Origin of the sequence: uncultured Kordia sp., from assembly GCF_947496985.1 — a bacterium.
GTDB lineage: Bacteria > Bacteroidota > Bacteroidia > Flavobacteriales > Flavobacteriaceae > Kordia.
Genome location: NZ_CANMEZ010000016.1, coordinates 1 through 57,671, shown reverse-complemented (window position 1 = coordinate 57,671; position 57,671 = coordinate 1). Strand labels below are relative to the sequence as shown.

Annotated in this window: 10 protein-coding genes (1 of these 10 running past the window's edge); all 10 read right to left on the bottom strand. The window is 31.8% G+C overall.

The genetic code is table 11. The features are described from left to right. Positions 1-2,957, bottom strand: part of the annotated coding region (locus tag Q0828_RS23925; protein WP_298427805.1) for an amino acid adenylation domain-containing protein (this coding region is incomplete at its 3' end). The annotated region extends 832 nt beyond the left edge of the window; 2,957 of its 3,789 annotated nt are in view. Between the two features lie 32 nt (positions 2,958-2,989). Then, positions 2,990-15,793, bottom strand: a complete 12,804-nt coding sequence (locus tag Q0828_RS23920; protein WP_298427802.1) for a non-ribosomal peptide synthetase — start codon at positions 15,791-15,793, stop codon at positions 2,990-2,992. A gap of 103 nt (positions 15,794-15,896) precedes the next feature. Further along, a complete protein-coding gene (locus tag Q0828_RS23915; protein ID WP_298427800.1) occupies positions 15,897-21,407 on the bottom strand; it encodes a non-ribosomal peptide synthetase in 5,511 nt (1,836 codons plus the stop codon). 460 nt (positions 21,408-21,867) lie between these two features. Next, positions 21,868-22,827: a 2,3-diaminopropionate biosynthesis protein SbnB gene (locus Q0828_RS23910; protein ID WP_298427798.1), complete on the bottom strand. Its 960-nt coding sequence runs from the start codon at positions 22,825-22,827 to the stop codon at positions 21,868-21,870. Positions 22,828-22,844: 17 nt separating this feature from the next. After that, positions 22,845-23,792 (bottom strand): pyridoxal-phosphate dependent enzyme, encoded by a 948-nt coding sequence (locus Q0828_RS23905; RefSeq protein WP_298427796.1) that lies wholly within the window; start codon positions 23,790-23,792, stop codon positions 22,845-22,847. A gap of 201 nt (positions 23,793-23,993) precedes the next feature. Beyond that, complete coding sequence (locus tag Q0828_RS23900; RefSeq protein ID WP_298427794.1) at positions 23,994-25,559, bottom strand: NAD(P)-binding domain-containing protein; 1,566 nt, start codon at positions 25,557-25,559, stop codon at positions 23,994-23,996. A 17-nt stretch (positions 25,560-25,576) separates the two neighbouring features. After that, positions 25,577-26,215 carry a 4'-phosphopantetheinyl transferase superfamily protein gene (locus Q0828_RS23895; RefSeq protein WP_298427791.1) on the bottom strand — a complete coding sequence of 213 codons (639 nt, stop codon included), beginning with the start codon at positions 26,213-26,215 and terminating at the stop codon, positions 25,577-25,579. 32 nt (positions 26,216-26,247) lie between these two features. Further along, entirely contained in the window at positions 26,248-27,903 is a 1,656-nt protein-coding gene (locus Q0828_RS23890) for an MBL fold metallo-hydrolase (protein ID WP_298427789.1), read from the bottom strand. 49 nt (positions 27,904-27,952) lie between these two features. Further along, the gene (locus Q0828_RS23885) at positions 27,953-52,531 is read right to left on the bottom strand and encodes a non-ribosomal peptide synthase/polyketide synthase (protein WP_298427787.1); all 24,579 of its coding nucleotides are present in this window, start codon (positions 52,529-52,531) and stop codon (positions 27,953-27,955) included. Next, a partial coding sequence (locus Q0828_RS23880) for a non-ribosomal peptide synthetase (RefSeq protein WP_298427785.1) occupies positions 52,521-57,671 on the bottom strand: 5,151 nt, incomplete at its 5' end. The genes Q0828_RS23880 and Q0828_RS23885, both read right to left, overlap by 11 nt.

Here is a 57,671-nt window from a genome sequence, read left to right as displayed (position 1 = left end):
ATTTCTTTTTGAATCGCTTTGTTGTCAATTTCCTCAGTTGCGATTACATACGCAACTAATTGTTTATTGTCATTTGCATCTTCCCATACAATAACTACTGCTTGTTCAATATACTGTATGTTCCTTAAAGCAGCTTCTATTTCGCCTAATTCTATACGAAATCCTTTGATCTTTACTTGATCATCTTTTCTTCCTAAGTATTGAATATTTCCATCAGGTAACCATTTAGCAATATCTCCTGTTTTATATAATCGTTCATCATTTTTAAATGGACTTAAAATAAATTTTTCTTCAGTTAATTCCTTTCTATTTATGTATCCTTTTGCAACTTGAATTCCTCCAATTAATAATTCTCCTTGAACTCCAATTGGGCATAACTGAAAAGCATCATCTACAATATAAACAGTAGTATTTGCTACAGGTTTCCCTATAGGAATTAAGACTTCATATTCTTTAGCTGTTAAATCTATCTTTGTAACATCAATTGCTGCCTCCGTCGGTCCATAATAGTTATGAATTCTAGTATTTGTGAATTTTTCTTTAAATTTTTTCACTAATTGAGCGGATAGTGCTTCTCCACTACAAATTACATGGCTTAAAGAATTATTGTTTGATGCTTCAACCGAAGTTACGAATGCTTCCAACATTGATGGAACAAAGTGAATGTGCGTTACTTTTTGGCTGGTAATAATTTTTTGTAAATAATCTGGATCTTTATGACCTTCTGGTGTTGCCATTACTAATGTACAGCCGCTAATTAAAGGCATTAATAATTCCCATACAGAAACATCAAACACGTATGGTGTTTTTTGAAGTAATATACTTTGTGAAGTAATATTTACGTCATCTTGCATCCACAATAAACGATTTAATAATCCTGAATGCGCATTCATTACTCCTTTTGGGTTTCCTGTTGTTCCTGAAGTGTAAATAACATATGCCAATTGCGATGTAACAATGTTAATTTCTCTTGGAGATCGTAAATTATCGGAAGCATTGATTAGTTCATCTATATAGATAGATTCTTTTCCAGAAACCTTAACTAATTCCTTTGATGCAGTTGTTGTTAATATGATTTCTGAATCAACATCTTTTAAGATAAATTGAATTCGTTCTATAGGGTTTTTAGTATCAATCGGAACATATGCGCCACCAGATTTTAAGATTCCTAAAATACCGATGTACATTTCTAAGGAACGTTCTGTACAAATTGGAACTAAACTGTTTTTAATAATTCCTTTTTCTTGTAAATAGAATGCAACTTGATTGGATTTTTTGTCTAACTCTACATATGTTAGTTTTGTGTTTTCAAATACAACAGCAATAGCATCTGGTGTATTTAAAACTTGTTCTTTAAAATAGTCAACAACAGTTTTTTCGCTAGGATATTCCTTTTTTGTGTTATTGAATATATTCAGTAATGTATTTTGTTCTTCTTTACCAATAATTGTTAAAGTACTGATTGGTTGATTTGTATTGTCAACAATAGCATGTGAAAGTAGTTTAAAGTGTTGTGCCATTCTTACTATCGTTTCAGCTTTAAATAAAGTAGTAGCATATTCTATTTCTACTAATATTTCTTCATTTTCTTCCGTAACATTTAATGTAAGGTCAAATTTTGCTGTATCACGTGTTGTTGCAATTGCAGAAACTATACTATTTCCCAGACTGACTTCTGAAACTTCTTCATTGTTTTGAAGCACAAATAAGGTTTGAAATAAAGGTGTTCTACTTTGATCGCGTTTTAATGCTAAATCATCAACAATTTGCTCAAATGGAACATCTTGATGCATATAAGATGTTAAGCATGTTTCTTTAATTTGTTTTAATAAAGTAATAAATGAAGCATTTGGTTGCAATTGATCTCTTAATACAATTGTATTTACAAAAAGACCTATTAATCCTGCCACGTTTTCCTGTTGTCTATTTGCAATTGGAGTTCCAACACTTATATCCGTTTGTCTTGTATATTTATAAAGTAAGATTTTATAAATTCCCAAAAGCGTCATAAATAGTGTGGACTCTTGTATTTTTGAGATATTATGTAAACCTTTTGTAAGCTCTTTATTGAGTGTAAAACTATATACATTTCCTTCTGTTGATTGTATTGAAGGCCTTGTAAAATCAGTTGGTATTTCTAAAGGTGATGCGTTTTTCAGTTTTTCATTCCAAAAAGCTAATTTTTCAGTTAATACTTCGCCTGAAAGATAGTTGCGTTGCCAACTACTATAATCTGCATATTGCACAGGTAATGTTGGTAAATCAACCTTGTTTCCTGCTAATAATTGTCCGTAAGATGCTTCTAATTCTTTTACTAAGATTGGTAAAGACCAACCATCTGAAGCAATATGATGTAAAACTAAAATAAGTCTGTGATCTGTCTCGTTTATTGAAACAACAACCGCTCTAAACATGTAATCTTTTGATAAATCAAAAGCTGTTTTAGTCACTTTCTCTATTTGAAAAGTTACTATTTCTTCCGTAGCATTTTGTATGTGTGCAACTTTAAAATCATTGCTACTTTTAATTTCCTGATATCCAATTCCGTCATGATCTTTGAAAACCGTTCGAAGTGACTCATGGCGATCAACAATATGCTGTAAAGCTTCTTGTAAGACTAATATATTTAAATCTCCTGTAATTTTTAATACTCCTGAAATATGATAGGCTACACTTCCTTGCAATTGATCTAAAAACCATAAACGTTCTTGTGCAAATGATAATGGAATTCTTGACGGGCGTTCCATTACTTTGATTGAAGGAATATTTGACGTAGTAGTTCCTTTTCCCAAAAACTGAATCAACGCTTCTTTGTTTTCCTGTATTTGTTTCGTAAGCGCTGGAGAAATGAGTGTAGATTTGCTCTTTTTCATTCCTAATTTCCCATCTTTTACGAATAACTTAATCCCGTCAGATTTAGCCGTATAGATTATATGTAATAAATCTTTATTTATCATAATTTCAATAAATATGTAGTCTTGTTGTTGGTTTAGAAGAATGAGATTTCTTCGTCTTCGTTTTCTTGATCTTGTTCTGAAAAAATTTCTAAATACTTTGCTATTTCTTCGATAGTTACAAAATGAAATACTTCTTTGACACTGATTTCAGTTTCAAATGTTTTTGATATGCGTGTAATCAATTTAATAGCTAATAAGGAATGTCCTCCAAGTTGGAAGAAGTTGTCTTTTATGCCTATGTTTTCTATTCCTAATAGTTCTTCCCAAATAGCAACTAATTGCTTTTCAGTTTCCGTTGTTGGTGCTTCGTATGTTGTTGTTTTTAATGCGGTTGTATCTAATTCAGGAAGTTCCTTTTTGTTGATTTTACCGTTTGCATTTAGTGGAAATTCTTCTAATTGCATAAAACGATTCGGAATCATGTAATTTGGTAATTCACTAGCTAATGATTCTTGGATTTCTGTAAAATCAATTTCTTCTTCTGCGATAAAATACGCTACTAATTGCTTACTTCCTGTATTGTCTTCTTTTGCTACAACAACCGATTGTTTGATGTTTTCCAACTTATCTAAAGCTGTTTCTATTTCACCCAACTCAATTCTGTATCCTCGTATTTTTACTTGATCGTCTTTTCGTCCAATGTATGCAATGTTTCCATCCGGAAGCCATTTTGCTAAATCACCTGTTTTGTAAAGCTTCTCTCCTTCTTTAAACGGATGATTTACAAATTTCTCTTCTGTTAATTCTTCTCTATTTAAATAGCCTTTCGATAAGCCTTTTCCGCTGATACACAATTCGCCAATAACGCCACTTGGTACTAATGATAATTGTTCATCTAAAATGTATAATTGTGTGTTGAGCGTTGGTTTCCCAATTGGAATACTTGTTTGATCGTCTGTTAAGTTTTCTGTACTGTAATATGAACTGTAAATCGTAGCTTCTGTTGGTCCGTATATGTTTTCCAACTTTGCTTCAAAACCTAATGCATCATAGTTTCTTACTAATTGAATTGGCAATGCTTCGCCTGCTAAGAAAAAGTATTCCAAGCTTGAAAGCGCTTCTTTGTCTGTAGATTGTAATTCTTCAAGTAAAACTGAAAATAACGAAGGTACTAAGTTTAGATGTGTAATTTTATACTTCTCAATACGTTCGATAAGTCCTTTTGCTTCTTTTTCAGCATCTTTTGGAAGTATTACCACACTTCCACCATCTTTGATCCAACCGAAGATTTCATGAACCGAAACATCAAAAGCATAATTCGTTTTGAATCCAATTCTGGCTGCAGCCGAAAAATCATATAATTCAGAAAAACCATGTATGAAATTGAACAACGATTTGTGTTCAATCATTACGCCTTTTGGAATTCCTGTCGTTCCAGAAGTGTAAATAATGTATGCTAATTGATCTTCGTTTACTTCTGATTCAAACGTATTTTCTTCATTTTCAAAACTTAACACATCTAAAGAAATAATCATTTGATTTGCTTCTACAAATCTATTTTCTAATGAACTTTCTGTCAATATGATTTCTGCAGAAATATCTTCTAGAATGAAATCTATTCGAGTTTGTGGATTTGTTGGATCAATTGGAACATAGGCAAAACCTGCTTTTAATATTCCAAAGATTCCAATTATCATTTCCAATGAACGTTCGATACATAATGGAATTAAACTGTTTGCCTGTAAATTTTGTTTTGCTAAGTAATTTGCTATTTGATTCGATTTTGCATCTAATTCTTGATACGAAAGTGTTATCTCTTCAAATGTAATCGCAACAGCATTCGGATTCTTCGCAACTTGATCTGCAAATACATCTAAAACCGTTTTTCCTTCGCCATAGTTAACTTTCGTATTATTGTAGGCTTCCAAAAGTTGTGTTTTCTCTGCTTTTGGTAACATTTGTAAACTTCCAACTGATTGATTTACATTTTCACAAACAGCCTTCACCAATTGATTAAAATGTACTGCAAAACGTGCTATTGTTTCTTTTTTGAATAAAGCCGTTACATATTCAATTGCTACAGACATTCCATTTTCGTTTTCACGAATGGTCATAGAAATGTCAAATTTTGCCGTTGTTGTTTTTGTTTCAAGCAATTCTATGTTGCTTTCACCTAAACTGATTCCTGTAGTTTCTTCATTGTTTTGAAGTATAAACATGGTTTGGAATAATGGGCTTCTACTTTGATCTCTATCAACAACTACATGATCTACTATTTTTTCAAACGGAACATCTTGATGTGTAAATGCTGCTAAACTTGTTTGCTTTATTTCTTGTAATAATTCAGCAAATGACTTTTGTGATTCCACTTGGCTTCTCATCACAATTGTATTTATAAAAAATCCTATTAATTGTGATATTTCAAGTTGCGATCTGTTTGCAATTGGCGTCCCGACTGCAATGTCAGTTTGACCAGAATAACGGTGTAATAATACTTTATAGATAGTCAATAGTGTCATAAAAAGTGTGACTCCTTGTGACTTTGAAATTATATTTAACTTGTTTGAAAGCGCTTTATTTATTTTAAATGTATAGGTTTCTCCTGCTGTAGATTGAATTGCTGGACGATTGTAATCTGTTGGTAAGACTAATGGCATTACATCTTTTAATTGGTTTATCCAGAAGCTTAATTTCTCACCTAAAACTTCACCTGTTAAATAGTTACGTTGCCAATTACTGTAATCTGCATATTGAATTGAAAGTGGTTGTAAATCTACTTTTCCGTTCGTACTAATTTGTCGATACGCTTGTTCTAATTCATTTACAAAGATTGGAATGGACCAACCATCTGCGGCAATATGATGTAAAACCAAAATCAACATATATGTATTCTCCGATTGTTTTACAATGGTTGCTCGCAACATGTAATCTTGTGATAGATCAAATGTTTTTTGTGTTTCTTCTTGTATGAATTGATCTAAATTTTTGTCTAATCTCGCGGAAGCTACAGACACAACTTCAAAATCATCAGCATTCATAATATACTGATAACCATCACCTTCATACTCATGAATTACCGTTCGCAACGTTTCATGTCGTATAACTAATGCCTGAATTGCTTTCGATAGTATTGTTGTATCAATTTTACCTTTGATTTGTAAAACACCAGGAATATGATACGCCAAACTTCCTTGCAATTTATCTATAAACCACAAACGTTCTTGCGCATATGACAACGGAATTTTGTCTGTTCTTTTTGTTGGAATTATAGCTGGAATGCTAACTTTTACTTTTTCAGCAATTATAATTCCTAAATCTTTTATTGTTGGATTTTCAAAAATGTCTTTGATAGAAACTACAACTTCAAATGTTGCTTGCATGTGTGCTATTAACTGAATTGCGAGTAACGAATGTCCGCCCAATTCAAAGAAACTATGCTGAATTCCGACAGTTTCAAGCTTTAATAACTTTTGCCAAATAGTTACAAGTTCTTTTTCTATAGTATTTGAAGGTGCTTCAAATAGCGTTTCGTTTGTTTCTGTTATTATCGCGTTTGGTAATGATTTTCGATCAATTTTTCCTGTACGCGTTCTTGGAAATTCAGCTACAAATACAAATATTTCAGGAATCATTATTTGCGGCAATTCTTCTTTTAATAATTTTTTAATTGCCGATACGCTTTCTTTTTCTGTTTCTAACAAATACGAAATCAACTTATTATCTTGAACAATGACAGCTGTTTGACTCGCTATTTTTTGTATGTTTAATTCTATTTCTAACAAATCAATTCTAATTCCATTGAGTTTGATTTGTTGATTGCTTCTTTCTATAAATTCAAGCTCACCAGTAGCTAATATGCGTCCTATATCACCCGTTTTATAGTATTCTTCTTTGTCTGAATTTGTTGCATTTAGATATCCAATGGTTGTATGTTCGCTTTTGTATACAATTTCACCTGTTGCATATATATCTTGTGTAAGCATATCATTTTGTAAAATATACACATTGTTATCTTCTGTGATATTTCCTAATGGAATTCTATTTTTATAGAGTTCACTTTCGTGAGATACTACTTTTGTGGAAATAATCGAAGCTTCTGCAGCTCCATAAATATTTACAAAAATTGCATCCGTAGAGAATCTGTTTTTGAAGCTATTAAAATCTTTTTGAAATGCTGCTTCTCCACCTAAAACTAATGCACGTGCTACAACTTTTTCATCTTGTTTCAAGATGTTTGTAAATGCTCTAAACAATGACGGAACCATATGTAGAATGGAAACTTTATAAGTTTGCATCCATGTATTTAACGCATGTAATCCTGTTGTTTTTATATTGTATGGTGCAATAGTTCCACCAACTAAAAGTGTACTAAATACATCTACAACATACGCATCAAAACTATAGGTTGATAGTAAACTTACCGTATCATTTTCCGTAACAGCTACGTTTTGAATGTGTTTTTTGATAAAGTATAACACATTTCGTTGATTTTGAATGACACCTTTTGGAATTCCTGTAGAACCTGAGGTAAATAATACATAGGCTTCATCAGTTGATGTACTTTTAATTAATGGATTTTCAATTACTTTTTCGTTTGTCGTATTAATTACTACGATAGGAATGTGTAATTTTTCCGAGATTGTTTCCGCTATTACACGATTAGTTTCAGAAGTTACTAATATCTTACTTTTTGAAGCTTCTACGAGCTGCAACAGTCTTTTTATAGGATATTCACTGTCTAATGGCACATATGAATTTCCTGATTTTAATGTTCCTAGAATTCCTAAAATTTGTAATTCGCCTCTCGCTAATAATAATGAAACACGTTTATTTGAGATTTCTTTTGCTAAAATTTGATTGGCAATTTTGTTAGCAATATTATTTATATCTCCATAACGTAATGTTATGTGTTCACTATGAATTGCAAGTGCATTTGGAGCCTTTTCAACTTGTGCTTCAAACTGTTTTATGATAGATTGTTCAATAGTAAGCTTACTGTTTGCTTTACTTTTCTTTTCTAATTGGTAGATTGGTCTTGTAAATACAGGAATTTCTCCAATTGTATTATTAGGTTGTTCTACTACAGCATTGATCACATTTACAAACATATCCATCCAATGTTTGATTGTTTCTGACTTAAAAACCGCATCTCTGTATACACAACTAATACTAATAGCATTTGCGTATTCTTTTACATAACATTCAATATCAAATTTTACCGCAGTTTCCAACTTTCCAGTTATAGCTTCACTTTCGCTATATGTGTTCTTAGCTGAACCATCATAGTTAAGTAAATTGAAAAACACTGAAGTAAGTTCCGTATTTTGAATACCTTCCACTACTTTTTCGTATGGATACAACTGATTATCAATTGCTTCCAATAATGAATTGTTAACTTCTGTTAGAAACCCTAAAGTAGTTTGATTCGCTGAAATTGTATTTCTAATTAATACCGTATTTAGAAATACGCCTATTTGATGTTGCAATTCTACATGCGATCGTACAGACATTGGAACTCCAATAATAAGATCATTTTCATTCGTTAAACGCTGTAAAACAATTTTGAAACTAGCCATTAAGATACTTAGTAAGCGTAGTTTTTTGTCTAATGAAAATTGAACTAACTTATCTTTTGCTTCTCCTTGTAAAAGTACATTGTAATAGCTTCCTTCATTGTGTGAAGTTTTCGTTTCTACTTCTACATCATACGGTAATTGAAATTGTCCTAATGGCGCTTGAAGCTTCATTTCCCAATAGTTTTTTGAAGGTTGAATTGCTTCTGAAACTATTAAATTTTGTTCCCAAACTGCATAATCTTTGTATTCAATTGCTAATTCAGGTAGTTCAATTGGCATTTTTGAACGTAAACTTTCATAGATTTTTACAATATCATTTTTGAAAATTTCCAATGACCAACCATCAGAAATGATATGATGAATTGAAAATACCAATTCATTTGTTTCTTCTATTACTGCCATTCTAAATAATGGCCATTCGTCTAATTCAAAAACAGTGTTAAATACTTCATCTTTTACATTTTCAGCATCGTATTGATATTTTTCAACAACATATTGTACTGATTCAATTGCTTGTATTTGCTGTTTAGGGATACCATTTTCGATCACAAAAATTGTTCGCAAACTAGCATGTCTTTCTAATATTATTTGAATTGCTTTGTTCAGCGTTTTCAGATCAAACTCTGTATCTAGTTGTTGTGCTACAAATAAATTATACGCAGCACTTTGTCCGCTTAATTCGTTTAATACCCAAAATCGTTTTTGTGCATATGAAAGTTCATATGATTTTTGTGAAGGTGCTACTGGAATTATTGAAAATGCTTTGTGTGTTGTATCGTTTTCTGCTAGTTCAATTTCTGCACTTATATATTGAATTGTTGGCACATTGAAGAAACCACGCAAGTCAATTTTTGTATTGAATGTTTGCGTTATTTTTGATCTTAATTGCAGAGCACTCAAACTATTTCCTCCAAGTTCAAAGAAATTATCTGTGATTCCTATGGGAGAAATTGTTAGCATTTCCTCTAAAATGGCAACTAGTTTTGCCTCTATTTCGTTCGTTGCTGCTATGTATTCTTTGGTTTCAATTAAAGCATCCTTCGTAAGTTTTGGTAAAGCTTTACGATCAATTTTACCACTTTTATTTAATGGTAATTCATCCAACACAATAAAATATGAAGGTACCATGTATGATGGTAATTTTGATTGCAAATATTGCTTTAACGTTGATTTTTCTAGTTCTTCCGAAACAATGTATGCAACCAATATTTTGTCTTGTTGAATTTCTTTTGGCGTAACTACTACCGATGTAATTGTTGAAGAGCATTCACGAATCACATTTTCTATTTCACCCAACTCAATTCTGTATCCTCGTATTTTTACTTGATCGTCTTTTCGTCCAATATATGCAATGTTTCCATCCGGAAGCCATTTTGCTAAATCACCTGTTTTGTAAAGCTTCTTTCCTTCTTTAAACGGATGATTTACAAATTTCTCTTCTGTTAATTCTTCTCTGTTTAAATAACCTTTCGATAAGCCTTTTCCGCTGATACACAATTCGCCAATAACGCCACTTGGTACTAATGATAATTGTTCGTCTAGAATGTATAATTGTGTGTTGAGCGTTGGTTTCCCAATTGGAATACTTGTTTGATCGTCTGTTAAGTTTTCTGTACTGTAATATGAACTGTAAATCGTAGCTTCTGTTGGTCCGTATATGTTTTCCAACTTTGCTTCAAAACCTAATGCATCATAGTTTCTTACTAATTGAATTGGCAATGCTTCGCCTGCTAAGAAAAAGTATTCCAAGCTTGAAAGCGCTTCTTTGTCTGTAAATTGTAATTCTTCAAGTAAAACTGAAAATAACGAAGGCACTAAGTTTAGATGTGTAATTTTATACTTCTCAATACGTTCGATAAGTCCTTTTGCTTCTTTTTCAGCATCTTCTGGAAGTATTACCACACTTCCACCATCTTTGATCCAACCGAAGATTTCATGAACCGAAACATCAAAAGCATAATTCGTTTTGAATCCGATTCTGGCTGCAGCCGAAAAATCATATAATTCAGAAAAACCATGTATGAAATTGAACAACGATTTGTGTTCAATCATTACGCCTTTTGGAATTCCTGTCGTTCCAGAAGTGTAAATAATGTATGCTAATTGATCTTCGTTTACTTCTGATTCAAACGTATTTCCTTCATTTTCAAAACTTAACACATCTAAAGAAATAACCGTTTGATTTGCTTCTACAAATCTATTTTCTAATGAACTTTCTGTCAATATGATTTCTGCAGAAATATCTTCTAGAATGAAATCTATTCGAGTTTGTGGATTTGTTGGATCAATTGGAACATAAGCAAAACCTGCTTTTAATATTCCAAAGATTCCAATTATCATTTCCACTGAACGTTCGATACATAATGGAATTAAACTGTTTGCCTGTAAATTTTGTTTTGCTAAGTAATTTGCTATTTGATTCGATTTTGCATCTAATTCTTGATACGAAAGTGTTATCTCTTCAAATGTAATCGCAACAACATTCGGATTCTTCGCAACTTGATCTGCAAATACATCTAAAACCGTTTTTCCTTCGCCATAGTTAACTTTCGTATTATTGAAGGCTTCCAAAAGTTGTGTTTGTTCAGACTCCGTTATTATTGAAATATTTTGTTCAGTAGTTATAAAATCAGTTAAAATATTGTGCACATAATTTTCTAATTGTGCTTTTTGTATTTCACTGTATAAACCTTCATAGAATGACATTTCTATTAATACTTCTTCTTCAACAGATGCAATATGAAAATTAAACGCAGTTTCTGATTTTTCAGATTCTTGAATTAAAACTTCTTGTCCTTTAAAGGCTTTGTTTATGTTTTTGGTAATGTGAAAGTCAGTAAAATTGTAAGTTGCATTAAAATATTCTTTTTTGAATTCATAGGTTTCACTGAGGATTTTTTTGAGTTCAAAATAAGAGAGTGATTCAAATTCTTTTAGTTCTCTGATTTGTTGTTCGATAGCATTTATGAACGAAGTGTTTTCTTTTTCTAGATGTATTCTAAACGGTAATGAATTTGTAAAACATCCTAATACTTTATCTCCATCTTCCAATGCTTGCCTTCCGTTTGACATTAATCCAATGGTAATGTCATTCTGGTTTGTAGTGACTTGAATCAATTTTAAAGCAACAGCTAAATAGAATGTTTTTTCTGAAATTTTCGCTCGTTTTATGTAAGCATCAACTTGATTTTTGAGTTTCGTATCAAGCTTGATATGAATATATTCTGAGATAGCAACCGCTTCACTTTTAGCGTGAAAAGGCAAATCATTTATTTCAAAATCACTGAATTTCTTCGTCCAGTATTCTTTTAGTTTTGTATTTTCTTTGTTTATGAATTCTTCAACGATATAATCTCTGTAACTAAGTTGTATTGGAGCTGTAAACGTCGGTTGATTGTTCTTTTTTTCTTCATACTTTTTAGAAATCTCTGTAATCATTGAATAGTAACTCCATCCATCTAAAATAGCATGGTGAAATAGAAAAATGAGTTTGTAAACATCTTCTGAAAGTTGTATCACAATAGCTTTCCATAAGCCTGAAATTGCGATATCAAAACCGTTTTCCGTTTGATTATGGATGATTTCTTTTATGATATTATTCTGAATTTCTTCAATTTCTGAACGAATATCTAAAAATTCTAAATGTGCTTCTAAATCAAGGTTTTTATGAACAATTTGTAGTTCTTGACCAAATTCATGTAGATTGAAACTTGTACGCAATATTGGGTGCTCTGCAACAACTTCTTTTAATGCTTTTTTGAATATTTCGAACTTGAAACCTTCATTTTCAAATTGTTGTATCGGACTTAATATATATACACCATTGTCTAATAATGAATGAAAAATGAGCCCTTTTTGAATGCCACCCATAGGAAATACTGCTTCCCAATTTTCAGTACTAGTTCCTTTTTTAGCAGCTTCCGAAATAGTGTTTTCTTGCAATGTTGTAAACTCCTGAGAAATTGACTTTCGTAGTTTTATATGTTTTGGAACATTGCTTTTTACTTCTGCAGTTTTGACTAAAGCTTCAATGGTTGGATTTGCATATAAATCTGCAATTGTAAAATATCCTTCGTCAAAGACAGTATTCATTTTGTTAATCAACTGAATTGCTTTGATAGAATCTCCACCAATAGCAAAGAAATCATGTGCAACTCCTAAGTCTTCTCTTTTGAAATAAGTATTCCAAATAGTAACAATATTAGCTTCTAGTTTAGTTGTTGGCGCTTTGTAATTATCTGTATCAATTAATATGTTTCCTTCTATAGATAGTAATGCTTTTCTATCTACTTTGCCATTCAGTGTAAGCGGCATTTCATCTATTTGAATAAAATGATTTGGCACCATATAACTCGCCAAAATTTCTTTTAATGCAGCTTCGAGCTTTTGAATATTTTGTGATTCTTTTGCTGTAAAATACGCCACTATATTTTTTTGTTTAGAAGCGTCTTCTACAATGATAATTGCACCTTTATCAATATTTTCTATTTTGAGTAATGCATGTTCTATTTCGCCAAGTTCTATACGATATCCTCGTATTTTCACTTGATGATCATTTCTACCAAAGAACTCTATTTCTCCATTTGCATTCCATCTTCCTAAATCACCTGTTTTATAGAGTTTTGTTTCAGTTTTAAAAGGGTTGGAGACAAATTTTTCGGCAGTCAGTTCTGGCTGATTTAAATAACCTTCTGCCAAACCATCTCCGCCAACACATATTTCTCCGATTACTCCCAATGGAAGCAATTTTAATGCTTCGTTTACAATGTAACATTGTGAGTTTGCTATTGGAGGACCAATTGGAATTGATAAAGCTGTATCTGTTAGGTTTTCTATTTTATACCAAGTTGAAAACGTTGTGTTTTCTGTTGGACCATATCCGTTTTGTAAACTGACTTTTGGATAAAGTTCATTAAATTTTTTCGCATGCTTTACAGAAACACGATCACCTCCACAGATTACGTATTTTAAATTCGCTAATCCTGAGAGTTCAAAGTCTACCAAAGAATTAAACAACACTGGCGTGATGAAAAAACTTGTTATTTCATTATCAATAATATAGTTATTTAGTCTTTGTAAGTCTAAGAATAAACTTTTACTAGCGATGCAAACCGTTGCACCATTTAACAATGGCATGTATATGTCAAATGTAGAACCATCAAAAGAAAAGTTAGATAAACCTAGATAGTTATCCTCTTCAATAACCGTGATGAAATTTGTGTTTTTCACTAATCGAACGACACCTCTATTGGTAACCATTACACCTTTCGGAACTCCTGTAGAACCTGAAGTATATGCAATATATGCTAAACGGTTTTTTATGGATAAAGTTTCCAGATTTTCTGAACTGAATGCTTCTTTTTGAAATTCAATATCAATTACAAACATGTTTCCGTTGAAATAATCTATTTCAAAAACATGATCAGTATCAGTGATTAGTAACTTTGGATTGATGTCTTTTAGAATGTATTCTAATCTTGATTTTGGAGATTCTGCATCTATCACAGCATATGTACAACCAATTTTTAAGATTGCCAACATTGCGATGATTGCTTGTTCATTTCTATTGGCTAGAATTCCTATAAAATCACCTTCTACTAGTTGGTGTATTTCTACTAAACAACGTGCTAATTGATTTGCTTCTGCATTTAATTCTGCATAAGTAAATTCAGTTTTTTCAAATACTAATGCTTTATGATTTGGCGTTTCTAAAGCTTGTTTTTCAAATAAAGAAATGATTGATTCATCTCTAGGATATGCTACTGTCGTTTGGTTGAATTCATTGAATAATAATTGTTCTTCTTTACTTATTATATTTAGAGTTTCAATTTCTGCAGTAACATTCTGCAATGCTTCACTTAGTAATATGGTATAGTTTTCTAAGAATTGAACAAACATTTCTTTTTCATAGACATCCGTATCATAGATGATTTCTATTTTTAGTTTGTTTTCAAATTCGCGTACATGAAATTCAATATCGTACCGTACTGATTTGTTTTGAAGAGCTTTTAAGAATGGTACTTCCTGCTTTTCTAACATTGTATCTTGAGCTCCATAATAGGTTAATGAAACATCAAATAATGGATTTCTGGAAATGTCACGTTTTAATTGTAATTCTTCTATTAATTGATTGAAAGGATATGGACATTCAATTGCATTGAAGTATGCCTTTTTTTCTTTTTTCAAGAACGAAGCAAAAGTTTCTCCTTTTTCTATTTTTGTTCGAAGCGGAAGCATGTTTACATAGAAACCTATTTGATTTTCCAGATCTACATGATTCCTTCCTGCTATCGGCGTTCCAACGGTAATATCTTTTACATTACTATATGTACTTAACATTAATTTTAAGGATGCTAAAACTCCTGTAAATACACTTACACCTGCTTTATTTACATATGCTCTTAGGTTATTTGTAAGTTCAAAAGAAAGATCTACTGAAAGGTTATTACCATTATTTGATTTTACTTCTGGTCGCCTTTTGTTACTTGGTAAGTTGAGTAATGGAACCTCTTCTACAAACGTATCAATCCAATATTTTTTGTTTTCTTCATTGATTCCAGCTTCATTCTTTTTTGTTTCCCAAGCAGCAAAATCTTTGTATTGTATGCGTAATTGTTTTTCTGTTCCTATTGGATTTTGGTAAAAAGAGAATACTTCTTGTTGTAATACACCTATTGACCAGCCATCACTGATTATATGATGCATATTGAAGTATAGAATGTATTGTTTATCTTGCGTATGTATGAATCCGGCTTTTAGTAATGGTCCGTTTTCAAGATTGAAATGTTCTTTGAATTTTTCTTCAAGATATGCTGTTATTGTTGCTTCTTGGTCATTTGTATTTCTAACATCAATATAGTCTAGCGTAAAATTAATTCTATTTGTTGGTTGTATCCACTGTTTTACAATTCCTGCTTGATCTGGTTTAAATACTGTTCTTAGTATTTCATGTTTTGCAATTGTTTGTTTAATTGCTGTTTCAAATGCTTTTAGATCAACTTTTTCATTGATATAAATTGCCGCAGGCATATTGTATGTCAATGTGTTTTTATCATGCTGCATAGCAATCCAAAGCCTGTATTGAGCTGAAGACAGCGCATAGTTTTCAGCTTCTTCGCATACAGGAATTTCAATAGTTTTGCTTTCAATATCTAAGGTTTTTAGATATTGAATCAAGTCTTGTTTTAAAGCTTTTATTTCATGAATTAGTTCTACAGGCACTTTTGATTGATATGAAACTATTTCAAGGTTTTCACCATTGAGTTTCAAGTCAATCTTTTGTTTTTCTAATTTTGAAATTAGTTGTTTAGCTTTCTCCATTTCAGGTATTCGTATGTTTTTACTTTTTGGCAGCATACTTGTGCACACTTGTACAGTGTTTAAAGCGTGTTTTTTCTCGCGGAAGCGATTGTATTTGTATAATTTAGATGATGATTCTGTCTACGACTTCTTCAGAATTTGTGTCCGTTTCTTCTTTGATTAACCTAGCTAAGTTTTGAATCGTTGGCGTATCGTATAAGTCTTTGATTTTCATCTTGTAATTAAAAGCTCTCTGAATATTATTTCCAAGTTGAATTACTTTCATGCTATGTCCACCTAATTCAAAGAAATTGTCTTGGATTCCTATTTTTTCAATTCCTAGAATGTTTTCCCAAATTTCTACCAACTTCTCTTCTACTTCATTTGTAGGAGCTGTGTATATTTTTCGGATGATATCATTAATAGAAACTGCTGGAAATGCATTGTAATTGATTTTTCCGTTTGAGGTTAACGGTATTTCTTCCATGTGTACATAAAAACTTGGCACCATATATTCAGGCAGTTTTCGTTGTACAAAGTCTTTTAGTTCGGCTTTATTTATTGTTGTTGTTGCTGTGAAATACACAACAAGTACTTTTTCATTATTGATTTCTTTAATTGTTACTACCGTATTTGTGATTTCTTCACTAAAATCAATAATTGTGTGTTCAATCTCGCCAAGTTCTATACGATAGCCTCTAAGTTTTACTTGACGATCTATTCTACCTAGAAATTCAATGTTTCCATTTGGTAGCCAACGTGCTAAATCGCCTGTTTTGTACATTTTGGATGCTTTCACAAATGGATTTTTAACAAATTTTTCTTTCGTTAATTCTTCCTGGTTTAAATAACCAATGGCTACACCTTCTCCTGAAATACATAATTCTCCTGCAACTCCAATTGGTTGTAATTGGTTTGATTCTCCATCAACAATAAATACTTGTCTATTTGCAATTGGCTTTCCTATAGGAAATGATTCTGAAATCGTATTTATCTTGTAATAACTTGCGCAAACTGTACTTTCCGTTGGTCCGTACGTGTTGTATATAGTAAATTTTTGATAGATTTTATCTACTTGTGATGGTTTTAAAAGATCGCCTCCACTGATAAGCATTCTGAATTTTAAGTTGAATTCTGTATGTTGTTCATTTAGAAATTGTAGTACATACGGATTTGTACTCAAGATTGATACTTCATGTTTTTCACATTCTTTTATTAATGCATTTATATCGTTTCTATCTTTTTGTATGATTAATTGACCGCCACTAATTAGTATTGGAAAAATTTCTTCTATGGAAGTATCAAAAGCTATACTAGCTTGCTGCATTATTTTATCATCTTGCGTAAGCTGAAAATGATTTTTAAAAGTCGTAACATAATCCAAGAAACTCGCTTGACTTATCATTACTCCTTTTGGGTTTCCAGTAGTTCCCGATGTATAAATGATGTACGCAAGTTGTTCTTTAGATTTGGGTATTTCAAGATCTTCAGTACTGAATTCCGTTTTTATAGCTTCATATTGACGTATTTCTTCTGCATCAATTATGAGTTTACAATTGCTATCATTTTTAATGTATGCAACACGTTCTTCCGGATATTCCATATCAATTGGGACGTATGCTGCACCAGTTTTTAGAATCGCGAGAATGGTACTAATTATTTGCTCCGTTCTTTCCAGTTTAACACCAACAAAATCATTTGGAGTAATTTGATGCGTTTCAATTAAATAGTTCGCTAAGCTATTCGCTTGTAAATTTAATTCTTCGTATGTAAATGAACGATCTTCACTTTTTATTGCAATACGATTTGGAGTTGTAGAAACCTGATTTTCAAACACATTTATAACGGTACTATCTGGATATACTTGACGTGTTTGATTGAATTCTGTTACCAAACGTTGCTTTTCATCCGCAGTTGTATAATCTATAGCAATGATTTTTTCATCCGTATTTACAATAACAGTTTCCATCAATTGCTCATAATGTGCAACCATTTGATCAATTAAGAATTCATCATAGATGTCTGTATTGAATTCTACATTGAGCTTTAATGTTTCTTTTTCTATGAAAGTAAAACTTATGTCAAACTGAGAGGTTTCACGTTCTGTTTGATACGGTTCAACAGTAATTCCTTCCAAAGTTGTTTTTGGCTGAATACTTTTTAGTTGTTGATGATTTTGCAATACAACCATGACATCAAATAACGCCGATCGTGATGTGTCTACTTTTAAGTTTAACTTGTTTGCCAATTCATCAAAAGGATAGTTTTGGTGTTCGTATGCTGCAAGTAGTGTTTCTTTTTGATGTGCTAAGACTTCTGAAAAACTGTTGTTTTTATTGAGTTTGGTACGAATTGCCAAAGTGTTTAAGTACAATCCTATTTGATTTTCCAAATCTGGATGTATTCTTCCTGCAATTGGTATTCCGATAATGATGTCTTCTTGTTTTGTATATCGATGAAATAAGGTATTAATTCCTGATAGCAACGTCATAAATAATGTTACATCATTAGCTGTTGAAAATGTTTCTAATTTGTTTAAGAAAGACGTTGAGAAATTATATTGTTTCGTTTTTCCTGTATGCGTTTGTATTTGTGGTCGTTTTTTGAAATTTGGTAAATCCAATACAGGAAGTTCTCCTTGAAATTGGGTTAACCAATATGCTTCCGAGTTTTTATACGTGTCTTCATTTAATTGTAATGCTAACCAATTTGCATAGTCTTTGTATTGAATTGTTAGTTTGTTTTTTTCTACAGTTTCCTTAGAAACAAGTGTATTGTAGATTTCTGTAAATTCAGAAATTAATAATTCCATTGACCAACCATCAGAAATTATATGGTGTATTGTAATAGATAATAGGTAGTTTTCTTCAATAGTTTTTAGCAATCTAACACATACTAAAGGTCCATTTTCTAGATTGAAAACTACATTTTGTGCCTTTTTTAAATGATTTTGTATGACAGTTGCATCATTACTTTCAATAGTTTTTTCTTCAAAATCAACTATGATTTCATCTTCTGGAAGAATGCATTGCACTACTTCATCATTAGAAGCAGTTTTGAAAACTGTTCTGAGGATTTCATGATGTGAAATAAGTTGTTTGAACGTTTTTTTAATGATTGTCGCATCAACGTTTCCTTTTAATTTTACAACACCTGAGATGTTGTAAGCTGCATTTCCAGATTCAAACTGACTTAATACCCAAATTCTTTTTTGTGATGTTGTTAACGAATAATAGGTTGTTTCTGTAACTTTTGGTATTGGAATGTATGCATTTTCCGTTAGTTTTTCTTTGATTTCCTGAATGGTCGGCGTTTCTAAAAATGATTTTATAGAAATGCTTTTGTGTAATTTTTTGTATATTTTATTTATGACTTGACCAACAAGTAAACTGTGTCCGCCAAGTTCAAAAAATGTATTTGTAATTCCTATCTGTTCTATACCTAATACTTCTTCCCAAATATGAACCAATGCTATTTCAAGCTCAGTTTTTGGAGCAACATAGTTGGCTTTCGCCAGATATACCTCAGCAATATTTCTTAGCTTCTTTTTGTCTATTTTTCCATTTGGAGTTAATGGCATGGAAGTCATCGGAACATACTGATTTGGAATCATATATGCTGGCAGACAGTTTTGTAAGTATTCTTGAACTTTTTCAGCATTTGTGGCTTCTTGCGTTACCATATATGCAATTAATGTTTGTGTATTCTTATTTGTTTCTACAAGGATGACTGCTTGTATTATCGCACTTGAATAGGAAACTATTTTGGCAGCTATTTCTTCTAATTCTATACGATATCCTCTAAGTTTTACCTGCGAATCTTTTCTTCCTAAGAAAATAATATTTCCATCAGGAAGCCATTTTGCCATATCGCCTGTGTCATACATTTGTCCATTTTCTTGAAAAGGATTTTTTATATACTTCTTTGCTGTTAATTCAGGTTGATTTAGATATCCTTTGGTTACACCCAAACCAGCTACATATAACTTTCCAGCAACTCCTATTGGAACTGGCTGCAAGTATTCATCTAATATGTATGCTTGAGAGTTTGCTATAGCTTTTCCTATTGGAATGTTAGCATAGTTTTTTTGAGTTAATTTGTAAAAAGTACTATACGTAGTGTCTTCTGATGGTCCATATAAATTGCGAACAGCTGCTTTTGTTGTTTGTAATTTTTCAGCAATGTCTATAGGAAAAGCTTCTCCTGCTAAGTTGATTGTCGTTACATTTTCTAATCTGTGGCCTTCTTCTAATATTGCACGCATGCTTGACGGAACCGTATTAATCAATATGTGTTGATCATTTTTTAAGTTCGCTCCAATTTCGAGTGCATTTTGAAGAAGTTTTATTTTTTTGCCCGTTGTTAAGGTGTAAAATATCTCAAAGATTGATAAATCAAAACAATGAGATGTTACGGCATATACAACTGCTATATTATCATTTTTAAATTCTTCTTTCGCCCAATACAACATTGCTACTGCATTTTGATGCGTTATCATGACACCTTTAGGATTTCCAGTAGTTCCAGACGTATATATAATATATGCTATATCCGTGCTTTTTACCTTTATTCCTAAATTATGAATTTCATATTGCGCAGTTTCTGATAAAAATGTGGTAACCGTTTTTTCATCTATCACATATTTACAATTGCTATCGTTTTCAATAAATCTGATTCGTTCTTCAGGATACTTTACATCTATAGCCACATAAGTTGCTCCTGTTTTAAGTATTCCTAATATTGCAATGAGCAAATTGGGTGTTCTATCTAACTTTACGCCTACAAAGTCACCTTCTTCTATATGCTGTTCTACTATTAAATAGTTAGCAAACTGATTGGCTTTTTCATTGAGTATCTCATAACTCAATGTTATTTCTTTGTATTGTAATGCTATAGATTTTGGAGTCTTTTCAACTTGATTTTCAAAAAGTTGAATTAATGATTCATCCAGGCTGAAATTAAGAGTCGAATTATTAAAATCATATGTAATTTTATTTTTTTCGGTTAGTGATAGTAGTGTTATTTTCCCTGTTTCTTCCTGTAATATGGTTTCTAAATTGCATATCCAGTTTTTGAAATTTTGTAAAAAATGTGTTGCAGTATATTCAGAAACAAAAGTTTCCGTGTATGCTATTGATAGTATTACGTTTTCTTTTCTTTTGTTGATTTGAATCGAAAAAGGAAGCAGTGCATTTGATACTTCACTATTAAAAAACAATCCGTAAGATGTATATTTTTCAAAAGTTTCTTTTTGTAATGCTATGTGATTGTATTTACGATATTTATATACCGTTTGAATTTCTTCTTTTATTTCTGTCAGATAACTTTTTATTGTTTTACCAGAAGGATTTAAAGAATTAAACAGTAATGGTACTTCCTGTTGTACTCCTGAAGAAAATACTGTTGTTGTTGTTTCAAAATAACGCATTAACAATGCATTAAAAATTGTTAAACACACAGTAAATTCAGCCATTTCATTACCATTTGTCAACTTTTGAAAATATCCTAACTGATCATTTGTAATACTACATTCCGACGTTGTTTTTACTACATACGACTGATCATTCACTGTAGTGAATGCATTTAATTTTTCAATCCAATAATTGGTTGTAATTTTTTGTTCTAAAGAACCCATAAAGGTAAGCTGCTATTTTGTAGAATTAAAAAAGCACATGTATATACATGTTTTTAAAGAAAATAATTTTGATCTGATATATAATTTGGTTTGATGTATTGAGCAACATCAATGCTAAAAGGGGAAAACACAGCTGTTATAAAGGGGGAAAACTAAACTATAACTTCTCTAAAAGATGTTTTTGTTTAAAGCTACGCTACACTCAGTCACATTTGTTGAGTGTTTTGGAAAGGTTTTTTACATATATACTTAGAAAGTAGTATATGCAGCGATTATTATTTGTAGTAAATATATACATGTCTGTTTTAAAAAAAAAGAAAAACAGTAAAAAATAATCGTTAAAAAATTTGTTGGAAGTATATATCCGACACTACTTGTTTAGTTATCAATTTACTATGCTATAAGTAGTATCGGATTTTATATTTACACTTGTATTTTAGATATTTTTAAGAATCTATTTTCATGATTCTAACAATACTCCTTTTTCATGTTTGTTAGCTTCTAAGTAGAATTGTTTTGCAACTGCCATATCAAATACTGCTAATCCCATTGGATTGAACATGATAATTCCTTCTTTGCTGAGTTCATCATTGAATAGATATTCTGCCATTGTAATAGTATCTTCTTTTTGAAGTCCTTGATTAAGATGCATCATTTCAATATCTGTTTCTTCTCTACATACCTCTTCCCAGTTGTCAACTATTACAACGTTTGTATCTTTCAGGAAAGAGTCTTTGTAATCTCGTAAAGAAACATTTAAATGTAATGAGTTTGGTTTTGGTTTCTCATCAATGTATGGAGATTTTGAAACTGTGCAAGTACAGAAGATATCAGCATCAACAAATGCTTCATTCCATGTAGTAGTAACTGTAACTTTATCTTTGAGTTCAGATGGAATACGATCTGCTACCTTTGGATTAAGATCATATAAAGAATATTTAGCAATTTTATCTCCAAATAAAGCTTCCATCATTTCTAAATGCATTTGCCCTATAGGTCCAAATCCAGTGATTCCAACTGTTATGTTCTCACTATTATTTGTTTTGATATATTTATCCATGATAGCGCCCGTAACACTTGCTGTACGTACTGCACTTACGTATGCTGAGTTTATGATCGCATATGGTATTCCTGTAGATTCTTCATTTAGAATAATAGTAGAATGTGCTCTTTTTATATTGTTTTCAATATTTTTTGGAAAACTAGCTATCCATTTGATACCAGCTACATCAATGTCGCCTCCAATGTAGGCAGGCATCGCTATAATTCTATTTCGTAAATCTTTGTATCGTAAATACGGTTTTATAGGTTGACAAAAATCGCCTTCATCGTATGTTTTAGATGCCTTGTAAATTTCTCCAATTAGTACTTCCCAATTTAATTTTATCGATCGTACGTCTGAATCTCCTAAGTATTTCACAATTTGTTTTTTTAAGTTTATGATAAGTATACGTTGTCCATGTACGATTTACCGTCATCAGGACTAATAATTAATGCTTTTTTGTTTGGATTTTCTTTTTTGTATTTTTTGGCAGCTGCATATACTGCTCCTGTAGAAGCGCCTCCAAATACCATTTCTTCATCGAGTAATTCTTTACATCCACTTATGATATCATCTTGACTTAAAATCATGACGGTATCAATTTTTGTGGTTTTAATATGAACAGAAGAAATACTGGATCCAATACCAGATAGTGTTCTTTTTTGTGCTTGGTTTTGAAAAACTAAAGACCCTTGTATGTCAACTGCGACAATGTTTATGTTTGGGAATTTTTCCCTTAGTTTTTTTGATAATCCCGTAACTGTTCCACCAGTACTAACTGCAACAAATAATGCATCTAATTTGTCAAAACTGTCGCATATTTCTTGTCCTAAACCACAATAGTAACTATCTGGATTGTTAGGGTTTGTATATTGATTTGGGTGAAAATGATTTGGATTACTTTCTTTGTATTTGTCTATAAATGCAATCCTATTTAAGAGATAACCTCCATGTTGATCTTTTTTATCAATGACAACAACTTCTGACGCGAATAAACGCATCATTCGTAGTTTTGCTTCAGGTGTATATTTATCTACAACCGCTATAAATTTGATTCCTAGGTATTTAGAAATCATTGATAATGCAATTCCGAAATTCCCTGAAGAAGACTCTATGATTGTATGATTTTCAGTGAGTTCGTTATTAATAATCGCATTTTTCAATATATGAAATGCTGGTCGTACTTTTATACTATTCGCAAACTGACAAGCTTCTTGTTTTATGTATAAGCCCTTGGTATTAATAAATTCTAACAACGGCGTATTCCCTATTTGCTTTTCAATTTGTTCTAGCTTCCCAAAAATATCATTTGGTGAAACTAATGATTCGTTTTGTTTGTTCATTTTAAGTTACAGGTGTAAATGGTGTAATTCTTTTTTTCACTGCTAAGGTTTCAGCAGTTTTTATCTTGTATTCAGTATTATGACATACTGATTACTCTTGATAAGGAAAAAATTTAATGAATGAATAGGCTTAGTGAATAGCCTGTAAGATTACTTGTTTTATAGTATAAATTGAGGGAAAGACTTTTATACTAAACTTTTTTAAACATTTGCAGATACTAACTGCTTTAAGCATATGTTCATAAATTCTTTTAACGGTTGGATATGAGTTTTTTCTTCATCCCATTTATTTTCAAAATCTTCTATGACATGATGAACATTTACAACTTCTCCATTTTTATATTCTCTAACGATTGGATGTAAAAACGCACTTTGATCTGCATTTGCAACGTCATCTCTATTTACACGTGTTACATTAAAAATATCAGGAGATTTTTCAAAAACTTCATGTCCATATTCTAAGGTTACTATAAAATAATGCTCTTTGTCTTTACAGTATGTATCCAATACATAATCAACAGGAATGTTATGAATGTAATCAGCTTTATCATTTTTTTTATCAATAACAATTGCATCACCGATGAAACCAAATTGTTGCCATAGAGCCGAAGTTCTGTTTACATTTCCTATGATTTCTTTTGTGATAGATTCTGGTGATAATTCTATTGATTCTGTTGGCCAGTTTACATTATGCTCATCCTTGTGTAACATATGGAATAAACATTTACTATTATATCTAAATCCGTGAATAAATCCAGAAGTTGATTTTTTAAAATCACGCATTTGCGTTACTGTTCCTGCAAAATACAGTCCGTTAACATTGGTAGATTCCCAATTTGATTGTTGGTTTGGAAACCTGTCCATAATTGTCATTTCTGGTTTTGCACTTTCATCAAACATAGAAGCATCAAATTGAAATCCTGCACATATAATGATTTCATCATATACTAGTTCTTCTATTTCATCATTTGCATGTCCATAATGTATTGTTACATTGTATTTACCATCTACTTCTTTTATTTCAGCAATATTTCCATCAATTACTGCATTTTGTGATTTTAATTGATATGTATCTAAGAAGTTATTGTTTACAGCTCGCAAGTGTCCTACAAAATGCGTTTTCCATGCTAATTTTAATGGTGTTGGACTACATACGTGAATTTTTGATGCAGTTGGCACTAAGTTATCTGCTGTTTCAAATCCTGAGTTTCCTTTTCCTATAATTAAAACACTTTTATTGATAAAGTCTTTTGGATCTACAGAGGTATCAACATATGTTTTACAGTTTTCAATTCCTTTTATTTTTGGAATAAAAGGCGTATTAACTCCTGTAGCCATTACTAATTTTTCACATGTGTAAACAGTTCCGTTTTCTGTTTCTATATGAAACATACCATCTTTGGAAATTTTTGAAACTTTTGCATCATAATCTACTTTTAAGTTATGTTTTGTTGTGTAATCTTTAAAGTAGTTTACAATATGATCTGCATCTGGAAAGTATTCATCTGTATAGTCTTTTAATAAAGGCGAATGTTCATCACTTAAAAGTGAATTCCAATCATATCGCATGTTTACTTCTTGATCATCAAAACCTGTGTATACTTTGTTTATTGAAATTAATTGCCTGTGTCGTGGAAAATACTCAAAAGTATGTCCTGCATTTTTAGCTTGCTCTAAGATTAGATAATCCATATTATTTTTTTCTAAATAATATGCCAATTGCAAACCACCAGGACCTGCTCCAATAATAATGATTTTCTTGTTCATAGTTTTTCGTTTTAGCTTTATAATAATTGGTTAATTTTTATTTCTGTTATTTGAATTTCTTCAATCTCCTTTGTAGATGCTATATGTGCTGCATATGCTGGATTGAAATTAATTTCTTGTAAAAACCATTCTTTGTTTTCAAATGTTCCATGTGTATTTTGAATGTTCACCTTGTCTAACTCAACAGTTATTCCTCTTCCATCAGCTTTTAATAGGCTTTCTTTTCCTGTCCAATATGAATAGAATTGTTGTAATGAATTATGAGCATTTATAACATTTGACCATTCTTTTTGAGAAAGTATGTGTTTGAAGTCTTTTAAATCAATATTTTTAATTTCTTCAATATCAACTCCAATAGCTTGTGTATTTGAGAAAGCACATACTACATACGTTCCTGAATGTGATATATTAAAGTCTGGTTTTTCATCTAAGTAAGGTCGATTATGAACAGTGTATTCTATCTCATTCAAATCGATTTCTTTATATCCTAAAGACTTCATTCCATACACTAACAATAATTTGCCTAACAGTTTTGACCATTGATCTTCTGTGCGTCGGTAACGTAGTATATCGTTTTGTAATGATTTTGGTATCTTTTTGAGATACGGAAAGAAGTCTTGAGTAAGATCTATTTTACACCAAAGGATATGGATCATTTTATGTAAATGTAGTTGTGATAACGTTTTTATTATTCAGCATGGACAGCTTCAAGCTTTCCTCCAATTTTGTATTCTAATGTTTTTTCGCCGTAAAGACGTTCAGCATCTACACCAATAGTTTTGCAATGTTCTAAAATTCTGTTCGATTCAATAATTGGGAATGATTCATCCGTATATTTTATAGAACTAATGTATTTTAACCAAGGTTCCATTCCCATCGCATAAATGAATACGTGTTTCGGACTGAAAATATCAATTAAAGATTTGCATTCATCATAGTCAGAACCAGATAATCTTCTAGTTTGATCTTTGTTTCTATCCATTGTGTTTGGAAGTAATGGTCCGTATAACCAAGATAATGGCGCTCCTTCACATTCCATTCCTGCAAATAATACATCTACATCTCCATACATTTCTTGTATTCTAGTATATAATTTTGGTTCTATATTACAAGAATCTGCTACGAATAACATTTTGTAATTATCTACAAAGTTTACCATATGACATAGCTTACTACGTACATCTAAATCTGAATGCTCACCTAAGAATGGAATTCCTGTAATAGTACAATCTTGGAAATGTAAGGTTTCTAATTCTCCAATTTCTATGATATTGTCAAACCCTATTTTTTCCAACATCAGTTTGATATTCGGATCTTGAAGTCCACCACCATTACTTTTTGGCACGATGATTTTTTTCACTTTGTGACGAATTCTTAATAGTGTTTCAAACAAAATATGATCCTGGTGATTGTGTGTAATTAATACGTAATCAATTTCTTCTGGTAAATCTGAATAGGTATATCTAGAAATATCTGATTCATATCCATAACTTATTACTGGATCTACTAATACGCTTGTATTTTTCGTTTCTGCCAGAATAGAAGCGTGACCAAAGTAACGTGTTAATACACCATCTCCGTTATATGGTTCATATTTTTTTGGAGCTTCTTTGGTGAAAAATGTTTTGAATACAGCTTCTTGTTCTTCTGTAATGTTAAATAATGCTTTTAATTCTCCATAAGCTCTTGGTGTACGTTCTGCTTTGAATAATTCATCTATTACAGTAGATCGTAATGGAATTTTAAAGTTCAGTACTTTAGGATCTGGTAATCTTGGTGTACTTAATACAAATGAACGAGAGTCATCGTCTTCTATACAAAATAGGTTTACAGATTGTATGGATTCATCATAAAATTTTGAAGCATATAGTAACGGTTCAAAGAAACGGAATGAAGGGTTGTTGTTAAGATCATAAATTAACTCTACCATACCTTTTAGACTCTCTGGTACTTTTTCATACAATGGTTCCATTGAATATCCTGTTGCTTCATTAGCTAACATTTCATTTAGTTCTGCAATGGCATCGCATAATTCTAGCTGAACTGCACAGTTTTTTATAGTACTGTCACGTAATTCTTGTATTTCATCAACACGTTTTCCATCATAGTCAATGAACGGTCCTCCCAACATTTTTGGTGTTTTTACTGCAGCTGCATGAATTCGCGGGTTTTGAATGTACGAATCGATGATTTTTAAATGTCTGTTTTTAATATTTAACGCTGCGGTAGCTGGGCTTATAAGATGCGACCATGCATACCAACCTTCAACTAAGGTTTCTACAGCCAAATTAGCAACAACATAAACTTCATCATGATCTTTGATTTCTTCCGATGTGTTTTTCATTTTATGTTAATTTAAATTATAATTTATTTTTTTGAAATGATTAATTCTACTATTTAAGGAGATTGTTTATTTTGATTTGAATTTCGGTTGCAAGTGCTTTTCCATTTTCACCTTGAAGCATTGTTTGATGATCTCCTTTTGCTTGAATAAGATGAACTTCTTGATTTAAGTGATCCCATCGTAAATATGCTGAGTCTTCGTTTTCAAGTTCTTTATTTTCACTTTTTATTAAAATCATATTTTTAATGTTTCCTGTTACAGTGTAATCAAGAGTTATATTGATGAGGAATAGTTTGAATATTCTTCCCATGTGATTAATATTACTAGGTAATTTTACATGATTGGTTTTCATATATTCCAGTATCGTTGCCCACGATTTGTTAGCATCGTCTACATCTAATTGAGTCGCTAAGTCTGTTTCCCAACCTTCATTTAGTTTGTGATCTTGAGTCGCCTGCTTGATTTCATCACTGATTCCTGCAATTGCTGTTGTTTTCACTTCCGTTTCCGACATAACTTCATCGTCTTTCACATATGCGCCTCTATCTAACAAGATTCCTAAAACTTCTTCTCCTTCATTTTCTAATTGTTTTGCCATTTCAAATACGACAAGTCCTCCAAAAGAATATCCTGCTAGAATGTATGGTCCTTTTGGCTGCACCACTTTGATTCGTTCTATGTTTTTAGCTGCTATTGCTTCCATATTAGTCAAAGCTTCTTCACCTTCAAAAATTCCTTCCATTTCTACTCCATAAATAGGCCTTTTATCACTGAATTGACCAGCGAAATTTTCCAAAACATAACTTGTTCCTCCAAGAGGTGGAATCATGAATATTGGCGTTTTATTTTCACCAGATTGAAATAATACTAAGTGATTATCTTCTTTCTCAAATAATTCTTTTTGGATTGAATGCAACGACACATCGTCTTCTGAGACATCTAATTTTTCTACATTAGTTATATTACTTTCTATATGTTGTGTAATTTTAGCAATGGTTTGATTACTAAAAAGATCTCCAACTGTATAATTATAGCCTAGCATTTTACTTTTACTAACTAACTGAATTGCTTTGATAGAATCTCCGCCTAGTTCAAAGAAATTATCATGAATTCCAACTTTCTCAACTTTGAGTAAATTTTCCCAAATAGTTGCCAATTCAATTTCAATTGGAGAACTTGGCACTTCATACTTTCCTCTTAGGTAATCTGTAGTTTCCAGAACTGGCAATGCTTTTTTGTCAATTTTACCATTTGTAGTTAATGGAAATACATCTAATTGCATATATAGTTTTGGAATCATATATTCTGGTAACTTTTTCGCCAATGTAGACTGAATTACTTTATTACCAATTTCTTTAGAGGCAGTTACATATGCTACTAACTGCTTTCCTCCTTTTTGATCATCAAAAGCTATTACTACTGATTCGGAAATTTCTGGAATTGCGTTAATTGTACTTTCTATTTCTCCCAGTTCTATACGATATCCTCTTACTTTTACTTGATTGTCAATTCGTCCTATATATTCAATGTTTCCATCTACTAATCGTTTTGCTAAATCACCTGTTTTGTATAATGTTTGTCCTTCGCTAAATGGATTTTTAATAAATTTGCCCTGTGTTAATTCTGGCATATTTATATATCCTTCAGAAAGCCCTTTTCCACTAATACACAACTCTCCAGCAATTCCAATTGGAACTAAATTCGTATTCTCATCAACTATATAAATTTCAGTATTTGCTATTGGAAGTCCAATTGTAATGTTTTCTGAAGTTATTACTTCATAAACCATACAACCAACTGTTGCTTCTGTAGGTCCATATTCATTGAAGATTTTTATATTCGGATTGATTTCTTTTAAAATCTCTACATGATTCGTTTTGAGTTCTTCTCCTCCAATTATTGCTATTGCCAACGTGTCACTTTTAATGCCTACTTCTTTGAGTAAACTTATATGTGAAGGCGTCATTTTTATACAGCATATACCACTTTCAATATAATCATGTAAGACTGTTAATGTATCTTTTGTTTCTTCAAATATTTCAATAGACCCGCCATTTGCAAGCGGTAAAAAGATACTAGTTATCGTTAGATCAAATGATGGAGAGGTAAATAATCCAAAATTAGCTTGACGTTCTTTTCCTATGTAATAATTACTTGCCCATTGTATATAATTCGCTAGCGACTCATGTTTGATTGGTGTTCCTTTTGGATTTCCTGTTGATCCTGAAGTGTAAATTATATAGGCTGTATCTTGTAATGAGACTTCATTTTTCAGTACTACATCAAACTTATCTAACTCAAAACCAACATCTAATGTGAGTAATGTTCCTTTATAATAATCCAATTCAAACATATAGTTTGTATCAGAAATCAATAAGTTAATTTCTGCATTTTCTAATATGTATTGTTTACGTGAAGCTGGATATTCTGTATCAATTGGAACATATACGCAACCTGTTTTTAAAATTCCCAATATTGTCAGAATATAATTTTCGCTTCTATCTAAATAAATTCCAATATGGTTTCCTTTTTCAACCTTATATTCAGATTGTAAACAATTTGCCAATTGACTCGACTGATTATCTAGTTCTTTGTACGTTAAGCTGAGTCCTTTTGACTTTACAGCAATTGCTTCTGGATTTTGATTTACTTGTTTTGTAAACAGTGTTAGTAATGTCTCTGCAGGATATTCTACTTCAGTTTTATTGTATTCTTTTTCTAATATTTGCAGTTCATTGTTAGCTACCATTTTTAAAGACCCAATAGATTTTTTCGGATTTTCAATTACTGATTGTAATAACTCTTCAAAATGCTTTGCCATTCTAGCAATCCTTTCTTCGTTGAATAAGGCTTTTGCATATGTTATAGAACATATAATACCATCATTCATTTCTTCTGCATTAAATGTTAAATCAAATTTAGCAGCCGTAAATTCTTGTGCTAACACTTCTAGCTTGCTTTCGCCTAAATTCATTCCTGTTACCTCTTCGTTGTTTTCCATTTCAAAAAGTGTTTGAAATAATGGAGTACGACTTTGATCTCTTTCTATTTTTAAGTGATCTACAATTCGCTCAAAAGGAATATCTTGATGTGCATAAGCATCTAAACAAGTTTCTTTTACTTGTTCTAGTAGTGATAAGAAAGATTCGTCACTTTCTAATTCGTCTCGAAGCACTAATGTATTTACGAAAAAGCCAATAAGTCCAGCTATTTCTATTTGTTCTCTATTTGCTATTGGTGTTCCTACACTTATATCTAAATTCCCTGTGTAACGATATAACAATACTTTATAAATACTTAATAAAGTCATAAATAACGTTGCATCATTCGCTTTTGATAGTTCTTGCAATTTTTGCTGTGCTGCTCCAGCAATTATAAAGTTAAATGTTCTTCCTTCTATCGATTGAATCGCTGGACGTACATAGTCCGTAGGTAATTCCAATGGTTTTGAACCTTCTAATTTCTCTTTCCAATAGGCCATTTTACTTTTCAGAACTTCTCCTGACAGGTATTCGCGCTGCCAAATACTGTAATCGGCATACTGTACTTGAAGTGGTTCTAAAGATGCTATTTCTCCTTTTAGAAGACTTTCATAATAGGATTCTAATTCATTTACAAAGATTGGAATTGACCAACCATCTGATGAAATATGATGCAATACAAAAATTAAAACATGATTAGCTTCATCTTCTTTTAATACTGTAACTCGCAACATATAATCATTGGCTAGATCAAATGCTTTGGTCGTTTCATTCTCTATAAAACTCGCAACATCTATTGGTAGTTCTGGAATGTAATTAACTTCAAAATTATCACTGGTAAGCAAATGCTGATATCCAATTCCTTCGTGTTCTTTGATAACAGTTCGCAATGATTCATGTCGATTCACTAAAGATTTTACAGCTTGTGATAGTATTGTTATGTCTAATTCGCCTTTGATTCGCATCACTCCAGGCATATGGTATGCTATACTACCTTGTAATTTATCTACAAACCATAAACGTTCTTGTGCAAAAGATAATGGAACATATTTTGGTCTCTCAGCTACAACTATTGGTGGCACTTCTATCGATTTTCCTTTTAAAATTGTCATTGCCATCTCAGCAAGAGTTGGTGCATCAAAAACATCTTTTACGTTGAAAGCTATTTTGAATTTAGATTGAACATGAGACACCAATCGAATGGCACGTACTGAATGTCCTCCTAGTTCAAAAAAGTTATCGTGAATTCCAATTTTTTCAATATTTAATAGTTCTTGCCATATGGTTACCAACTGAATTTCTTCTTCCGTTTCTGGTGCCACATAAATCGCCGTTGTATATGCTGAAGCATCTGGATTTGGTAAGCTTTTACGATCTATTTTTCCATTAGTAGTTAATGGAAATGATTCCAATTGCATATATAGTTTAGGAACCATATACTCTGGAAGTTTAGTAGCTAGTTTGGTTTGAAGTACTTTCGTATCCATTTCTAATTCTCCAGAAAAGTATGCTACTAATTGTGTATTTCCTGAGGTATCTTCTATGGCAAGTACTACAGACTGTTTAATTTCAATTAATTGATCTAAAACAGCTTCTATTTCTCCTAATTCAATACGATATCCTCTTATTTTTATTTGATGATCTTTTCTCCCTATGAATTCTATATTTCCGTCAGCTTTCCATTTTGCTAAATCGCCTGTTTTGTATAAGCGTTCTCCTTCTTTAAATGGATTTGAAATAAATTTTTCTGCAGTTAATTCTGGTTGGTTTAAATAACCTTTTGCCAATCCGTCTCCTGCTATACATAATTCTCCTATTACACCTTTTGGAACTATTTGTTCTTCTTGATCAAGAATATAAACTTGTGTATTTGAGATTGGTTTTCCTATTGATATATTATCAGCATTAATCAATTGATATTCACATGACCAAATGGTTGTCTCTGTTGGTCCATATAGATTCCATACTTCTGTTCCTTGTTCTAGTAAGTACTTGGCAACTTCTTTTGAAATAGGTTCTCCTCCAGATAATAAGGTAATATCTTTTTGATAATTCCATCCATATTCTTTCAGCATATGCCATCTCGATGGTGTTGCTTGTATACAAGTTGGATCAAATTCTACAATTAATTTACTTAACGCAGCTGGATCTTTCGTTGTGTTTGTAGAGGAAATCAATAATTCACCTCCACTTACAAGCGGATAGAAGAATTCTAATATGGAAATGTCAAAGGTAAATTCTGTAACACTGAGCAATTTTACTGAATCTCTATTTATTGTTGTTGCCATGCTTAAAATAAAATTAAGCAACGATTGATGTTCTATCATTACACCTTTTGGAGTTCCCGTACTACCTGAGGTATAGAAAATATATGCAAGTTGATTTGCGTCTACAGTTACTGAAAGTGGTTCTTTTGAAGATTCTGATATATTTGGAAGATCGTCTATGAAAACTGTTAATCGTTCTGATTTGACATCAGTGAATAATCCTGCAAATGCTCTTGTAGTAAGTATAATCTTAGCAGAAAGATCTTCTAACATAAAATCTATACGATCTTTAGGATATTTTGGATCAATTGGAATGTAAGTCCCTCCAGACTTTAAGATTCCTAAAATACTAATGATCATATTTAATGAACGCTCTAAACATATAGGAATAAGAGTTTCTTTTGTAACTCCTAACGCTATTAAATGATTACCTAATTGATTCGATAAATCATCTAATTCTTTATATGTCAACTGACTGTCTTCAAAAATAACTGCTATCGATTCTGGTGATTTTGAAACCTGTTCTTTAAAGTAATCTAAGACAGTTTTATCCTTGGGATATGCTACTGTTGTTTCATTGAAACCTTCTATTAATTGATACTGCTCTTCATTAGGTAGATAGTTTAATTCATTGACTTTTGTCACTCCACTTAAAAAGCTATTTAATAATTCTTCTAAATGACCTTGAATCATTCCAATTGTTTCATCTGAAATGACACCATCATTATATCCAAATCTAATAGTTATTCCTTCTGATGAAGGGATAATAAATAACGAGATTGTATAATTTGTACTTTCAATTCCTTTTGCATTTTCAATCATGAATTGAGCATTAGAACTTCCAGATTCTTCTGACGATATTTCTTCAGCTGGATAGTTTTCAAAAATCAACAAACTATCAAATAAAGTTCCTTTTATACTACTTTGTGATTCTATACTACTCAATGGTAAATACCCATATTCTTCTCTACCTGTTGTATGCCCTTTTTGAAGCTCTTGTAGCCAATCTACTATTTCAACACTTCCATCTATACTACTACATACTGGAATCGTATTGATGTATAACCCAACTTTTTTCTCTATATGTTCTTTTTCTGAGGCTCTTCCTGAGATTGTAGCTCCAAAAACAACATCTTCTTGGCCTGTATATTTTGATAGTAAATATGACCAAACTCCTTGTATTAAAGTATTTACTGTTATGTGGTGTTTTTCAGTAAATGACTGTATATCTTCTCGAAAGACAAATTCTTTTTCCTTATTACCAAAGATCTTATTACGTTTGGATACATCGTTTATAAACGGAAGGTATGTTGGTGAAGTAATGGATGATAGATAATCTCTCCAATATGCTAACCCTTCATTATTATTATTAGAAGAGATTTGGCGAATGTGAGCGCCGTAATTATCTAATGGTAAATCTGGTAATATATTTTCATTTTCTAATTTGAAATAACAAGACATAAAACTATGCATCAAATTTGATAATGACCATCCATCCCATAATATATGATGATTTGTAAAGACCATACGTGTACGACCTTCACCCATATTTATTAGTGTAACTCTAAATAATGGTGCTTTTTCTAATGCAAAACCTGCAGCCTTATCTTTTTCTAGAAATTCTTCCAATGAAATTGATAATTCTTCTTTTGAAAGTGTACTATAATCAATTTCTATTATTGGAGTTTTTACTGAACTATATACCGATTGTACTGGAAGTTCTAATCCTTCAGCAAAAATAGCAGTACGTAATATTGTATGTTTCTTTATAAGATATGCCCAGCTTTTGCTAAATAATTCTTTTGAAAAACTTCCGACTAAATCACATTGGAACTGTACAACATAGGCCCCAGAATCCTCACTTCCATATAAACTATGAAATAATAAACCTTCTTGTAATGGGCTTAGCGGATAGATGTCTATAATTTCTTCCTGACGATTCAAGCCCGATTTAAAATTTAATAGTTTTTTATTTGTTACACTTAATGGTAAACTATAGTCACTAGATGTTTTTATTTTATAATCGATGGTTTTACAATGCGATATAATGTCTTTTAAAGATTGAATGTACTTGTTTGCCAGCGCTTCTATGCTCTCTTTGTTATAACGTTTACTATCATAACTCCAATCCAGTTGTAAACACCCATTTACAATCATACTATTAACAGACATTTTATGCGAATAAGCATTCTCTATACTTGTGGTTTCACCTGCTGATTCACTTGCAAAACTGATAAGACCATCTTCTTCTTTTGAAACACTATTATCAAAACTTCCTAAATAGTTAAAAACAATTTCCTGATAATCTCTATCTAATGTTTCTTGAACTTCTTCTTTTCCTAAATAACGAAGTACATTGTAACCAATTCCTTTGTTAGGAATTCCCCTAAGCATATCCTTAACATCTGCAATAAGTAATCCTAGTTCTTCTTTTCCTCTGATATCTAAACATATTGGATAAACTGTAGTAAACCAACCCAAGGTTCTATTGAGATCTATTCCTTCAAAAAGATCTTCTCGTCCATGTCCTTCTAATCCAATAACCATTTTTTCTGTGTCCGACCAACCATTTAATGCAATTGATAACCCACTTAATAAGATATCATTGATTTCTGTTCCATATACACCATGAATATCTTTTATTAAAGACTCGGTTGTTTCTGTATCTAGACTTACGTTGTAACTGATTACTTCTTTAAAAGAAATGGATTCATCATACTCTATATCTACTGGTAATGGAGTATAACTGGCTAGTACTTTCTTCCAATATTTATATTCTTCTTTTAATACTAACGAGTCTGCATAGTCATTTAATCTATTTGTCCATTGTCGATATGATGTTCCTTTTTCTGGTAAAACGGCTTGCTTTCCTTCATTAAAACCTTCAAGAATGTTGGTCAAATCTTCTAACAAGATTCGCCACGAAACTCCATCTATTCCTAAATGATGTACTCCTATAAATAATCGGTTTTCTTTTTCTTCATCGGAAGTTTTAATCCACACAAAACGTGTTAAGTCTCCTTTTAAAATATCTAAATCGACTTGATACTTATTACAAATGCTTGTAACCTCTTCTAATGAATTTACTTCCTCTGTAATTAGTTTTTGTTTTTCATAAACACCATAACTCTGTACAGGGTATTTAGCTCCTTCCTTGTAAGTATATTGTAAACGTAACACGTCATGATGTGCAACTAGTTTTGCTATAGCCTCGCTTAATACTTCTTCTGTAATTGATTTAGAAATTCCAAGTAATACAGATTGATTGTAATGATTATACGCTTTATAGTTTGTATCAAAAAATTGTTTTTGAATTGGATGTAATACTAGTTCGCCTTCTAAAATACCTTCCTCTTGAATGATTTCACTTGCTTCTCTTAGATGCGACGCTATCTCTGAAATTGTTTGATGGCTAAATATATCTTTTACCAGATAGTGAATGCCTAAAGATTTACTACGACTTACAAGTTGAATTGCCTTGATTGAATCTCCTCCTAATTCAAAAAAGTTGTCTGTAACTCCTATTTGTTCTATTCCTAATAACTCTTGCCAAACATCTACTAATTGCTCTTCTATATGGTTTGATGGCGCTACATAAACTCCGGTTTGATATACACTATCATCAACTGCTGGCAATGCTTTTTTGTCAATTTTACCATTGGCTGTAAGCGGAAAAGATTCTAATTGCATATATAACCTTGGCACCATATAATCAGGTAACTTAGCCGCTAATTCTTTCTGAAGAATCTTATTATCAATCTCCGATTCTGATATAACATATGCAACCAATTGTTTGTTGCCAGAATCGCCTTCCTTCACCATAATCACAGATTGACTAACTGCTTCTATTTCTTCTAATACTGACGATATTTCTCCTAGCTCTATTCGATATCCTCGTATCTTTACCTGATCGTCTTTTCTACCTATAAATTCTATATTTCCATCTACTTGCCATTTTACTAAATCGCCTGTTCTGTATAAACGTTCGCCTTCTTTAAATGGATTAGAAATAAATTTTTCTGCAGTTAATTCAGGTTGATTTAAATACCCTTGTGCTAATCCATCTCCTCCTATACACAATTCACCTGTTACGCCTTTTGGCACTAATTCTAGATTTTCATCCAAAATATACGTTTGTATATTGTCAATTGGTTTTCCTATTGGAATGACTCCGTTAAGCTCAATTACTTTATGATATGTAGCAACAACAGTACTTTCTGTAGGTCCGTAATTATTATAAATTTCAACATTTTCGAGCAGTTCACTCATTTTTAAAGCTTCTCCTCCAAGTAATAGTTTTACACCTGCTAACGAAGATTGTGTATTACTAATACTTGTATACAATGCTGTTGGTATGTACGCATGTGTTATTTTATGATTATTGATGAAATTGACTATATACTCTATATCTAATCGAACTGATTCTTGTATTGGAAATACACAACCACCAGATAATAGATATGGAAATAATTCCCATACAGAAGCATCAAAACTTATCCCTGAAAATAATAATGCTTTGCTGGTATTAGTTAATTCGTATGTATGCTGATGCCAAGAAGATAGATTGTGTACATTTTTATGAGAAATCATTACTCCTTTTGGAATTCCTGTTGTACCAGAAGTGTAGATTATATAAGCCAATGAATTAGCTGAGATATTAGCTTTGACATTTAATTTTGATTCATTTTTACAAATTTGCAAGCCGTCTAGAATCACCGTTTGTAGCTTTTCATTCATTCCTGAGAATATGGGAATAAGCTCTTTTTGCGTCAATACAGTTGCTGCTGAAATATCTTTTAATATGAATTCAATACGTGCTTTAGGATATGTTGGATCAATTGGCACATAAGTACCACCTGATTTTAAAATTCCTAAAATACCAACAACAAGTTCTGTAGAACGTTCCATACAAATTGGTATTAAAGCTCCTTCAACAAAACCTTTTTTCTGTAAATAATTTGCTATTTGATTCGATTTTTCATCTAAATCTTTGTACGTCATCTCATTGTTCTCAAAAACAACCGCAATAGCATTTGGAGTCATTTTTACTTGTTCTGAAAATAAAGAGACTATTGTTTTCTCTTTTGGATAATTAACTGCTATACCTTTAGAAAGGTTTAAAAGATCTAATTGCTCAGTATCAGTAATCATTTTTAAAGACCCAATGGCGTTTTCAGGATTTTCAACTATCGATTGTAATAGTTGTTGAAAATGCTTTGCCATTCCTGCAATCCTCTCTTCGTTGAATAAGGCTTTTGCATATGTTATAGAACATATAATACCATCATTCATTTCTTCTGCATTAAATGTTAAATCAAATTTAGCAGCCGTAAATTCTTGTGCTAACATTTCTAGCTTGCTTTCGCCTAAATTCATTCCTGTTACCTCTTCATTATTTTGTAATGCGAAAAGTGTTTGAAATAATGGAGTACGACTTTGATCTCTTTCTATTTTTAAGTGATCTACAATTCGCTCAAAAGGAATATCTTGATGTGTATAAGCCTCTAAACAGGTTTCTTTTACTTGTTCTAGTAGTGATAAGAAAGATACGTCACTTTCTAATTCGTCTCGAAGCACTAATGTATTTACGAAAAAGCCAATAAGTCCAGCTATTTCTATTTGTTCTCTATTTGCTATTGGTGTTCCTACACTTATATCTAAATTCCCTGTGTAACGATATAACAATACTTTATAAATACTTAATAAAGTCATAAATAACGTTGCATCATTCGCTTTTGATAGTTCTTGTAATTTTTGCTGTGCTGCTCCATCAATTATGAAGTTAAATGTTCTTCCTTCTATCGATTGAATCGCTGGACGTACATAGTCCGTAGGTAATTCCAATGGTTTTGAACCTTCTAATTTCTCTTTCCAATAGGCCATTTTACTTTTCAGAACTTCTCCTGATAGATATTCGCGTTGCCAAATACTGTAATCGGCATACTGTACTTGAAGTGGTTCTAAAGATGCTATTTCTCCTTTTAGGAGACTTTCATAATGGGATTCTAATTCATTTACAAAGATTGGAATTGACCAACCATCTGATGAAATATGATGCAATACAAAAATTAAAACATGATTAGCTTCATCTTCTTTTAATACTGTAACTCGCAACATATAATCATTGGCTAGATCAAATGCTTTGGTCGTTTCATTCTCTATAAAACTCGCAACATCTATTGGTAGTTCTGGAATGTAATTAACTTCAAAATTATCACTGGTAAGCAAATGCTGATATCCAATTCCTTCGTGTTCTTTGATAACAGTTCGCAATGATTCATGTCGATTCACTAAAGATTTTACAGCTTGTGATAATATAGTTATGTCTAATTCGCCTTTGATTCGCATCACTTCAGGCATATGGTATGCTATACTTCCTTGTAATTTATCTACAAACCATAAACGTTCTTGCGCAAAAGATAATGGAACATATTTTGGTCTCTCAGCTACAACTATTGGTGGCACTTCTATCGATTTTCCTTTTAAAATTGTCATTGCCATCTCTGCAAGAGTTGGTGCATCAAAAACATCTTTTACATTAAAGGCTATTTTGAATTTAGATTGAACATGAGACACCAATCGAATAGCGAGTACTGAGTGACCTCCTAGTTCAAAAAAGTTATCGTGAATTCCAATTTTTTCAATATTTAATAGTTCTTGCCATATGGTTACCAACTGAATTTCTTCTTTCGTTTCTGGTGCCACATAAATCGCCGTTGTATATGCAGAAACTTCAGGATCAGGTAAGTTTTTACGATCTATTTTATCATTAGTAGTTAATGGAAATGATTCTAATTTCACATATACTTTAGGCACCATATATTCTGGCAGTCGTTCATGTAATGTTGCTTTTAGATTGTCAACTTCTACTTCATTTTTTAAAGTTATATAAGCTACTAGTTCTTTGATTCCTGCTTCATTTTCTCTTGCTACAACTGCTGATTGTTGTACATCTTCGAGTTGTTCTAATGCAGCTTCTATTTCTCCTAATTCAATACGATATCCTCTTATTTTTACTTGATGATCTTTTCTACCTATGAATTCTATATTTCCGTCAGCTTTCCATTTTGCTAAATCGCCTGTTTTGTATAAGCGTTCTCCTTCTTTAAATGGATTTGAAATAAATTTTTCTGCAGTTAATTCAGGTTGGTTTAAATAACCTTTTGTCAATCCTGTTCCTGCTATACACAATTCTCCTATTACACCTTTTGGAACTATTTGTTCTTCTTGATCAAGAATATAAACTTGTGTATTTGAGATTGGTTTTCCTATTGGTAATTGTGAACTATATTGAGTGTTTGATGCTACTTTATAAATAGTGGAACATACTGTACATTCCGTTGGTCCATAAGCATTGTAAACATCACTATTTTTTGCACATTCAAGAATTACATCTAAGTTTGGCGCTTCTCCTCCAACTACCAATACTCTTATAAATGTAAGTTTTTGTACATCCAAACTGATCAGATATGATGGTGGAATGTGAGCAATAGTTACATTTTTTTCTTTTAAATAAGACACAAACAATTCTCCATCTTCTATGAGTGATTTGTTAAGCATTACCAAACAAGAACCAGAAATTAAGCTCATAAATATTTCACTAGCTGAAACATCAAAAGAGAAAGAGGTAAACTGTGATACACAATCTTCTTCTGTAATATTGAATCGATTGCTATGATCTGACACCATGTTTGTAAAACTTTCATGTGCTACCATAACTCCTTTTGGATCACCTGTAGAACCTGATGTATATATAATATATGCTAAGTCTGAAAGGGATTTTTCTAGTTTGAGATTGCTTTTACTGGTTTCATTTTCTGAAAAGGTAGCAAATTCTATATCTATAGAAATAATTTTTGTATCAAATTCCAATACATCAAATAAACTATCTGAATTGATAATAAGCACTTTCAAACCTGATTCTTCTACGATGAATTGTTTGCGTGATTCTGGAAATTCAATATCAATTGGCACATATGCCGCTCCTGCCTTTAATATTCCTAAAATAGAGATAATTGCCCATTCGGAACGATTCATCATTACACCTACTAAATCGTTGGCTTTTATATTATATTCCTCTTTTAAATAATGCGCAAATTGATTCGATTTTTCGTTGAGTTCTTTATAGGTCAGTGTTTTGTTTTCGCATATTAAAGCAGTTGCATTTGGAACTCTTTGTACTTGCTCTTCAAATAAATCAATTACAGTTTGTTCTTTTACATAGACAACTTTCGTAGCATTAAATGTTTCCAATAATTGCTGCTTTGCTTCATTATTAACGATTTCTAATGAACTTATGGATTGATTCGCATCTTTTATAATAGAACGAATTAATTGTTCAAAATGTAATGCCATTTGAATAATGGTTTCTTTTTTGAATAAAGCTGTTGCATATTCGAATCCGATGGCTAAACCAAAAGGCGTTTCTTGCGCATTCATTAGAATATCAAACTGCGAACTTGTATGTTCTGTTTGTAACATTTCTAATTGACTTTCGCCTAAATTCATTTCTGAAATTTCCTCATTATTTTGAAACACAAATTCTGTTTGAAATAATGTACTACGACTTTGGTCTCTTTCAATTCCTAAATGGTCTACAATGCGCTCAAATGGAACATCTTGATATGTGTATGAGTTTAAACATGTTTGTTTTACTTGTGCTAATAAATCTGTAAAGGACAGTTCGCTTGTGAATATATCTCTTAATACTACTGTATTTGCGAAAAAACCTATCAGTTTTGAAACTTCTAATTGTTCTCTGTTTGCTATAGGAGTTCCTACGCTAATGTCTAATTGACCTGAATATCTGTATAATAATACTTTATAAATACTTAATAAGGTCATAAATAACGTAGCGTCATTATCCTTAGACAGTTGATTTAAAGCACCTAACAACTCTTTATCTATAGAGAAACGATACATTGATCCTTTCATTGATTGTATTTCAGGACGTGGAAAATCAGTAGGTAATTCTAATGGAGCGGCTCCTTTTAGTTTTTCTAACCAATATGCTAGTTTCATTTCTAAAACTTCACCTGATAAATATTCACGTTGCCAAATACTGTAATCTGCATATTGTACAGGTAGTGGTTCTAAAGGAATTTTTTCTCCATTTAATAAACTCTGATATACTATTTCTAATTCTTTTACTAAAATTGGTAACGACCAACCATCAGAAGCAATATGGTGTACTACTAAAATTAACACATGGTTTGTTGCTGATTCTTTTACAACTACTGTACGCAACATGTAATCATTTGCTAAATCAAATGCTTTAACTATTGTATCGTTAATGAAATTTGCATCTATTTTTTCTTCTGATGATTTAGAGATATAAGAAACTTCATAATCATCTCCTTCCAATACATATTGATAACCAATACCTTCATGTTCTTTAAATACAGTACGTAACGATTCATGACGTTGTATTAATACTTTGATAGCTTCTGAAAATAGTGTGATATTCAATTCTCCATCGATTCTCAATACACCAGACAGGTGAAATTGATTACTCCCTTGAAGTTTGTCTATAAACCACAAACGTTCTTGCGCATATGATAATGGAATATGTGCTGGTCTTTCTCGTACTGTAATTGCTGGAATGTTTGAAACTTTTCCTTCTGTTATCGTTTTTACTAAATTGACTATTGTAGGTGTTGTAAAAATATCACGAACAGTTATCGTAACTCCAAATATCGATTGTACATGCGAAACTAATCGTATCGCAAGTAATGAATGTCCTCCGAGTTTAAAGAAGTTATCGTGAGTTCCTATTTTTTCAATATTCAATAATTCTTGCCATATAGTAACTAGCTTTTCTTCAATTTCATTCGCAGGAGCTATATATGATTCTTGTTGATATACACTAGCATCAAAAGCTGGCAATGCTTTCTTGTCTATTTTACCATTGGTTGTCAATGGAAAGGTGTCTATTGTTATATATAATTTAGGAACCATATATTCTGGCAACTGTGTAGCTAAGGTTTCCCTAATTATTATTGTGTTAATATTTTCTTCTGCTATAATGTAAGCGATCAATTGTTTGTTTCCTTTATCTTCACTTACAACTACTATTGATTGTTTTATTTCTTCAATTTGATCTAATGCTGCCGTGATTTCTCCAAGTTCTATTCGATAACCTCTTAGCTTTATTTGATCATCTTTTCTTCCAATATATTCAATGTTACCATCTGGTAACCATCGTGCAATATCTCCAGTTTTATATAAACGTTCTTCTTCTTTAAATGGACTAGTTATGAATTTCTTTTTTGTTAGTTCTTCTCTATTTACATAACCTTCTGAAACTTGTATACCACCAATTAGTAATTCTCCTGAAACACCTATTGGGCTTAATTCAAAGTTTTCCCCAATAATATAAATACTAGTGTTTGCTACAGGTTTTCCTATTGGAATTCTTACATTATAGTCTTCATTCGTTAGGTTAATTGCCGTAACATCAATTGCGGCTTCTGTTGGTCCATAATAGTTGCGAATTCCTATGTTTGAGAATTTTGCTTTGAAATCTTTTACCATTTGTACAGGCAATACTTCACCACTACATATTATGTTTTGTAATGAACTACATTCTTTTACTTTTACGGCTTCTATAAATATGGCTAGCATAGAAGGTACAAAGTGAATTAGATTCACTTGATGTTTTTCAATTATTTCTTGTAAATAAATTGGGTCTTTATGCCCTTCTGGGCTTGTTATAATTAATTTACAACCACTAATTAACGGCATCAATAATTCCCAAACAGAAACATCAAATACATAAGGTGTTTTCTGAATTAGGACACTTTTTGATGTAATATTTACATCTTCTTGCATCCATAATAATCTGTTTAACAATCCTGAATGTGCATTTTTTACTCCTTTGGGAGTTCCTGTAGTTCCAGATGTATAGATTACATATGCTAATTGTGATGGAAGAATTACATTTTCAATAACTTTTATTGATTGGTCTATTTCTTCTAAGTTATCTAAATAAAGAAGTGGTATTCCTGTATTTTCAAATACTTCGCTTAATGATGAATCCGTAAGAATTATTTTTGCTTCAACATCATCTAATATAAATTTAATTCGTTCTATAGGATTCTTACTATCTATAGGAACATAGGCACTTCCATGCTTTAAAATACCTAAAATTCCAATATGCATTTCCAGTGAACGTTCAATACAAATAGGCACTAAATTATTTTGAGCAACTCCATTAGATTTTAAGTACTGTACTACTTGATTCGATCTCTTGTCTAATTCTTTATAAGTTAACTCTTTACCTTCAAATACAATCGCAATTGCGTTAGGTGTCTTTAAAACTTGTTCTCTAAAATAATCAACAACTGTTTTTTCTTGTGGATATAGCGTAACATTATCATTAAAATTATTCAATAATGTATGTTTTTCTTTTTCGCCAATCATCACCAAAGAACTAATCTCTTTTTCGGTATTTACAATTATAGATTGAACTAATGTTTCAAAATGTTCGGACATTCTGATAATCGTTTCTTCCTTAAATAATGCAGTTGCATATTCTACATCTACAAAAATTCCATCTGAAGTTTCTTTAAAATTAAATGTTAAATCAAATTTTGCGCTTACATGTTCAGTTGCTATAGAAGCTACAGGGCTATCTCCTAAACTAACCTCTGTAATTTCTTCATTGTTATGAAGTACAAATAATGTTTGGAATAGTGGGGTTCTACTCTGATCGCGCTCCAGATTCAAATCATCTACGATTTGCTCAAAAGGAACATCTTGATGCATATAACCTGCTAAACAGGTTTCTTTTACTTGTGATAATAATTTAGAAAAAGAGGATTCTACTACAATCTCATCCCGAAGTACAATTGTATTAGCAAAAAATCCTATCAATCCTGCAATTTCTTCCTGCTCCCTATTTGCTATTGGAGTACCTACACTTATATCTTTTTGTCCTGTGTAACGATATAATAGAACTTTGTAGATACTAAGTAGTGTCATAAATAATGTAGCACCATGATCTTGTGATATCTGGTATAAAGATTCTGCTAACTTTTTATTTAATGCAAAGCTATATAGTTTTCCTTCTGTTGATTGAATTGATGGACGTGCATAATCTATAGGTAATTCTAATGGTAATGCGCCTTCCAGTTTTGAACGCCAATATGCAAGTTTACTTGATAAGGTTTCTCCTGACAAATAGTTTCGTTGCCAAATACTATAGTCTGAATATTGTATTGATAAAGGAGCTAATTCAACATTTTCGCCTACTATAAATGATTGATAGTATGCTCCTAATTCTTTTTCCAATATTGGAATAGACCATCCATCTGATGCAATATGATGTAATACTAGAATTAAAATTTGACTCGAATCAGTATTAGAAATCAATGTCACGCGCAACATATAATCGCTTGATAAATCAAAAGCTCTCAAACTTTCATTCGCAATAAACTCGTCTAAAGTAGTTTCGGCTGGTAACTCTGTTACGTAATTGACTTTAAAACCATTACTATCCATTATAGATTGATACCCAATTCCTTTTTCTTCTTTAAAAATAGTACGCAATGATTCATGTCGGGTAACCAATGCATTCATTGCTTTTGAAAATACTTCTGTATTTAATGGTTCTTCTATTTTTAATACTGCTGGAATATGGTAAGCTACACTACCTTGAAGTTGATCTATAAACCATAAACGTTCTTGTGCATATGATAATGGAATTCTTTTCGGACGTTCTGTTAGAGTAATTGATGGCACTAGCGAAGAAGTACCTTCAGAAATAATCTTTCCTAATTCTTTTATTGTAGGAAAGGTAAATACATCCCTAATACTTATGGATATTCCTAATTCTGTTTGTATTTGAGATACCAAGCGTATCGCCAATAATGAATGACCTCCTAGTTTAAAGAAGTTGTCATCAATTCCTATTTTTTCTATATTTAATAACTCTTCCCAAATCTTTACTAATGAAATCTCTTCTTTGGTACTTGGGATTGTATAATTGCTTTGTATTAAAGAAGAAACATCTACATTTGGTAATGCCTTTCTATCTATTTTTCCGCTTGGAGTCAATGGCATAGCATCTATTTCTATGAATAGTGTAGGTACCATATAAACTGGTAATCGGTCTTCTAAATATTGTTGTAATTTCTCTTCATCATATGTCTCGTTTGTTTCAATATAACCAACTAAACGCTTGTTCAATGATGCATCTTCTCTTACCATTACTACACCTTGTAGAATACCCGGCGCACCTTGCATTACAACTTCTATTTCTCCTAATTCTATTCGATTTCCTCGAATTTTTACTTGAGAATCTTTCCTTCCTATGAATTCGATAGTTCCATCAGGTAACCACTTTGCTAAATCTCCAGTTTTGTATAATTTGGTTCCAGATTCAAAAGGGTTATCAATAAATATGTTCCTTGTTAGGTCTTCTCGTTTTAAATATCCTTGCCCTACACCTACACCTGATGTGCATAATTCTCCAATTACTCCTTTTGGTAATAATTGCATATCTGCATCTACGATATACATTTTCATATTTTGAATCGGCTTTCCTATAGGTACATATCCTTGCCATGTTTCTGATACTTCCGTGAAAATGTAATGAGTAATATCATCTGAACATTCTGTTGGTCCATATACATTACTCATGGCAATGCTTGGATATAACTCAAACCAGCGTTGACAATATACAGGCGGCAAACCTTCTCCGTTCATCATCAACATTGTTAAACTCGGTAGACTTGGTTTTTCTGTTTCTGATTCTAAATGATCTAATAAAATAGAGAAATGTGTTGGAACACTTTCTAAAATCGTAATTTCATGTATTTCTACATTTGCAAGTAATTGTTTTGGGTTCCAAGCATCATCACCAACTAAAACTGTTGTTTTTCCTCCAACAAGTAAAGCAGTCATGTATTGCCAAATACTAACATCAAATACTTGAGTTGCAGTTTGTGCAATATTGGAACTTTCATCAATTGAAAAGTCATTAATTTTTGCATACAAATGGTTCAGCATTCCTTGATGTTCTACCATCGCTCCTTTTGGTGTTCCTGTTGAGCCTGAAGTGAAAATAATGTAACTTAATGTATCTCCTGAAAGTGAGATATTGATATTCTCTTTTGAATATATTTCTTGTTGTGAGTTATTTACATAGAGAATATTTTCATTTTCCGTTAATCCAGAAATACTCTCTTGTAGATCATTTGTAGATACTACGAATTTTTTATCTGTTTGTGCTATAATTTGTTGATTTCGTTCCAAAGGAAAATCTGTACTTAACGGAATAAAACATCCTCCAACTTTCCAAACACCAAGCATACTTATTAAGTAATCAACTCCACGGTTCATATAGAAAACAACTTGATTCCCTTTTTTGACACCTTGATCTTGTAAATAGTATGCTAATTGATTTGCTCTCTCATTAATATCTTGATATGTAAATTGTTCTCCTTCAAAAATAACAGCAATTGAGTTAGGTGTTTTTTCAACCTGTTCTTCAAAGACTGTTACAGCATTTTTTTCTTTGCTATAAACAACCGATTTTTTGTTAAATGTTTCTAGTAATTGTACTTTTTCTTTTCGAGGAATGATTGCATTGCTATTGACTTTAGCCTCAGAATTTTTAAGGTAGTTATTTAAGAAATTATCAAAATAATTAACAATATCTTCTAAACTGTGCCCAGATTTCATTTTTTTAGTCAAACGCGTAGTAAGGGTCAATTCGTTCACTGTTAAACCAACTGTTACATCTAAAAATGTATTTGTTCTTTCAAATTCATTAATTTCAAGTTGTTTCGCTTCTTTTTCGCTTATATGTCTTTCAAACTCTTTGTTTTCTAACAACTCATTAATTACGTGGAAATCAACATAATTAAACATTACATCGAAGAAAGGATTGTTTTCTGAACTTTCATTATGCAACTTTGAAATTTCCAACAATGAAAAACGATCTTTTCCTTTTAGTTCTTGCAATGACGCTTCAATTGCTTTCACATATACTAACCACGAATCATTTCTGACAGTATCCAATTTAAAACGAAAAGGCACTGTATTTAAGAAACAGCCTAATAATTTATCACCATCTTCTGCTATTGGACGTCTGTGCGAAACCATTCCAATAGTTACATCTTTCTCTAAAGAAAATAAACTTAGTGCATATAGATATCCTGCAAAGAATAAATCTTTAGGAGTAATATGATCTTTTTTGCACTTTGCTAAAATTTCTTTAAGAAATTCTGAATCGTATACTTTATTTGTTTCATGATAATAAGATTCGTCTTCAAAAATATCCAGTCGCTTGTAATCTGCTAATGTATTTTTCCAGTACGTGATACTTTGTTCGTTACGAAGCTCCATTAAGTCTGAAATCACACTTTCTTTAATACCTATAGCTAATGGTGCTAACTGATAGTTTTCATCTTTTTCTAATGTTAGATACGTTTGCATCAACTCTGTACGAAGACTTTTATCGGACCAACCATCAATGATGGCATGATGTGTTTGGAATAGAGATACAGAATTCGAGATTCCAACTTCAAATAAATCTAGGCGCCAAAGAGGAGCTTTTGCTACATCAAATGTATTTTCTTCGCGCTCTTTTCGTAAAAATTCATTGATATATTCTTCTTGTTCTTTATTGCTTTTGTCAAGTAAATTGTGTGTATTGATATTTATCTCAATTTCTTTATGAACAATTTGAACTGGTTTTATAAAGTCATATAAATGTAAAGATGTTCGTAAAATTTCATGTTTTTTAACCATCAAAGCCAAAGCTTTTTCCATGATTATGGCGTCTACCTTACCAATTTCTGATAACATTTGATCATGATAAACTCCTAATTCGCCATTCAAACGCATCATTTCACTTGTCAACAACATTCCAATCTGAATATCGCTCATTGGATATACATTTTCAATTGTTTCTTGTTTTGGATAACTGTTACGAACTGATAAAGCTGTAGCTTCTAATTCTTGTTCGATGGTTAAATAGACTGATGTTCGATCTTCTTCATTTTCATTCTTGATCAATTCCACTAAGCTTACAATCCTTGGTGATTGATAGAATTTTGCTATTGAAATATTAGTGTTATAATGTTTATTTATGACACTAATTAGTCTAATGATTTTAATAGAGTCACCACCTAATTCAAAGAAGTTATCATAAATTCCGACACTTTCTATTTCTAATTGCGTTTGCCAAACCTGTGCTAGTCGTTGTTCTATTTCTGTTGTTGGCGCAACATATTCTGTAGTTTGATAATCGGTATCATCTGGAACTGGTAAAGCTTTTTTATTTATTTTTCCATTGCTTGTCAATGGAAATACATCTAAAGTGATAAACAATTTTGGAACCATGTATTCTGGCAATTGTGTTGCCAGTTGTTCTTGAATTATTTTGCTATCAATTGTTTTTTCTACTACGATATATGCAACTAATTGTTTGCTGCCTTTGTCTTCTCTAACAACAACAATGGATTGTTTTACGGCTTCTAACTTATCTAAAGTTGCTGTGATTTCACCTAATTCTATTCGGTAACCTCTTATTTTTACCTGATCATCTTTTCTACCTAAGTATTCATATTCACCATAAGTGTTGATTTTTGCCAAATCACCACTTCGATAATATCTTCTTTCTTCTCCTCCAATGTTGAGTGTTACAAATCGTTCGTTGGTCAATTTCTCTCTGTTCAAATAACCTCTTGCGACTCCCGCTCCTGTTACATATAATTCTCCTTGAACGCCAATTGGGACTAGTTTTTGCAAATCGTCAAGAATTAAACACCCTAACGTTGGAATTGGAACTCCGATGTTACTTTGATTGGATTCTATTTCTTTATTAGTGATTTCTTTGTACGTTACATGCACCGTAGTTTCTGTAATTCCATACATATTAATCATTTTACAATCAACATACGTGTCTTTCCAATTTCTCACAATTTGTGGATGCAACGCTTCTCCTCCAAATATTACATATCTAACTTGTAAGTCTAGCGTATTTTGTAAAACACTTTCTTGCAAAACACTGAATGATGATGGTGTTTGATTCAGGATTGTAACACCTTCATTTACTAACAAGTTTCCAAATAATTCTGGATCTTTTGTATATGATTTTGGCACAATTACTAATTTTCCTCCAAAGAGTATTGCTCCGTACATTTCCCAAACTGAGAAATCAAAGTTGTACGAATGAAACATACTCCAAGCATCATTTTTATTAAAATCGAATAGTGAATTTTCGTTATAAAATAAACGAACTACATTTTCATGTGTAATCAATACTCCTTTTGGAATACCTGTTGTTCCTGAAGTATAGATAACATACAGTAATTGAGTTGGAGTAATTGTATTTTCTGTCGCTTCTAATGGATAGCTTTCTAATATTTCTAATGAAGTATCTAAAGAGATTACATGAATGTTTTCATTGAAAAATTCAGTAAAAGCTTGTTTGGTCACTACAATTTTTGCCTGTAAATCATTTAAAATAAAATCTACACGGTCTTGAGGATAACTTGGATCAATAGGTACATATACACCTCCAGATTTTACAATTCCTAACATTCCGACGATCATGTCTAGTGAACGTTCTACACAAATTGGCACAAAAGTTTCATCTTTTACACCTTTTTCAATCAGATAGTGTGCTAATTGATTAGATCTCTCATCAAGCTCTTTATATGTGATTTTTTGATCTTCATAGACTACCGCAATTGCATTTGGGGATGTTGACACATGTTCTGAAAACAATGAAACCACTGTTTTGTCCTTAGGATACTTTACCGCAGTACTATTCAATTCTTCTAAGAATTGATCTTTTTCCTCATCCATCAACATTTTTAAAGAAGCAATAGAACCATTAGGATTTTGAACAATTGATTTTATTAATTGCTCAAAATGCATTGCCATTCGTGCTATTGTTTCTTTTTTAAATAAAGTCGTCGAATAATCAATTGCAATTGCTAATTGTGTTTCTGATTCTTGTTTTGCACTGAATGTGAGATCAAATTGAGAAGTAACTAGTTCTCTACTAACAACCTCTATCGGACTCTCTCCTAAGCTGATATCTGAAATTTCTCTGTTGTTCTGAAAAGAGAACATTGTTTGAAATAATGGATTGTTACTTTGATCTCTATCTATTTCTAAATGATCTACTATTTTGGCAAAAGGAATTTCCTGATGTGCATATCCTGACAAACATGTTTCTTTTACTTTTTGCAGTAATGACGTAAAGGATTCATCGGTATTTATGATGTCTCTAAAAACGATAGTATTTACAAAGAACCCTATAAGTCCTGCTATTTCTTCTTGTTCTCTGTTCGCAATTGGAACACCAACACTGATATCTATTTGATTGGTGTACTTATACAATAAGACTTTATAGATACTTAGCAATGTCATAAACATTGTAGTTCCATTGTCGTGCGAAAGTTTGTTTAGTGCCGCAGTAATCTTTTCGCTTAATGTTACAAAATGCATAGCTCCAGCGGACGATTGTACTGCTGGGCGCGTAAAATCTAACGGTAATTCTAGTCTAGGTGCATCTTTGAGTTTATTTTCCCAATATCCTAATTTTTCGGCTAATACAGCTCCAGAAAGATATTCGCGTTGCCATATACTATAATCTGCATATTGAATAGGAAGCGGCGGTAGTTGTATGTTTTCTCCTTTTAAGAGGCTTTGATAGCATGTTTCTAATTCTTCAACAAAAATGGGAATTGACCAACCATCAGATGCAATATGATGTAATACTAAAATTAATGTATGAATTGACTCATTTTCCTTTACAACTGTAGCTCTTAACATATAATCATTTTCCAAATCAAAAGGTGTTGCAATAACCTTTTCTATATAATTAGATAATGATATTCCTTCTTTCAGTTCAGTAACATAATCGATTTTAAATCCATCACAAGATATAATTTGCTGATACCCTATTCCTTCATCATCTTTAAAAACAGTACGTAATGACTCATGTCGGTCTACTAATGTTTTTACTGACTTAGATAGAATATCAATATCCAATTCTCCTTTAATGCGCAATATCCCTGGAATATGATATGCAATGCTTCCTTGAAGTTTGTTTATAAACCACAAACGTTCTTGTTCAAATGAAAGCGGGATTTTGATTGTTTTACTTCTATCGTATGGTTTTATTTCGTTTTTGACATATGAACTTTCTCTGTATTGACCAGCTTCACTTTCCAAAAATTGCTTAATACGATCTTTTTCTTCTTTTAGTCGCTTTAAAAAAATATCAGACAACTCTACACCTTCTCTTACTTTCAAACGAACTTTTCCGTCTTCCAAAAAGATGGATATACCCTGTTCTTTAGCTTCTAAAAGTAAGTCTAGAATATCCGATTTTTTGTCTGTTATATTATAAGTCATATATTTTTGAATTTTGTTTGTCTTCTGTTTCCAGTTGTACTAGTTTTATGTATTTTGCTAAGTCTGCGATTGTATTAATGTCGAATAATACCCGCAATGAAATGTCTATTTCGTACTCTTTTTGAATTTCCGAAACGAGTTTGATAACATCAATTGAGTTTCCTCCTATTTCAAAGAAGTTGTCGTGTATACTGATTTTGTGGATTTTTAATACTTTTTTCCACATAGCAGAAAGATTTTCTTCTATTGGATTTCTAGGTGCTACAAATTCAACAGTACTGTTAGCTATGGTTTCTCTTTTTAAAAGATTTTTCTTATCTATTTTTCCGTTAGACGTAATTGGAAATTCATCTAGTTCTACTAAAATAGCTGGAACCATATACGATGGTAATGTTGCACGTAAGAAGCTTAGAACTTCTGTTTTATCATATCCTTTTGCAGGAATTATATATGATAATAAACGTGCTATCCCCGAAGTGTCTTTTTGCGCAAGTGTTATTCCTTTCTTTATTAAATCGGACTTATTTAAAACCGAATCTATTTCACCAAGTTCTATTCGATATCCTCGTATTTTTACTTGATCGTCTTTTCTTCCTAGGTATTCTAATTCGCCATCTGTGTTGATTTTTGCCAAATCACCACTTCGATAATATCGTTTTGCTTCTTCTCCTATTTTGAGTGTAACAAATCGTTCTTTGGTTAGTTCTTCTCGATTTAGATAACCTCTTGCCAATCCTGCTCCACTAACGTATAATTCTCCTTGTACACCTGTTGGAACTAGTTTTTGTGAATCGTCAAGAATCACGCATCCTAACGTTGGTATTGGAACTCCAATGTTACTTTGATTTGATGCTATTTCCTTTTCCGTGATTTCTTTGTAGGTTACGTGAACCGTCGTTTCCGTGATTCCATACATATTGATCATTTTACAATCCGTATATGTTTCTTTCCAGTTTTTTACAATTTGGGGATGCAGTGCTTCTCCTCCAAAGATGACATATCTGACTTGTAAGTCTAGCTTGTTTTGTAAGACGCGTTCTTGTAATACACTAAATGATGATGGTGTTTGATTTAATATTGTAACTCCTTCATTTGATAGTAAGCTTCCAAATAAATCTGGATCTTTTGTGTATGATTTTGGTACAATTACTAGTTTTCCTCCAAAGAGTAAAGCGCCGTACATTTCCCATACTGAGAAGTCAAAGTTGTACGAATGAAACATACTCCACACATCTTTTTCATCAAAATCAAATAATGAGTCTTCATTGTAGAATAAACGCACCACATTTTCATGTGTGATGAGCACTCCTTTTGGCGTTCCTGTGGTTCCGGATGTGTAGATTACATAGAGTAATTGATCACTTTTTATTGTATTTTTTGTTTTGCCTGTTGAATAACTTTCTAGCGTTTCTGATATAGTATCTAGTTCTAATACTTCAATGTTTTCTGAGAAGAATTCCGCGAAAGCGTTTGCTGTGACAACTATTTCTGCCTTGAGATCATTCAAGATGAAATCTACACGTTCTTGCGGATAAATTGGATCTATTGGAACGTATACTCCGCCAGCTTTTACGATTGCCAACATTCCAACAATCATGTGTAATGAACGTTCTACACAAATTGGTACAAACGTTTCTTCTTTTACGCCTTTTTCTCGTAAGTAATGTGCTAATTGATTCGATTGTGCATCAAGTTGCTTGTATGTTAGTTTTTGATCTTCATACACCGCCGCAACTGCATTTGGTGTTTTTACTACTTGTGACTCAAATAGACTTATTATGGTTTCTTTCTGAGGATATTCTACCGAAGTGGTATTGAATACATCCAACAATTCTGTATGCTCATCAATGGTTAGGTACTGTAAATCTGCTACTTTTTCTGCTGTTAAGAAACTTTTTAATAGCGTTTGTAGGTGGTTTTTGATACGATTGACATCTTTTGTCGCAAGCATGGAAGCATTGTAATCTATTTTGAATTTTAATGTATTTGCTAATACCGCTTCAATAGTAATTGGATAGTTTGTTTTTTCTTGTACATCCATTGCAGTCGTTTCCGTACTTTGTGCTTCATCGAGCACTTCATCTACTGGATAGTTTTCAAATACAAATAGACTGTCAAAGAATTCATCCTGTATGTTACTCCACTTTTTTACATCGCTTAATGCACTGTATTGATATTCTCTAGAAGTCGTATGTCCTTTTTGAATTTCCGTTAAAAAGTCTATAACCGATTGTTTATAATCAATTGTTGTGTATAATGGAATGGTATTAATGTATAAACCTATGCGTTTTTCAGTATTTTCAAAATCGGAAGGACGACCTGAAACCGTAACGCCATACACCACTTTTTCTTTGGCTGTATATTGTCCTAGTAAGTATGCCCAAGCGCCTTGCATTAACGTATTTGCTGTGATATGATTTGTTTTGCAATAGTTTTTGAGTTGTGTTGTAAATGATGCATCAAACGATAAATAATCACTTTGAAAATCACCAACTCCTTTGTTTCTATCTTGATTATCGTTAATAAATGGTAATAGCGTTCCTTCTTCTAAATCAGATAAATAGTTTCTCCAATGTGTTTCTTCCTCTTTTTTGTTTTTAGCTTGTATGTATTGAATGTATTCTTGATAGATATCTTCTTTTTTGTGAACAGGAATAACTCCTTGACTGAAACTTTCATAGGTTTCTAAGAGTTCTTTCATCAATATTGGCATAGACCAACCATCTAAGATGATGTGATGATGTGTCCAAACCATTTTATAACTTCCATCATGCAGTTTTAGTAACGTGATTCGCATTAATGGTGGTTGATTGAAGTCAAAGTTTGTTTTTTGATCTTTTTCTATGAATGCTGTTACTTTTTGTTCTATTTCTTCTTCTGGAAGTTGAGAATAATCGATAATTTCGATAGGCATTTCTACCGTATTGTATACTGCTTGAATTGGTGTACTTATGTTTTCATAGAAAAACCCACTTCGTAGAATACTATAGTTTTTCAATACATGATTACACGATTTTTTAAAGTTTTCAACATCCAATCCGCTTGGAAATCCTGTAATGATTTGATTCGTATATGAAATTGAACTATCGTCATATAAGCCATGAAAAAGCATTCCTTCTTGCATTGGGCTTAATTCATATACTGTGCTAATTTCACTTGCTGCATCTCCAGCTTTTGCAAAGAATGCATCCAATTCTTGATAGCTTACTTTTCCTTGTAATTCGTAATCTGATGGTGTTTTTATCGTTTTATTTTCAGCAACACAATGCTCAATAATTGCTTTTAACTTAGTTATATAAGCATTTGCGATGGTTTCAATTGTTTCTGCACTATAGTTTCTCTTAGAGTATCCAAACGATAGTTGTAATTCGCCATCAGCAATGAAACTATTGACATCTAAGCGTGTTTTGTGTGGTGTGTTTTTGTGTAAATTTTCTCCTGGATGTTCGCTAGCTGCACTTAACCAATTATTTGAAGTTAATGCATTGTCTAATTGTCCTAAGTAATTGAATTCGATATCCCAACTAATGTTTGCTAATGATTTTTGCAAAACTTCATCATCGCTCATGTAGCGTAATATTCCATATCCGATTCCTTTTTCGGGAACTTCACGAATCTGTTCTTTCGTTGATTTGATAAGATCACTAACCGAGTTTACTTCTGAAGCATTTAAGACTAATGGATATACATTTGTAAACCAACCGACTGTTCCGCTGATATCAAGTTGATTAAATAGATCTTCACGTCCATGACCTTCTATTCCAATTGTAATCTTGTCTACTAAAAAATGATTTGTAATACTTCCTAACAAAGCACTTAACAGAATGTCGTTCATTTCTGTTGTATAGGTTTGATGTACTTCTTTTAGTAGTATTTGTGTTGTTTTTTCATCAAGTGAGATTCTGTAACTTTCTATATCACTTACTACTGAAGATTCATTTTTGTGATCTATTGGAAGTGGTGTAACGTTAGTAGCAATTGTTTCCCAATAATATTGTTGTGCTGCTATTTGATTACTTTTAGCATAGTTTGCTAATGCTTGACTAAATTGACGATACGAACTTCCTTTTTTACCTAGTTGAATAGGTTTATTGTTAGAGATTTGTTCTAAACTTTCGTTGATGTCGTCTAGTATAATTCGCCAAGAAACTCCATCAATTGTTAAATGATGTGCTACTATGAATAGTCTATTTTTATCTTCTGATGCAGGTGTTTGTATGAATACAAATTTTGCTATTTCTGCCGTTCCTAACGTTAAACTACTTTGATAGCTTTCACATATTTCTGTAATTTTGCTTGAGAGTTTTGCCGTTGTTGTTTCTGAAATATTCTCATGCTGAATTACTCCAACTTTCTTTGTATAGCGTTGTTGCCACGTATTTCCTGTTTTCTCAAACGCTAATCTGAATGTGTCATGTCGTTCAATAAGCGCATTGACAATAGTTTCTAGATCATTATAGGAAACTGTTTTTTCAACATTTAATAGTAGTGATTGATTGTAATGTGTGTTTTCTGGATACGCATCTTCGAAGAATAAACGTTGAATTGGTAACATTTCAAATTCACCTTCCAGTATTCCTTGTTCCGTACTTATTGTATGTGTTGATTCTTTTTGAAGATTGTCTGATAGTTTTCGTATCGTTTGATATTCAAATACATCTTTTGGTGAGAACTTATATCCTTCCCTTTTTGCTCTACTTACTAATTGAATTGTGATGATGGAATCACCTCCTAATTCGAAGAAATTGTCATCTATTCCTATTTTTGGAATGTTGAGTAAGTTTTGCCAAAGTCTTATTAAACCTTCTTCTAGCTCGTTTCGTGCTCCAACATAGTTTTCTTGTAATAGCCCAGAAATATCTGTGTCTGGTAATGCCTTCCTGTCTATTTTTCCACTTGGCGTTAATGGCATTGCTTCCATCTCTACAAAGATTGATGGAATCATATGTGCCGGTAATCTGGCTTCTAAATATTCCTTTAACGATTCTTTACTGTATGATTCGTTTACTTCTATGTAACCTACCAAACGTTTGCCTACATTATCTTCTTCTTTTACTAAAACGGCTCCTTGAACTACTTGTGGTGCTTCTTGCAATACAACTTCTATCTCTCCAAGCTCTATTCGGTTTCCACTAATTTT

Bases quoted from the DNA above. Each gene is read 5' to 3' on its own strand.
- Q0828_RS23920 (WP_298427802.1), bottom strand. From the start codon at position 15,793: ATGGAGAAAGCTAAACAACTAATTTCAAAATTAGAAAAACAAAAGATT.
- Q0828_RS23915 (WP_298427800.1), bottom strand. From the start codon at position 21,407: ATGGGTTCTTTAGAACAAAAAATTACAACCAATTATTGGATTGAAAAA.
- Q0828_RS23905 (WP_298427796.1), bottom strand. From the start codon at position 23,792: ATGAACAAACAAAACGAATCATTAGTTTCACCAAATGATATTTTTGGG.
- Q0828_RS23900 (WP_298427794.1), bottom strand. From the start codon at position 25,559: ATGAACAAGAAAATCATTATTATTGGAGCAGGTCCTGGTGGTTTGCAA.
- Q0828_RS23895 (WP_298427791.1), bottom strand. From the start codon at position 26,215: ATGATCCATATCCTTTGGTGTAAAATAGATCTTACTCAAGACTTCTTT.
- Q0828_RS23890 (WP_298427789.1), bottom strand. From the start codon at position 27,903: ATGAAAAACACATCGGAAGAAATCAAAGATCATGATGAAGTTTATGTT.
- Q0828_RS23885 (WP_298427787.1), bottom strand. From the start codon at position 52,531: ATGACTTATAATATAACAGACAAAAAATCGGATATTCTAGACTTACTT.